This is a genomic window from Alteromonas infernus, from assembly GCF_902705815.1.
In genome coordinates, this window is the sequence record NZ_CACSIG010000044.1 from 1 (window position 1) to 46,060 (window position 46,060).

Here is a 46,060-nt window from a genome sequence, read left to right on the forward strand (position 1 = left end):
ACTAAGGGGGGGGCTTTTTGTTATTAGAAGACATTGTGTATGCCGATTGTATTAAATTGGTTAAAAAGATGCTCTAAAATTGGTTAACCAGCGAGAGGGGGATATCAATATTTTCTATAAAAATAGCGGCTCGAGAAAAATGACTTGGAATACGGGGAATCGAATGACTATGGAAAGTGTTTGAGAAACTTCATTACAATAGCGCGCTTTATAACCAACAAATCAACCTGCGTCTGTGCAAATTAGCGAATTCATAATACACTGACGGGCTACATCGTGCGCGTGTACTTGCTTTAATAAAAACACGTAGTTTGAGCCCTTATTGGCATACGCAAGCGAGTACCGTTTAGTGCAGCGTGGCGTTTCGCGCGGCAGAGTTATTGATACAGGAACACTATGGCAGGCTTAAAACGTATTATTCTTATCGACACGCATTTACCAGGCGTGGTCGAGCTAAAGCTTGATGGACACACCAATATTTGTGGTACCAATGCGTCGGGTAAAACTACGCTACAGCGACTGATCCCCGTTTTTTATGGCGAATACCCTAGTCGCGTTGTACCCGCCACCAGAGACAGTTTTGAACGTTGGTATCTACCTCGCCTGTCTAGCTTTATTATCTACGAATACACGCGCGCCGAAGGTGATCTGTGCCAAGCTGTATTAAGTTCTAACGGTACTGGCGTAAACTACCGCTTAATTGGAAAGCCGTTTGATATCAACGACTATCTGATAGAGCAAAAGAGCGGTAAACACGCAAGCGTTAGCAGCGCCGAGCTTGCTCGCGCCATGAAGCGCAATAACGTCATGGTCACCAGCTTGCTTAATACCAAAGACTTCCGCGCAATTATTCAAAATGATCATGGCGTGCTAAACCAAAGCAACAACGCCCGGGAACTATTAGGTTACGCCAAAATTTTTAGTCTGTGCGTGCCGTCAAAGCACATGCGCCATATTGAGAAGTTGGCAAAAGCGGTTCATTCCAAAGAAGGCAAGATGGAAACTATCAAAGCCATGATAGCGGCTATCTTAGAAGAGGATGGCGTTACACCACCGACTTCGGGCTTAAGTCGCCACCGCGTAGATGACTGGATCAAAGAGTGTCACTTAATTAAGCAGTTCGATAAAATTCGCCCAGAGTTTTCAAAGCTCGAACAGGCTGACATGGCTTTAACGAGCACAGAGCAAGTGCTTGCTAACCTGAAACATAGCTTTGAACTTGATAAAACTTATTTGGCTGCACGTGTTGAAACCACAAAAAATGAGCTTGATGAAAACAGCTTTCAGCGCAAGCAAACTGACAGTGAATGGGGTGATACAAGGGATCACTTAAACCAGGTTATTTCCTCCGCCCGTGCTGATGTCGAGAAGTTCACTAGCGAGCTTGATACGGTAGAGCGTGAGTTCGACAAATGGCAAGACGAGAACATTGAACAGCTTAAAGAAGACGTAGCAAATCTAGCCCAATGGCAAAATGAAAAAGCCATGGCCGACAGTCGCTATGTTTTGCTAACCGAAAAACACCAAGATATTGAGTCTGCTTACAATAAACGTTTAGCCGAGCTAGGCGAAAAGCTGTCTATTACGCTGGAAGAAATATCTGCTGCTCGCCAAGAAGCAGCAGAAAATAAAGCCGAGCAGCAGCAGAGCGAACGAGAAGCTCTAAGTCGAATTCGCGATGACTATAACGGTCAGTTAACGGCTTTGCAGAACGACTACCAAAATAGTTTAAATGAGCTAAAAGTAGCAGAAGCTGAGCTGAAGGCTTCGCTTACCAATGCAGGTTACAATGAATTCGAGCAGTCTCAACTTGATATCTTAGATGCAGCCATTAAAGAGGCGTCAATTAATGAAGATGCAGCGCGAGGTGAATTAAGACAAGCGCAGCAAGCGCATAGTAGGTCGGTAGAGTTCCGAAAAGAGTGTTCAAATGCGCTCGATAAAGCGCGCGCTGCTTTCCAACAAGAAGAGAAGGCCGTTAATAAAATTAACGGGCTACTTTACCCCGGTGAAGGTTCGCTGCTTGAGTTCTTGCGCGCTAATGTTGATGATTGGGAACTGTCGTTAGGTAAAGTGATTCGTCCAGAGTTGCTTGAACGCTCAGATTTAGCGCCAGAAATGACTACCGATGCGCCGAGCGACAGCAGCAGCTTTATGGGCGTTAAGTTAGCGCTTACTGAACTCGATACCCCAGATTACGCCTTTACTGAGCAAACGCTCAAGCAGAAACTGCAAGAAGCAGAGTTGCGTCAGGCGGCAGCGCATGCCGCCCAAAACGAATGTGAGCAGCGATTAGCAAAAGCTAATGAAGAAGTGCGTAACGCAGAATTGGTGGTAACACAAAAAGACAACGCCGTTAAAAGTGCAGAGGCGACGCGCAAGCGTGCGCAACAAGACCGCGATACCGTACTAAGTGAATATCAGCAGGCACTCTCTGCACGAAAACAAAAAGCCAAAACGAAACTTGAGGCTAACCAACAGTCACAAAAACAAGCAAAAGCACAATTTGAGCTTAGCCGAGACGAAATAAAAGATCAGCAGCGCGAAGCCGAAACCGAACACAAGTTCCACTGGCAGCAGCTTATTTCCGATAGCGAAGCGCGTATTTCAAAAGCCGATAGCGATATGCGTAAGGCAAAAGATAACGCGGCTCAAGATAGAAAAGACATGCAAGATTGGCTGGAAAGCGAGTTAAATAACCGCGGTGTCGACGTTGATGAAATCGGCCAGCTTAAAAAGCAAATTAATAAGCTTAAAGAAGACATTACGCGCACCGAAACCCACCGTCATAAAGTGGCCGACTACGAACGTTGGTACACCAATGTGTTTAATAAGCAAAAAGTGGTATGGCAAGAGGGCTTATCTAAGTCGCGTAAGCTGTTGGGTGAGTCAGAGCGTAATTTAGCGAGCAAGCAGGCCACGTATAAAGCTACTCGTGAACAGCTTCAAGAGCAACACGCTCAGTTAGAAGCAACCCTTAAAACTGCTAGCGACCATTTAGAGCAGGTGAAAACCTTAAGTAAATCGTTAGCTAAGCTAACGCTGCATGCAGGGGATGAAACTGCCGAGATTAAACACGATGACGTGAGTATCAGCCAGCGTATCTCAGAAGTGCAAAGTCAGCTTCAAGAGCGAGAAAACTTGCTAAGCGATATTCGCGCCTACGTAGAAAGGTTCGATCAGTTAATTGCCGCGCAAGCTGGTACAGGCCTGTCTGATACTTGGGAGCGGGCTCGTGAGGAGTGTGCCACGCTTAATGCACATGGCGTGAAAAGCTTTGACCACCGCCGTATGGTGTCGCACCTCGCTCAGCTTCTGAACGTTATTGTGCCTCAAAAACTTCAGGGGCTTCGTGAGCAAGGGCGTATTTTCGGTGCCGATCTTTCACAATACTATTTTGTATTAGCCGACATCGACAAGCGTATCGTGTCACAAAGCCGTCGTATCACCCAAGAAGTTGATGGTGAGCTATTCCTAGATGGCGTGTCTGACTCTGCAGTTAAAATTCGCTCACGCATTAGTGAACTTGAGTTTTGGCCTGAGTTAGAGCAGTTCAGAAAACTTTATGAGCACTGGATGGAAGAGGGGGCTAACGAATTACCGGAAGAAGAGTACGGTTTAAGCATGCGCCGTGTTCTTGATATCCTAGGTCGCGCTGCGCTCACCGGCGGTATTAGCAAGCTTCTTGATATCGAGCTGCATCTGCGTGAAGGTAATAGCGACCTTGTTATCCGTACCGACCGCCAGCTAAACGAGTCATCAAGCCACGGCATGGCTTACCTCATTTTATGTAAGTTCTTACTCGCGTTCACTCGCCTGTTGCGCGGCGATGCCGATGCGACTGTGCATTGGCCTATTGATGAGCTCGGCACGCTTCACCAAAGTAACGTGAAGAAGATTTTTGATGCCTGTCAAAATAATAACATTAGCGTAGTCGGCGCTTTCCCTAACCCTGAATCGGAAGTACTTACGCTATTTGAAAACCGTTATCTTATCGATAAGGTGACGCGTCAACTACAGGTGGTTCAGCCCAAAGCGAGTTCGATAGCAGCACGCATTAAGGCAAGAAAAGACAGTGAAGCAGCAGGTGAGGAGACATCAGCATGATGACAGAACAAGGCCGTGTACTAAGTGCACTTTTACAAGGCGCGTTTATTTGTCAGATCACCGATGAGGAAGCGTGGCGCTTTCTGAAAAGTAGGGATAATGCCGCGCAACTAGAGCCTCACCTAGCTTTGCTGAACCGCACGCTTTCAACTACCGCTGAAGGGGATGTGTTTTTTGCAAGCTACCTCACCATAGGTGAGAGCGAACGCAAGGTGTTAACGCAGCAGTTTCAAGATACGGCATCTAACTTAGTGCCGCTCGTTGAGTGGCTACTATTGGTGCAACAGGCGAATGAGTCTGATATGCCTATTACTATGGGCAGCGCAATCCGTTTAAACGAATTGCAAACGACCATTGAAGACACACCGGCTTATGCTGAGCAACTAGAAAAAATTTCGCGCTACCGCATGTTTGGCTCAACCAGTGTCAACCTAGACGGACAGCTAAAGCAGGTATTTAAACGCTTAACCGACATGGGCTATTTAATAAAACCAAATCCAGATAAGCAAATTTACTTGGGAACGGGAAAGGTTGAGCACCTTTATGAAATGCTGCGTTTTATCGATGAAACCGAAGCGTTGAGTTTATCTGAGCAGGCGGAGGCCGCTATTTCGCAAGGTAGCTTGATATGAGTCAGGTATTAATTCAGGCCGGTACTAAGCTATTAAATGCATTAGGGCGGCACAGCGACCTGATAATGCAGGCGTATGTTAACGGATCGGTAAAAGAGCGGGATTACAGCCCTAAGGTACTAGAGCAACTTGTGCAGCTAGGTGTACTGTGGCGTCCCGAAGCGCAAAGTGAACTGCGCCTTAAAAGCGCAGTGCGTACGCTTTTAGAAGGGAGCTTGCAAGACGATCGTAACCGCACTATTAATGCGAATATTGGCGCGTCATTAGCTAGCCTTAAAACCCTTACTGAACATTATAAAGAAGCGCTTCATTACAATAAATACAATGAAGCGGCTGCGCACATGAGTGATTTGACGGAACATGTTTATCAGCTCTCTGAATCGCTAAGCAATAGCGTTCGCGTGATGTTTGGCCGCATAAACAATGAGTTTGGTTACGTGTCGTCGGTTGAAGCAAAAATTCGTGAAAACGAGCTAGCTCAGGGGCAGGTAACGGATTTACTGGCGCAGCTTGAGTGTTTCCGCTTTGATGAGTTAAGTGAACTGGCGGGATCTAACCGTGAATTACGTCATCTGCTGGTGGTATCACTACAACAGCGCTTTGCAAAAGCGGCGCAGGAATTGTCGGTAGTTCAAGCGCGCTTACTAGACTTGCTTGGTCGTTTCAGAGAGTTTCAAGGGCGTACACGTTTGCTTAAAGGCTTTTTGCTGCATATGGAGCAGCAGCCAGATTTTGCACCGGGCAACTATGCTAACCTAACCAATGTACCTGTATTGTTTAATCAGTCAGCATCTATTATTGCAACGGCAGCGCCTGATGTTAACAATGTAGAGCATGAAGCGGATTACCAACATATTGTCGCGGCGTTGTCTCACATCCATAAGCGTCAGTCAAAACACGAAGACACTAAACCCGCTGATATAGACGTTACTGCACAATCCACCGTATCGCTGGAAAAAGACCCGCTACAAAAAGCGGTAGAAGACTACTTCTGCGATGTCATCGATTCGGGCCAACCGAAAACCGCACTCGATTATTTTGAGCAGCATGCGTTGGAGTTTGACCCGGAAGTATGGATTTACCAAGTGATTGGCGGCTATCAAGCCTTAGATGAGCAGGATAAGCAGTTTTTTGCATTAGAACCCCACGGTAAGAACGATAAAGTCTATACCGGCAACTTCTACATAAGTGATATTACTCTAGGTCTGCGATAACAAAGAAGATCTTCAACTTATCAAATGTTTATCACGCCCAGCGGTTTTATATGTAATGACACTGGGCGAAACTATTTTGTTTTCTCTACCATTAAAACCAATTTAGATACTTGGAACACGCCGAAAAGTACCTATAATACAATAGGTGTTTACACTTATTTAACATAGTGAACTTAAAGATTCATGGCAGCGTAATATGTCTGTCAATCGCACGGACTATGCTTACAAACGTGCGGTGAACACTAGGTCTGGCTCACGAAAGTCGGTCTTACTGTAAGTTTCTGCAGGATGCAGAATAGGTTGTGGTACTGCCGCGTACAGTACGAAGAGGAAGAGTGTTATGCAATTATCAGAACAACAAAGTTTCAATCAAGCCCTAATCAAATTATCAGTATTGCTCTATCAGGTGGACGGTATGGTCACTTTATCAGAACAAGACTACCTAAATGCGATGGTCGACTCATTAGACTGGCAAAGCCCAATATGTCCAGAAGCGTTTTTAAACGATACGATTTACCAAACGCGAAAGGCCATAGATACGGGTGATGCCATTACCTTCTTACGCAGTTTAAAAAACGATCTCGCTTTCGATGCAGAAAAGACCATGGAAGTTGCTATGGCTATTACCGGAGTAGACGGTGAAAGAAGTGATGAAGAAACGGAGTTATTGTCTCTTCTTACGCATAAACTGCTAGCAAAAGCGTTGGTTTCAAGTAACGATACGCTGCAGTAAGGCCTTTCTTAGCTTTTAACTTCAGCGGTCAAAATGTCTATATTTAGTTTTTATGCGGCACGTTTGTGTGCCGCTACTGTTGCCCTGATTTCCCTTAATGGCTGTAGCGTGTCGCACAGCACACAGTTCTCTGACAGTGACCAGCGCTTTCCTACAAGCGTAGATTCATATAGCAACTATTTAAGGGATGTTGAGGCATACCTGTACGCCCAGCGCGTTTTTATTGGTAACAATAAAGCGCAGGAAATAACAATGAATATGCCTTTTGAGTGCGCGTCACAGGTAAGTGATACCGGTATACTTTTAGTACACGGCTTAGGCGACTCTCCCTATTTCTTTCGCGACGTGGCGCAGGCACTTTGTAATGAAGGTATTCGGGTACGAACTATCTTATTACCTGGCCACGGTTCAAAACCCGGCGATATGCTAAGCGTAAGTTACGAGCAATGGCAAAATGAGACGAATCATCATATTCGCCTTTTCTCACGTGAAGTAGAGAATATGTATATCGGTGGATTTTCAACGGGGGCGAACCTCACCACAATCGCTAGTTTCTCAATGGCGGAAAAATACGATGTTAAAGGGTTAATTCACTTTTCTCCCGCGTTTAAATCGCGCTTCTTTGTTTCTCGATTGGCCCCCTATATTGACCAGCTATTCCCTTGGCCTAATGTGGAAGAAGAAGACAATCCAAGCCGCTATAATTCTACGGCCATGCCAGGCTTTGCTGCCTATCAGGAAAGCGTAAATGTGCTACAAGATTTGTTTTCACAAAGCAACGAAGAAGCGCGTACCCTAAAGGTACCGGTTTTCATGGTCGTTGCGGAAAAAGACAGTGTGGTCGACACTCAAAAGATTGCCGAGCAGTTCCGTGATAATTTTACTCATGCGAAAAAGTGCCTGATTTGGCAAGGAGAGCATTCCCCTGCGCTACCTTCAAAGCTTATTGTTCAACAAACTATGAAGTTGCCGCAGCAGCGAATTAGTGCCGCTTCGCATATGAGTACACTGTTTTCCGATAAAAATTCTTTATATGGCACGCAAAGCCGTTTTCGCATTTGTGACAACGGGCAGGGTAGCGATGAAGAGGCGCGTTGCAATGCCGGCGAAGAGGTATGGTATGGCCCTTGGGGATACAACGCTGAGGAAGAGGAAGTAGGCAATGTATACGCAAGGCTTACTTATAATCCGTACTTTGACACTATGGTAGAGCAGCTGCTCGCGTTTACAGGCAAGTCAAAAGCAAGCAGGCTTTGTGCGTCAAACTAAAGCCATAAAAAAACCTAAACCCTGGTTTCATCTATTTATAACGAGCAAATAGTGAGACATGGATTTAGGTTTTTCTGCATAGGGCTTTTTAGCCTTATTGGCTATAGTTAGGAATGCTGTGCTTGAGCATCTTCCATTTCTTTTTCTAGCTTAGCGCTTTCATCAGCTCTGGGTTTTGTGAATCGCGCTAACGCTAAATAAAGTACCGGCGTGAGATAAAGGGTAAACACAACGGCAATCCCCAAGCCGCCAAAGACCACCCAACCTATAGCATTACGGGCTTCTGCGCCTGCTCCCGTTGACAATATAAGCGGCAGGCCACCGAGTATAGTCGAAACAAGTGTCATCATAATGGGGCGAAGTCGCACTTTACCCGCTTCAACAATGGCGTCATAAATATCAAAGCCCTTATCGCGCAATTGGTCAGCAAATTCTATTAGAAGAATGGCGTTTTTCGCTAAAAGACCAATTAACATCACCAACCCAATCTGAGAATAAATATTAATACTCGTACCCGTTAAAAATAATGCGTAGACCGCGGCAGCAATACCGAAAGGTACGGTGAGCATGACCACAACAGCGCTGTTAACACTTTCAAACTGCGCTGCGAGTACTAATAACACAATGATAAAAGCCAGTACGTAAGTTAGCGCGACTTGTTTGGATGTTTCTTCAAAAGTTTGCGCTTCGCCTAAAAATACAAGGCCAATACCATCAGGTAGTGTATCGAGGGCAAGCGTGCGAATTTGTTGCACCACTTCACTAAGTGCCACGTCCTCTGGTAATTCCATTTCTACTTTTATTGCGCGGCGCTGCGCTTGACGCTCAAGCTCAGCTGCTACCCCTTCTTCAGTTATATAAGCCACACTAGAAAGCGGTACCAAATTACCGTCAGTACTTTTCACATAAAGGCTCGTAAGTTCTGATGGGTCAAGCGTGCTGCGATTATTGGTCTGCAACATAATAGGAATGGCTTGATCGCCTACGTTCAAGTCGGCAATGTCATCGCCGTTGACCGCAGCCCGGAGTGTGCTGGCAATATCGGTAAGCGGGACGCCGAGTTCTTCGGCGCGGCGTCTGTCGATGTTTACCCGCATTTGAGGCTGGGTAGGGTCGTAACTAATACGAGGCCTGCCAAGCTCAGGTAGGGTGTCTTCTAATTGCCGGGAAAAGCGCTGTGCAGCCTTAAATATATTCTCGTACGTGTCACCGGTAAGGGCGATTTCAAGACCTCCACCTTGCCCGCGAAGGTTAAGGCTGTTACCGCCAAATGCGTTGCCCGGCGCGCCAGGAATTTGCTGTAGTTTAGGGCGAATCTCGTTAACGACGTCTTGCAGCGACGTGTCTCGTTCATCCCAATGTTTGAGCGGTGCCGTGATAAAGACGATATTAGGATCCCATGATCCAACCACCGTATAAATCGAGTCGATGGTGCCGTTTTCTACATAAGGCAGCAGCAGCTCTTCCATTTTCTCTGCTTGTCTGTCCATAAAGTTAAGTCCTGCGCCGTCAGGCCCACGGGCAAATATGCGTATGGTGCCCCTGTCTTCGCTTGGCAATAGCTCATTATCGATGTTTTGCGCCAGAATGTAGGCACCGCCGCCCGCGGCTAAGCTCAATATGCCCACAACCCAGCCATATTTAAGCGCTTTGAGTAGCGACGCTTGGTAAACCCTCAAACACGCGTGGCCAAATCGGCCGAACGTTTTGCTAAATAGGCCGGTTTTACTGGTTTGTTTTACCTTCAAACGGGCCGTTAATGCAGGTACAAGAGACAACGCTACAAAAGAGGAGATAACCACTGCACCCGCTAGTACGCCACCAAATTCTCTAAACAAACGCCCTGCGGTCGAAGGCAAAAACGCGATAGGAATAAATACAGAGGCAAGTACGGCTGTGGTGGCAACCACAGCAAAGAAAACTTCTCGAGTGCCTACTACGGCTGCAGCGCGCGCACCTAGTCCCATGCTTCTGCGGCGCTGAATGTTTTCAGAAACGACAATGGCGTCGTCAACTATCATTCCGGTGGCAAGCACCAAAGCGAGCAAAGTGAGTATATTTATGGAAAAACCCATTCCCCAAATAATAGCAAGTGCACCGGCAAGCGATACGGGTATAGAAAGCGCTGGAACAATGGTGGCGCGCCACGAGCCAATAAATACAAGAAGGGTAACCACAACAAGGGCTATGGTCAGGCTAAGGGATACGACCACCTCTTTAACTGAATCTCGAATGAATTCAGCATCGTCAGCGGTAACCACAATATTCATATCAGCAAAGCGTTTATCAAGGTCTTCGACCATTGCCAACACTTCATCTGATATTTCAATAGTATTTGAACTGGCCTGGCGTATTACGCCTACACCAATAACAGGCGTGCCGTCCAAACGGACTACGCTGGTGGTGTCCGCTGGGCCAAAGTAAACGCTGGCCACATCGTTAATACGAATATCACCGGTGACAACAATATTACCTACATCTTCAGCAGATACGGAGGTGGCATCGGCCCGCACAATTAAGGCTTGCTCGGCCGATTGAATACTACCTGCAGGAACATCAAATGGCGCAAGGGCGAGAGCATCGCCAATATCACTCATCGACAAACCAAAACTGGTTAAACGAAGAGGGTCAACAGATACACGTAAAACGCGCTCTCGGTCACCATTTAGCGTTACGTCGGCAACACCTGGAATACTTAAAAACAAAGGCGCGACATCGGTATCAACACGTTCGGTTAGGGTCTCCATATCTAACGTATCGCTAGATATGGCCAAACTTACCACCGCTTGTGCGTCACTGTCAGCGCGAATAATCGCTACTTGTTCAACGTCTTCGGGAAGCTGGCGTTGAACACGGCTAACCGATTCGCGAACCTCGTTCGCCGCATCTTCTAAATTCACGCCTGGTCGAAATTCAACCCTTACTCGGGCAGAGTTTTCTTCACTTTGTGCGTATATGTTCTTAACACCGCTTACTCGCGCAACGGCACCTTCAAGGCGTCCGGTTACCTCGGCGTCGACGGTTTCCGGTGACGCGCCAGGAAATTGCGCAGTTACCGTTACTCGCGGGGTGTCTACATCAGGAAGTTCACGAACTTCTAGGCCACTAAGTGCGGCAAGCCCGGCGATAGCAATAAGCAAGTTAAGTACAACGATAAGAACCGGACGTCGTATCGACAGAGAGGGTAAATCGCTTACCGAAGAAGATAGGTTTGAATCACTCACCTTGAGGCCCTCCGGCCAACTCGGTGGTAATTTCTTGCCCGGAACGTAAACGCTGAACACCTTCTGAAATTAGCGTGTCACCTTCTTCAATATCACCAGAAACTAAAATTGTTCCTCTTAGGCGTTGGTGAACGCTTACATCGACTTTTTTCGCTTTACCATCTTCAGCTAACCAAATGTAGGCTCCGGTTGCTCCCCACAATAATGCTGCTTCTGGAATGGCTGCAAATCGGTCGCCTTCAATACTTAAATTAACGCGGAAACTCATGCCCGGACGAAATTGATCCGATGAGTTGTCAAGCAGTGCTCGGGCGCGAAGGGTTCGGTCTGCTTCATTGATGCGAGAGTCTACTTGTGCAATTTCTGCTTTTACACGCTTCTCTTTGTCGCTCCACGGCTCAAGCGTAACATTCGGCGCATTAAGCAATACGGGTAAGGCGGCTTCGGGCGCCTTAAAGTTGATGAAAAGTTTACTTCTGTTGTCTAGCGTAGTGATAACGGTTTGCTCGTTAATTCGGTCGCCAACTTCAACCTCAGTAAGCCCGACTACGCCATCGAATGGCGCGATAATGTGTCTATCTTCTAAATCGGCTTGCGCTTCTTCAAGCGCAACTTCGGCAAGATCACGTTGCGTGCGAGCAAGGTCAAGTTCGCTAACGGGCACTGCGCCTTGTTTATAGCTAGAAGCCAAGCGTTCTACCGTACGCTGTGCATCTTCTAAGGTAAGCTTCGCGCGTTTAAGCGCTGTTTGCTGGCGTCTGTCGTCAAGACGTACTAGCACTTTTCCTTTTTCTACTGATTGGCCAGGAACAAAGTTGATTTCAGTAACTTCGTCAGAAACGGCAGGGTAGAGCACGATAGAGCGTACCGCTTCTGCACTGCCCACCGCTTCAACTTTGCGCGTTTCGTTCATAAACTCAATGGGCTTGGTAACCACGAGCTTAGCTTGTCGGTCGCCCATAAACTGCGCGTTGGCAGTGGGTATCATCACTAAAAAAAGAGCACAAAGACGTGTCCATGTCTTCATCGCATCATAGACTGAATTTTTCATTTTAAACCCGTAGCGTTATTAAGGCCTGTCGAACGTTGTTGTACATTTTTACAGCGGCCTCGTTTTATTGTTTTACCAAAGCGACCATTAATTAGGCGATTGGTTAACCTCGTTGTTTGTACCGTATAGCACCACAGGCAGTTCAGCTAAGCAATTGCAGTTCAGCGTATTCCCTGTACAAGGTATCGCTTTTCATAAGAGAGGCGTGATCGCCGCTGCCTACAACTTGGCCTTGGTCCATCACTAAAATGCGATCTGCGTGCTGTACCGTTGATAGTCGGTGAGCAATCACAATGCTCGTTTTCCCTACCATCAAACGGTCAATAGCTTGCTGAACCATACGTTCACTCATGGCATCTAGAGCGCTGGTGGCTTCATCAAGCAGTAGAATAGGGCGGTCAGCTAGAATGGCACGGGCGATGGCAATCCTCTGCTTCTGACCGCCAGAGAGTTTGACGCCTCTCTCACCTAGTTGCGTGTTATAGCGCTCATCTAGGTTATCGATAAACTCATGGGCAAAGGCTTTTTTGGCTGCGCTAATTACTGCCTCATCGCTAGCTTCTGGATTGCCGTAGCGAATGTTTTCTAGCACGGTATCTGCAAAGACCACGGGTTCTTGCGTGACCACCGCAATGTGGTGACGCAGGTGCTCTACTGGCATTGTATCGATGGGCGAGCCATTAAATAAAATTTGCCCGGAGGTGGGATCGTAAAAACGCATTAATAATTGAAACAGGGTAGTTTTACCCGCCCCGCTAGCGCCCACGAGGGCAAGTCGTTCCCCTTCACGAATATCAATGTTTAGGTTATCGAAAAGAGGTTTACTATTGGGGTAGGCAAAGCTGACATTTTCTAGCTGAATTCTAGGCGCCGCTTTTGATATGTCGATGTTAGTGGCGGCAGATTTCACCGGTATTCCGGCATGGGTGTTAGCACTTTTAATCGCAGGTTCAGTGGTAAATAATTCGTACAAACGCTCACTGGCACCGACACCTCTTTGCACTTCACCAATTACTTCGCTAATGGTGGCTACACTACCCCCTGCCATCACGGCGTAGAAAAGAAAAGCGGAAAGTTCACCTACTGTCATTGTGCCGTCTAGCACTTGGCGCGCACCCACCCACGCGATAAAGATAATGGCTGTCATGCTAATGCACATAATGCAGCCAATAAGCAAAGAGCGATAGTGAATACGCTTTTTAGCCACATCCATAGCAAGCTCTACTTTTTTAGAGAAGTGCAAGCGTTCTGCATTTTCGGCGGTATAGGCCTGTACGGTCATTATTTCGTGAAGACTTTCATCGATACGGGCGCCTAAATCAGCCACTTTATCTTGGCTTTCTTTCGCGTATCGGCGTACCTGTGGTGCTAATACCTTTATTGGTACTAAAACAGCTGGAACTGCGACAATCACGCAAAACGTTAGTAATGGACTTGAAAAGGTCATTAGTATTAAAGCGCCGACAAAGGTAACCACAGAACGTAAAGTCATAGATAGACTCATACCGACAACAGTCTGAATAATCGTAGTGTCACTAGTAAATCGAGAAATGACTTCTCCGGTTCTAAGCTCTGCAAAAAACGAAGGGGGGAGAGACAATAAATGTGAGTAAACTTGATTTCTAATATCAGCGCTTACTCGCTCGCCTAACCAGGTCATAAGGTAAAATCGAGCGTAAGTCGCCAGGCAGGCAACAATCGTAATAGCAAGTACCATTACAGTTGCTTTATTTAATGTATCTGCCGCGTTTTCAATAAAGCCACTGTCGATGGCATACTTTATTCCTTGCCCTAAAAGTAGCCACGCAATAGCCGCGGTGAAAAGAGCAATAACCGCCCCTACAACGCGTGACTTGTAGTGAAGTAAATGTGAGCCAATCCACTGTAATACTTGTTTTGTCGATACATCAGCTAGCGGTGTTGTCAAAATTACCTCGTTGTGCGCATTACTTCTTGATAGCGGTGTGTTTACAACACCATTTAATATTGATGTTTGGATTATACGGCAAAGTAGGTACATTAGACGTCAGCAATGCGATTACAATGGCAGTATATACGCTGGGATGAAAATAGAGGGGGCTATTCATGTGCAGTTGATGCTGTGCGTTTGCTGAAGAAATAGGGCTTGATGTCGAGAGTTTCGAATTGGATCTCAACAGTGAAAGTACAATTGAGCAATTAAATGAAGAAATGCATATGGCTCGTAGTATAGGCGCCCAGGGCTTTCCCAGCTTAATACTCAAATCAAACAAACTTGCCAAGGCAGAAGAGACAAAATCACGAGCGCTTAAAAACGCTCAGTGGCAAAACATACCTTACGATTATAATGACGCAAGTGTAACCCTACGTCGTCTGTAACCGTTATTGAAAAAAGCGCGTACTTTTAAACTGTGCCTTCCTTGCATTGTTCAAGGCGTAAATCTCCCACCGATTTTGGGTATTCAACACGGGTTGTAACGATTTCAGAAACAGGGACGCCAGAATCCGTTTCTTGGAGCCATACTTTCATATCGTGATGGTCACGAGATTGGTTGAGCGAGTAACGCTTGCCGCCTTCTAAGTTTACATCTAGCCTAACTATCGCCTCGCGAGTGGTACCATCAGGCAGGTCAGTGTTTACGACACTGGCTTGAACAAATAGAACATGCTCTCCCGGCTCAACATCCCGAAGAATTAACGCACCGTTAGGGCGTTGGTTAAAACACATCAACTTTACGTACTCTCGCTTATTGTCAAAGGCTTCTCCGCGGTTAGCGAAAAAGTCTATACGAGCTTCATTGGGTTGGACTTCTGCTTGTTGTGTGACCATATCTGTAGCGGATGAACACGCGAAAAGTGGAGCAATTGATGTAGCGAGTATGAGTGATGATAATTTCATTCGAATAATCCTTCTTCGTGATCCATTTACTGAAGCCTTTGATTAACAAATGCGCCAGAGAAAAACTAAAACCCAGTTAACTGCCATCCTTTAAACTGCATATGGCTTAAGTTTTTTATCCACACTAAATCCTAGTGCTACGTTAACAATACACCACCAGATGATATTTTAAAGAAATTTGCGAAAGATCATGCATGTGTATTTGCGTTCTTAGGCCATCGCCTACTTACGGGAGCGATATTGAACTAAACAAAGGATAAATCAGGTTTTTACTTGCATTGAACGGTGATATCCGTATAATTCGGCGGCCTTCCAATTGGCGTCTAATTTTTAGACGTTAAATGAAGGCTTAAGTTAACGGTAACGCTACAACGAGTTTGAGGCATTTATGGTTACTATTCGTTTACAGCGTGGTGGCGCGAAAAAGCGTCCATTTTATCAACTAGTGGTTGCTGATAGCAGCCGTGCAAGAAACGGTCGTTTCATTGAAAACATCGGTTTCTTCAACCCAACTGCACAAGGTCAAGCGGAGCGTCTTCGCGTAGATCTAGAGCGTGTTGATTACTGGGTTGGCGTAGGCGCGAGCTTATCAGATCGCGTATCTAGCTTGGTAAAAGAAGCGAAAAAATCTGCAGCGTAAGCTGTCATTAACTGGTGGTATAGATGAGTCTAGCGTCTGACAAAGTGATTGTTGGCAAAATTGGCGCACCGTACGGTGTTAAAGGTTGGGTCAAAATCAACAGCTATACAGAAACGCCAGAAGGTATTTTCGAGTATGCGCCATGGTTTATTGGCGAAGAAAAAGAATACCAAATTGACCAATGGCGACCGCACGGTAAAAGCCTCGTTGCAAAAATTGTGGGCGTTGATAGTCGAGACGATGCAGAGCGCATCAAAAACTTGGATATCAACATAAACGCTTCACAGCTGCCTGATTTAGGTGACGAAGGGGTTTATTGGCGTGAGCTCACCGGCATGAAAGTGGTAACAACGCAAGGTTACGACTTAGGTGTGGTGAAAGAAGTGTTTAATACAGGTGCTAACGACGTGATTCACGTTAAAGCGAATGTAGGCGATGCTTTTGGTCAAAAAGAAAGACTATTGCCTTTTGTGTTCGACGAAGTCGTACAAGAGGTGGATAAGGAAGCGAAGGTCATTAAAGTTGACTGGGACCCGGGGTTTTAAGTGACACCGGAAAAGTGGTTCGGCGTTGTTAGCCTGTTTCCAGATATGTTTGCCCCATTCACTCAGCAGGGTGTAATAGGGCGAGCTGTAAAGTCTGGAACCGTAATGGTTGACACGTTTAACCCCCGTGACTTTACTCATGACCGCCATCGCACAGTTGACGACCGCCCCTACGGAGGCGGCCCCGGCATGTTGATGATGGTAAAACCGCTTACCGACGCAATACAGGCTGCCAAGAAAGTTGGCGGCGAAAACAGTAAGGTGATCTACTTATCACCCCAAGGGAAACCCCTTGATCAGGCTGGCGTTCAGCGCCTAGCCAGTATCGACCGCACAATTTTAATTTGTGGTCGATATGAAGGTATCGACGAGCGAGTAATCGAAAGCCATGTAGATGAAGAAGTCTCTATTGGTGATTACGTGCTAAGCGGCGGTGAATTACCTGCAATGGTTCTTATGGACGCAGTTGCACGGTTAGTTCCTGGCGTGTTGGGGCATAAAGCTTCAGCGGTTGAAGATTCTTTCACTGACGGTCTTTTGGATTGTCCGCACTATACGCGGCCCGAAATACTCGATGGTCAAAAGGTGCCCGAGGTGTTGTTAAGTGGTGATCATGAAAAAATTAGGCAGTGGCGATTGATGCAGTCTTTAGGTAGAACCTTGCAGCGTCGCCCTGATTTGTTAAATCACCTAGCTCTGACTGAGGAGCAACAACGTTTGCTTGATCAATATCAAGCACTGTTGCGGCAAGATGACAGTTAACTAGGACGAGAGGATATGATGAGCAAAGTCAGTCAAGATATCATCAAAAAAATCGAAGAAGCACAGCTAAAAACTGATGTTCCTGCGTTTGGTCCAGGTGACACAGTAGTTGTAAAAGTTCGCGTTACCGAAGGTGACAAAGAGCGTCTTCAGGCTTATGAAGGTGTTGTTATCGCTAAGCGTAACCGTGGTCTGCACTCGTCTTTTACCGTGCGTAAAATTTCTAGCGGCGAAGGCGTTGAGCGTGTGTTCCAAACACACAGCCCGGCAGTTTCTTCAATTGAAGTTAAACGTCGCGGTGCGGTTCGTCGTGCTAAGCTTTACTATCTACGTGAGCGTTCAGGTAAATCTGCACGTATCAAAGAGAAGCTTAACTAAGATTACTAATCCTTGCGTTATTGTTAACTTCGAAAAAACCCGCTTCAAGCGGGTTTTTTTGTGCTTAAAATCCGATCTTTTTTCTGTTTTATCCATTACCTACATTAAGGTTTTTAATAGAGAGCAGAATGACTTCCGAATATTTTATCGTGCTAGGCATTATCGGTGTTGCCTTCTTCGCTATATCAGGCGCACTGTTGGGACACGAAAAGAATATTAATGGTTTCGGTATAGTGGTTGTTGGCGTAATGACGGCATTAGGCGGCGGAACCTTAAGGGACCTATTGTTAGGTAAACCTATTTTTCTGGGTAGATAGTTCTGAATACCTTTTAGCAACCTACAGCGCAATATTTGTTACCGTATTATTCATACGCTACTTCCCATCACCTTCAAATTTTTATTTCATCTTGATTGATACAGTAGGGCTTGCCATATTCAACGTGATAGGCATAGAAAAGGCATTGATTAGCGGAACAGGAATGATTGTCGCATTAACCATGGGGATGACGACAGGCATCTTTGGCGGTTTGATGAGGGACGTTGTTTGCCGAGAGGTTCCCTATGTTATGCGTGGTGATGTTTATGCCAGCGCTTGCTTCGCCGGGGGGCTTACTTATGCTGCGCTATTTGCGCTCGATATACCTTACATATGGTGTATTTTAGGCTCTATTGGCGTTACGGTGCTATTGCGGATTGCATCACTTCACTGGGGCGTCAATGTTGACCTGTTCAGAAAGCGAACGCCTAGACAACAGAAAAAAGAGAGTAGCACTGAATAGCCACTAGTGTCAGCGCTATACAAGGCTGTGTAAAACGCTCGCGTTACACAGCTTGCATGAGAAAAACGTTATTTAAACCATAAGAGTAAGCGCTTCAATCATGGGTTTATTCTCTATATTAATGGTGTGGATAATATGCTTATGCAGGCGCTTTTTATGCTCGGCAAAAATACTACGCTTTTTGTCGAAGGTTTTTGCATAGTTTACTGCGCCTTCTATCAAAGACGCCTGTGAGTCATATGCTTTTTCTACAACATGGTCGTCTTCTAACTCTTTACCAGAAACACGTCTGCCAGATAACTTCATTTCGTTAAAGCGGTAGTAAGGCATTGCCTTTTTGACAAACTCAATCATGCCCGGAAGAAAAGGAATAGATAGGTCAACTTCTGGAAAACAGAAGAAACCTTTATCTGCGCGCATAAACCGGAAATCACACGCGCACGCCAATATAGCACCATTGCCAAAAGCGTGACCGTTAATTGCCGCTATCACAGGAAGTGGGTAAAGCAGGAGTGTTTTAAACACGTCGTCCATGTCATACATGAACTGCTTGATCTCTTCAGTACGAGCAGCTTTCATCGCCGGCATCAGCCAGTCAGTATCAATGCCTAAGCTAAAACATTTTTCGTCGTTTGACGTGATCACCAGTGCTTTGCAATCTTCATTGCTTTTGATGGTATCTAATGCAGACAGCATCTCTTTGGCAAAAAGCGGGTTGTGGCGGTTTTCACCATTTTTCATGGTTAACGTGGCAACGTGGTCTGTGTAGGTGATAACTAAATTATGCATTGTTTTCTCGTTATTATTGCGTTGTTGCAATAATACAAAATCCTTGAGAGGAATGAGAAATTTAGCTTATTTATGTTGGTTAATTATTCTAGCAGCGGTTAAATGACCGAATCCTAACTGCCGGTCATTATTTAATCGAATGCTATCGATGCTTGCCAATAAGTCACGCTGTTTTGCTACGAATCTAGCTTAGAATAAAGTATTATTCGTTATTGCTTGCGCTATTACGCTTAAGTTGTTAAAAAGTCAATGACGTTAAAGAAATATAGAAAAAGCTGGTTGTACAATAAAGTTTACATGCCGATTGCACACTCTTTTAGCGTTTTAGTTTTCCGTTTTTTATTTGAAGTTAAGAGAGCTCCCATGATCAAGGACACCGTAAATAATGTTCACGTAAGTACAGAAGATGTACTTATTACCCCAGAAGCGTTAAGCGCTGAACTGCCTGTTTCAGACAAAGCGCTCGCCGCCATTTCTGATTCTAGAAAAATCGTTTCAGATATTATTCATCGCCGCGACCATAGAATGCTAGTTGTGTGTGGTCCATGCTCCATTCACGATGTAGAAGCTGCGAAAGAATACGCGCTTAAGCTGAAAGAACTTCACGAGTCATGCAAAGATACACTCTTTCTTGTAATGCGCGTTTATTTTGAAAAACCGCGCACTACTACAGGTTGGAAAGGCCTAATAAATGACCCCCACATCGACGGTACGTTTGATATTGAAACGGGCTTACGTAAAGCAAGAGAACTACTGATTTGGCTAGCAGAGCTAGAGCTGCCTGTTGCAACCGAGGCGCTAGACCCAATTAGCCCACAGTATCTGGCAGAGTTATTTAGCTGGGCGGCTATCGGAGCGCGTACATCTGAATCTCAAACTCACCGTGAAATGGCAAGTGGTCTTTCTATGCCAGTGGGTTTCAAAAATGGTACAGATGGAAGTTTAGATATTGCGATTAATGCCCTTAAATCGGCCGCATCTGGCCATCGCTTTATGGGTATTAATAAGCAAGGTCAGGTAAGCATTATTGGGACCAGCGGTAACCCAGACGGCCATATTATCCTTCGTGGTGGTAAGCAGCCTAACTATGACTCTGTGTGCGTGTCTGAGTGCGAAATTGAACTACAAGATGCGGGCCTAACCGCGGGCTTGGTTGTTGATTGCAGCCATGCTAACTCGTCTAAAGATTATCGCCGTCAGCCGTTAGTTGCGCAAAACGTGGTGAACCAAATTCTTGAAGGCAATCAGTCTATCATTGGCGTTATGCTAGAAAGCCACTTAAAGCCTGGTAATCAAAAAGCAGAAGGCAAAAAGCCTGAAGAACTAGAATACGGGGTTTCGATTACAGATGGTTGTATCGACTGGCAAACCACAGAAAACTTAATTACTCAAACCAGAGATAAATTAATAACTGTGCTACCCTTACGTCAAAATAAGCGCACGGTGGCTTAAGCCTATTAGCCTACGTGCCGTTTGATTCAAGGACAAGACACAATGGCCGAATTTTCGCAGCAGTTAAAAAAGCTTGATACGCTGCGTGAAGGTATCGACGAGCTGGACTCTCAGCTCGTCGAGTTACTCGCAAAACGCAATCAAATAACCACTCAAGTCGGGCAAATAAAAGCCGAAGCTGGTATGCCTGTATACGTACCTGAGCGTGAAAAGGCGCTTATCGCCTCACGCCGTGCGCAGGCCGAAGCATTGGGTGTATCGCCTGACTTAACCGAAGACCTGTTACGTCGCGTAATGCGAGAGTCTTACCATACTCAAAATAACAATTATCGCTGCGTTAAACCTGATGTGGATAACGTGGTTGTGATCGGCGGGGCAGGTGCCCTTGGCCGAGTATTTGTGAGTTTGTTTGAACGCAGTAATTACCAGGTTTCAATTGTTGAAAAAGAGGACTGGGAGAGCGGAAAAGCGACAGCGCGGCTAAGCGTTGCATCTTTAGTTGTTGTGGCCGTACCCATCAACTTGACCGAAGCCGTTATCGAAAAGCTCACCATGTTGCCGGACGATTGCGTACTAGCGGATATTACCAGTATCAAAGCAAAGCCGTTAGAGGCAATGCTTACGGTGCACAAAGGCCCAGTGGTGGGGTTACACCCTATGTTCGGCCCAGACGCCCCGGGTATGATCAAGCAGGTTGTTGTGGTGTGTGAGGGACGAAGCCGCGACAAATATGCTTGGTTAATCGAGCAAATGCGCATTTGGGGAGCGACCATACATGACTCTACTGCGCAAGAGCACGACCAGGCCATGGCCTATATACAGGTTATGCGCCACTTTAACACCTTTGTGTATGGACAACACTTAAAAGGTGAAGATCCTAACTTGGAATCGTTGACCATGTTTAGCTCACCAATCTATCGGCTAGAGCTTGCAATGGTGGGTCGGTTATTTGCTCAATCACCTCAGCTCTACGCAGATATTATCTTTAATAATCCCGACAACTTTGCCCTTCTTAGACGTTTTTATGAGCGATTTGGCCTTGCGTTGTCGTTGCTTGAAAGCGGAGATAAAAAAGGGTTTGTAGAGCAGTTTATGAAGGTGGGGGCATGGTTTGGTGACTACGCGAAAAAATGCCTGGTAGACAGCAAACAAATGTTGTTAAAAGCGGATGATGGCCAACTATTACGGGATAAATAAGTATTCGGTATCAGCGACATAGGTAAAACGAAAGGCGAGCTTAAAGCTCGCCTTTTTGTACTAGTCAGCTAATGCACTTGCCGCAGCTACTTTAGTCGGGCTAATTTCTTCACTTGGGTAGCATCCAAGTACTTTGATGTAGCGCGTTATGCCACGTAGTGAGTCTAGCGCATTTTGAACGGGGCCGTCCTCTACGTTGCCCTCAACATCAATATAAAACATTTCTTCCCATGGGTTACCCGGAATAGGGCGTGACTCTAGCTTAGTCATGTTAATACTGTTTTCTCTTAGCACTAGCAGTGCTTCAACCAGCGCCCCAGGTTTTTGAATGGTCGACATCACAAGGGTGGTCTTGGCCGGCACTTGAAGTGGCACCACAACAGGGTTGCGCGCAACGACAATAAAGCGACTGTGGTTTTCTTTTTGATTAGCTAAATTACTCTTAATTGCCATCAAGCCATATAAGTTACCGCCAGCTTCACTGCCTATTGCTGCCACATCGTCCCGTTTGAGCTCGCTCACGGTCAACATGGCAGATGACGTGCTGTCCATAGTTTTTACTTCTACATTGCCTAGCTCCGCAAGGAAATGGCTGCACTGAGTAAAAACTTGAGGGTGGGCGTACAGCGTTTTAATTTTATCTATGCTGGTATCACTTCCCACTAAAAGAGTATGACGGATGGGGTGAGTGAGCTCGCCAATAATACTTAATTGGGTGTGCTGAAGCTGGTCGTATACTTCGTTGATACTGCCAGAAGTCGTATTTTCAATTGGTAGTACCGCATAGTCAGCTTCTGTGCTTTCCACTTTATGAATGATTTCGGCGAAACTCTGACAGCCAATTTCTAACAGCTCGCCAGGGCGACGTGAGAAGTACTTCTGTGTTGCAAGGTAAGAGTACGAGCCTTTGTCACCCAAAAACGCCACACGGTTTAACGGAAGCGTGCTACCAGGATTTGCGCGTTCAGCAAGCATTGCCTGTTGGTTTAACACCGAGTCTTCAATAATGACATGGAAAATTTGAGTCACGTAATGGGGGTCTAGTCCAATATCTTGACCTTCTTTTATCAGTCGTACTAAGAGCTGCTCTTCGCGCTTTTGATCTCTCACAGGAATGTGATGTCTAATTTTTGTCTCAGCGACTTCATTAGTTAGCTTTCTGCGTTCTGAAAGTAAGGTAAGTAACTCACTGTCTAGTGCGGTAATTCGCTCTCTAACAGTATCTAGTGCATTGTCTGACATATCATTCCCGTGCGTATCTTGTAAGAAAATTCTGCTAAAAAAAAACCACCTCCCGGGTGGGAGGTTTTCATGCATGTAGCTGCGCCTCCCTAAAAAAGGATGTAAACGCAAAAAAGAAAATGGCTACGTGCTTTATATTCTGTTTCATACCTTTGAATGTATGTTGAACACCTGTTGGTGTCAACCCATTTTTACAATAAGTGTTATTGTTTTTGTTATGGTGCACTTGAAAAAGTGATAAAAATAAGCTCGCCGTAGATTTTATGAGATTAATCTTCTACGGCGAACGTTTAAGGGGTGTATGAGGAAGTCATTAATTCCCGAGTAGGGCAGATAGCATTTGTCTTACTTCATTTGGCTCAAATGGCTTGTCACATAGTGCATTAACACCGGTCTGCTGGATATTTGCCATATGCGCACTATCAGCTGCCTCTGAGGTCACCATAATAATAGGGATATGGGTGGTTTCGGGGTTAAAGCGTATAAACTCAGACAGCTCGCGGCCGTCCATTTCGGGCATGTTGTAATCGGTAACTACTAAGTCAAAAGGCTCGTCTTTAATGAGCGTAAGTGCAGCGGCACCATTTTCAGCTTCTCGAATACGCTGTAGCCCCATGCCTTCAAGAACTCGACGTATATGATTTCTTGCCAACTTACTGTCATCAACAAGCAATACGCGGACGTCGTGAACGTCGAATAAATCCAGCTCAAGTTCGTCGTGATTAATTAAATCTAAGCTTGCATTAAGCGCGCGAGACAGATGGAGAGGTTCGAAGGGTTTAGGTAGAATGGCCGCCACTCCTGCCTGTTTAAACTCTTCTAATTTGCTGAGTCTATTTTCACTGGACACAAGCATGAAAGGAATACTTTTAAACGCTTCATCTTCTTTTATGAATTTTAGCAGTTCTAAAGCGGTTCCATCCTCGTAGTACATGGCGCTCACGATAAGGTCGGCGCCGTGCGCTTTTACAGCAGAACGGGCCTCTGAAAGGGTACTGACAGGGTCAATTTCCTTAACGTTTTCTTTTAATAGCAACGTAGTAATGATTTTGCGTTGCGTATCAGATGGTTCAACCAAAATAATATGTAAATCAGAAATTGACAGCTTTTCCATTTCAGACTCTTTTTGTTATATGTTTATGAAAAAGGGAGCTTGTGCGCTGGTGCGTTTAGTTAACCACCAGCAAGCTTAACTTTGTAACCTTTGTCGGTAAGCAGTGCTCTAAGTTTTTCTCTGTCATCGGTTTGTACCTCGATAACACCGTCTTTAACTGCACCGCCGCACCCACATTTCTTTTTAAGTTCTGAGCCTAGTTTCTTTAGATCGTCAGAAGGTAGGTCTAAACCTTTAATTAGAGACACGCCTTTACCCTTTCGACCTTTGGTTTCTCTGTGAATGCGAACAATGCCATCCGAAGAAACCGAGCGCTCATCTGCTTTTTGCTCAGGCTTTATTTTGCCACTCTCTGTACTGTAGACCAAAAGAGCGTCTTGCCAATCTTGCATAAATACCTCAATACGTTTTGTCTTTCCATCTTAATGACCTTATCTAAAACATAATTATACGAAAGTTTTAGATTTCACTGATGGCGATGTAGAAAAGTTCAACTAAGATAAGAATAGCAAAGATAAAAGCATCTGATGAAGCATTTCTGCGCACAACGTTAGGGAACGCATATGGAAATAAGGTCGAGCTATCAAAATCAGGGACAAACCTTGATTATTGATGTGGGAACAAAATTTGATTTCAGTAAAGTAGAAGACTTCAGAAACGCCTACGATAAAATTGACGATGATGTTTCGCACATCGCCGTTGATCTATCGCAAACCGAATATATGGACAGTTCTGCATTGGGCATGCTGCTTAATATGCAAAAATCTTTAGCTAACAAGGAATTGTCATACAGCATCGAAAACGCCCGTCCTCAGGTTGCGAAAATTTTAAAAATATCTCGTTTCGATAAGAAATTTGACATTAAGTAACGGCGAAGTGACGGCTGTGAAAATCCTTATTGTTGATGACGAAGCCATCAATCGTACATTATTGACCAATATGCTTTACAGCGCTGGTTATAAACACTGTATTGAAGCGGTAAATGGTGAAGAGGCGATACAGCATTTTATCGAAGAGCAGCCTGATTTAGTTTTGCTTGATGTGGTTATGCCGGGTCTTTCAGGCTTTGACGTTGCCGTGCAAATCCGCCAACTTGCAAAAGGTCCTTACTTACCTATTCTTTTTATTACCGCTTTAGAAGATAACGAAAGTTTAGTTCGCTGTCTTGAAGTTGGCGGAAATGACTTTGCGACTAAACCCTTCGACCGTCACATTCTAACTGCCAAGATTAAAGCGCACTTAAAAATACGGGCGTTAAGTGAGCACGTAGAGCAGCAAAACCAGAGGCTTAGGTTGTTTAACCAGCGGGTTGCCCGAGAGCACGCTATCGTTGAGCACATTTTTAGCCATGCCATCGTAAATCGGCCAGAGGTGTTGTCGCATTTTGACTGCTTTTTAAAACCAGCTGAAACGTTCAATGGCGATTTGTTTCTATGTGAAGCTAGCCCAAGTGGAGGGGTGTACTTTGTAGTTGGAGATTTCACAGGCCACGGCCTTGCCTCGGCTATAGGCGCGTTACCGGTGACACAGGCTTTTCAGGAACTCAGTCACCAAGGGGTATCCATTGCTGAAATAATCTGTGAGTTAAATCGCATCCTCATTACGTTTCTTCCAAGTGACATGTTTATGGCAGCGGTAGTAGGCGAGATCAACGCTGAAGGCAATCGCGTGAACCTTTGGCAAGGCGGTATGCCAGCTGTCATTATTCCCGCAAAAACAGATATGTCCTTGAGAACCATAACATCAAGACACATGGCGTTAGGTATAGTTGACGAACACGAACTCAATACCGATTGCGACGCCATTCGTTTAGGGCCTAACGAACAACTCATAATCTGTAGTGATGGTTTGATTGAAATTGCCAATGATAAAGGTGAGATGCTGCTTGAAGAAGGGTTGATCGATATCATTAAAGATCAAATGCAGACCCATGAAAAAATTGAAGCCGACTCCCTTTTTCTTAGAGCGAAAGCACATTGTGGTGCAGCGTCATTCCACGACGATGTCACCTTAGTCGTATTTACTGCCAAACCTATCAATATTCCTGTTTCACAGAAATTCGATGACGGGCTACCGTCCGTTCACGACATTGCCCTAGATGCGAAGCATTTAAAGCAACCAGATATTTTACAGCGAGTGTTGCAATTGGCAGGTCAGTGTGAGGGCATACAAAGTATTCGTTCAATAATTTATACCGTATTGTCTGAGCTTTTTAATAATGCCCTTGAACACGGTATCTTAAAACTAGACTCTAAACTCAAAGCTGATAGCTCTGGTTTTCAACAATACTACGAAAATCGCGAAGCCTCTTTGCAGGTTCTAAATCAAGGGCGAATAAATATTCGGGTTGAATCTGTACCATCAGACGGCAAAGTCCTTATCTCAGTAGAGGATAGCGGTGATGGGTTTGAGGTGGGGCGGGGGGCGCAAGTTCTCTACTGCTTGCAATACTCAGGAAGAAAGTTACGGGCGTGGCTTGCCGCTGATACATGCATTGTGTGAACGAATATGGTTTGAAAAAGGAGGCAGTAAAGTCGTTTGTCTTATCGACACGCAAAGTTAGGTCATCGCCATGCAATCTATTGCACAGGCTAAAAGTGCCTAAACTATCCAACCTATTAAGCAATTAATCGAATTTCTCTTTTTCTTAGTAAACATATTAGAAATACTCGTATCTGCGTACACCAACGCGCACAACGGCCACCCAAACTCTGAGGATTTATGCTGAAATCATTCCTTAAACTTTTTGAAGACTCTCATAAACAGAACGAACCTGCCTATACTGTAGAATTAGCGACTGCAGCTTTGCTCAGTGAAATCGTTAATGCTGATAATCAAGTTACTGAGACTGAACGGGAAGAATACGAGAAGCAGCTAAGAAAACACGTTAACGTTGATGATGATGCGATGGCGCTGCTTCTTAAAAGAGGCCAAGAAACCGCAGATGATGCCATAGACCTTGTACATTTTACGCAAGTGCTGAACAAGCATTGCAATGCTGATGAAAGAGTGCGTGTTGTAAAAAGCTTATGGTCAATCGCTTATGCTGATGAATCCCTCGCCCCGCTTGAAGAAAGCACAATCAGGCAAATTGCTGATTTATTATACGTCCCTCACAGTCAGTACATTAAAACGAAGCTGGACGTTGTTGAAAACACTCAGTAACACTTGGGTTTTAACAAGCGCGCCATAGGTATTTAAAAATCCGTTTTATTTTCTTATCTCGTGCCGTACTATTGAGCGCATAATAATAACGAAATCGATACTGCGTAATGGTTCTTTTTACCTATTGCATATCGCCAGCTTGGCAAAGGCGAAGTAGTTCAGTAAGGCACAAACGTGTTTAAAACCTTAAAAATTTCTGTCGGGTTAGTCATATCCGTTTCTATGGCTATTTTGGCCACATCAATAGCTATTGTAAATAAGTTAGAACACAGTGAGTCAGTGATGACTGTTGTCGCGGATAATACGGCCGCGCTAAGTAACTCACTTGCGTTACAGCTTTCGATTTTAATGCAAAAAAATCCAGGTAATAATGCGTTACTTTCTTCTGTATTCCAACCGGTTAAAGAACACCCATATCTTCTTAGTGCAACCCTTTACGATAATGATTATAGGGTTATCTCGACAGTACAACCCAAGCAATCATTAAAATTTGACGATGAGGCAGTACCTACCTCTCCAGAGAATGTACCTTTTGGTATTGCACAGTATGAAGACGTGATCACCGCACATCAAATCATTGGCAGTAGCCTTTACCCAATGGGGCACCTGGTTATTTACGTTGATACCAATGAAGTTAAGGCTTCAAACTCAACTCGCCAACTTATTAAGCAAGTGCCATTTATTTTAGCATTCTGGCTATTGTGTACGGGAACATGTTTCTTTATTTTCTACCGTCTTCTCTCACCTTTAGCATCGTTGGGGAAATTTACCCAAGAGGTTTATGAATCAAAAGATTACGCGCTTAGAAACTCGATAGAGTCTTCTAACGAAGTCGGTCAGCTTGCCCGTAACATCAATAGCTTGCTGGATGCTATTGAAGTGGAGCTGCTGGTTAACTTTGAACAAAAGCAAACCTTGGTGGACCAGCAAGAGACCATGTCGAGGCTGGCTAATTTTGATAGCTTAACCGGATTGCCTAACCGACAGTTCGTACTTGATAACTTGCGTTTAGAGTTAGCAAGAGCGAAAAGAAATGACGAAGACTTATTGCTTCTATTTTTTGATTTAGATGGCTTTAAGGGTATCAATGACTCGTTAGGCCATGAAACTGGCGACCTTATTCTTATCGAAGTGGCAGATAGGGTGCAGTGTTTATTGCGTGATGGCGACCTGTTTGCTCGTTTAGGGGGCGATGAGTTTTTAGTGCTTCCTGATAGAGATGCTTCCACCGAACAAGCGCAACGTCTGGCTACCCGATTAATCACTGCTTTTGATGAGCCTTTTGAGCTTCGTGGGCTGTCATTGACCGTAGGTCTGAGCGTGGGTATAGCTACAGCGTCAGATGCAGGCTATGACCTAAGTGAGCTTATGAGCAATGCAGATTTGGCCATGTACCGGTCGAAGGCCAGGGGAAGAGGCAGTTACACGTTGTTTACGCCAGATATGGTCGAGTCTCATAAGCGTAAGCTTCATTTGGCAAACGGCATTGAACAAGGACTCTTAAACGATGAGTTTGTTGTTTACTACCAAGTTAAAGTGAGTAATGAAGGTGAGGTAGTTGGCGTTGAAGCATTAATCCGTTGGGAACACCCCGAGTTTGGGCTGGTTATGCCCAATGAGTTTATACCCATTGCAGAGCAAGGGGGCAAAATAACGGCCATAACCCGCTGGATCATCAAGCAAGTTTGTATTGATATGCCAGATTTAAAGCAATGGGCTTTAACACCATTCAGAGCGTCGATTAACTTATCGGGGCACGACCTGAGGAGTAATCAACTTTTTGACTATATCTACAATACTTTCAATTTATATGACATAAATCCAGAAAACGTTGAGTTTGAGGTTACCGAAAGCGCTTATCTTGAAAATTTTGCTTTATCCAATAAGTTTTTCAGACGAATAGCGAATATGGGGTGTGCTATCGCCCTAGATGACTTTGGTACAGGGTATTCGTCGTTAAGTTACCTCACTCAAATTAATATCGATACATTGAAAGTAGACCGGCAATTCGTTACGGAACTTCAAACTTCCGAGCGCAGCCGACTGGTTACCGGTGCAATTATCGATCTTGCAAAGCGCCTTTCTCTTTCTGTTTGTGCTGAAGGTATAGAAAACCATGAACAGTGGGATTACCTCAGAGAACACGGGTGTGACAATGTTCAAGGCTTCCTGTTTAGCAAGCCTATCCCTCTTTCTGCGCTCGTGCGTTCTCCCTGCCGTTACGATGCCTCCGCGATGGCCTAGCACCGCCTACTGTGAACCTTTAACAGCTATTGTTATGGTTTCACAGTAGTGTTTCTTTATTGCAACACAATTTCTTTGTTCCTTTCATTGTGAATATCTAATTTTACAAAAGTCATTGATTTATAACCTATTTTAACTGTTGGTCTGAAAATGGCATAATAAAATTCAATGCAATTATGATAGTGGTTAATTGAAGACTAGTGATAGTATCTAGCAGCCTTTTTCTATCTTCTTATTGTTAATGATTTGAAGCTAGTTAAGAGCGAAAGAGAAGGATTTTATAAGCATTTTGCGGAGGATTCATGATGAAACGTCTCGAAAAAGTTTTCATAGCACTTTGTGCTGTAGCTGCAGTACAAGCCATATCCGTAGCGGATGCGCACGCAAACCCCGCGCGCACGTTATTGCAGCAGTTAGACACAAACAAAGACGGTCTTATTTCTCTGAAAGAGTCAGTGCGCCATACTGGGCTGTTGCGTAATTTTGGGTTAATAGACGATAACGAAGATGGCAAGCTTTCTGAAGCCGAATTGGTGAAAAGTGAGTTAACGCCGGGTAATAAAAAGCTCACAGCAAGTGAGTAGATAAAACACGACAAACTAATGAGGGTAAGGTTCTGATAAACAAGGTTTCGTTGAGCGAGCGCTTAGTACAGCTGGGCTCGCTGAGGCAGTTAACGCTAGGTAGTTTTTTACTTGCCCTCATTCCCCTTATTGCCTTACTTTGGCAAAGTCAAAGCGACTTGGCTAAAGTGGGCAAAATGACAACACTAGAAACCCGTTTTGTGGTAGATGTTGTTAGCGATATGCAGCGCCTTGATAATGCCGTTGTTGACGTTGAAAGAAGCGTTCGCCAATTTGCCGTTTTGAGAAACGAACAAGTAGCATCTCTTTCCGACAATGCAATAGAGCAATTTGCCGTAGCCGCAGATAATCTTTGTCAGGCGTTGTCGATACCCACGACCTGCTCTCGACTTTCTGAGCAGCTATCCCAATTAGCTGAATACCGAACTATTGAAGATCAACTGCTGTTGAATGCCTATTTAGCGTCAGTTGGCGACAGCGTCGAACTACTACGTGACGATGTTGAAGCGACAATTAACGAACGGGTTAAGCTTCAACAAGATGACCTAAACGCAATGCAAGCGAAGCAAGCGTGGTCTACCGCCATGCTGGTCAGCGTATCGTTGCTTCTTATACTGTTAGGTAGTCAACTTATAGTTAACCCCGTTAATAATCTCAAAAAAATTATAAGGATAATGGCGCGAAGTGATGGCCAGTTACCGCCGTTGTCGCGTCAGGCACCCAGAGAGTTGATTGATGTCGAAAAAGACTTACATTGGCTTTATGACAGACTTCAGCAGCTTGAACACATAAGAACAGCACTGTTGCGGCACGCCGCCCACGAATTAAAAACCCCTTTAGCAAGTATAAAAGAAGGGTGCAGTTTACTTTCTGAAAATGTTGTAGGCGAATTGAACAAAGGGCAGAGAGAGGTTCTCTCGCTACTTACAGCAAGCACCCAACGCTTAAACACGCTTGTTGAAAAGCTACTCGACTATAACCTTCTGTTACAGCAAGCGCAGCCTAAAATGGTAGTAAGCGATGCCAACAAGCTAGTTTCGGCATGTTTAGAAGACTATGCATTGGCTATTCAAGATAGAGAGGTTGATGTGAATATTACCTCACCCGAGGTTAAAATAGACGAGGAATTATTTAGAAGAGTTCTTGATAACTTGGTGTCTAATGCTGTTGCACATGGTGCAGTGGGTAGACCTATAAACATACATCTTTATAACGAAAATGATAATCTTGTACTAGACGTGGCTAATCGCGGTAAACGCATTGCTCCAGAGTCAGTACACACCTTATTTGAACCTTTCATTCGAGGAACGGAACCGAGAAACGATAATGTTATTGGGACTGGGTTAGGTTTATCTATTGTTGCCGATTGCGCTCGACTAATGCATGGTGATGTACGCGTGGTAGATGTAGACTATGCCGATGTTTGCTTTAGAGTGACCATTCCGCAGCAGGAAAAGTAAAAATGAGAATAAGTGGTTTAATTGTCGCCTTACTGGTACTGACTGGATGTCAGAGTTTAACCAGAAATAACGACAACACCAACGAGGCCGAAAAGGCCTCGCCGGTAGCAAAAGTAGAGCGCGGTTTTTGTTTGTTTGATGAACCGCCACAAACCTTTGAACACAATTGCGATGCAACCTATTGGTTAAACAAATGGATAGACGCAGCGAACCAACCTTGGCTTAAGCGCAAGCATACGTTGAAGTCACTCAGTGATTCGGTATATGACACTTTGCACGCTTATATTCTGACGCTACCGAACGACACGCCGTATCAAGACAGGCTAAGGGCTCAACTAGCGGTGAATAACATTGCGGGTGGGTTTACGCCGGCTGCGCAAGAGTTAATTAATGTTGTTGCGGGGGCACAGAATAACCAAGTCATGCAGCTCGAATCAGCAATGGTAGTATTAGAGCAAGAAAATACATCTCGTGGCGAGCAGCTAGAAGCGCTAAACAAAGAAGCAATAAACTTGCGCAAAAAATTAGAAGAATTGTTGCAAATTGAAGCAACACTGATGGATAAAAACAGGAGTACACAACAGTGAGCGAAAAGGCGAGTAGTAACCCTAACTTATTGTTGGTTGATGATGATAAAAGCTTATTGCGCTTATTAACCATTCGCTTAGAAGGCGAAGGTTATGACGTCACGGCAGTCGAAGATGGCCAGTCTGCCCTACGCAAACTGCAAAATGACAGCTTTGATGTCGTGTTAAGCGACCTGCGCATGCCGGGTCTTGATGGGTTAAGCCTGTTTGAAGAAATAATGGGAATTAGGAAAGATATCCCCGTTATTCTAATGACAGCTCACGGCACCATTGCCGATGCAGTGGCGGCAACGCAGCGCGGCGTTTTTGGTTTCTTACCTAAGCCTGTGGATCACGACGAACTACGCACTTTACTTCAAAAAGCGTTAAGCCAGTCTCAAGCTGCGCAGCCGGGAGACTGGGCGAAAGATATCATTACTCGTTCTCCAGAAATGCTCAACGTATTAGACCAAGCTTTTCGTATAGCTAAACGGGAAGTGTCAGTGCTCATAAGCGGAGCTAGCGGCACGGGTAAAGAGCTGTTAGCCAATGCTATTCACAAGGCTAGCAATAGAAGCGATAAACCATTTGTTGCCATTAACTGTGGCGCATTGCCAGAAAACCTTCTTGAATCAGAGTTATTTGGTCACGCAAAAGGCGCGTTCACTGGAGCCGTTGCCGCTCATCCCGGGTTATTTAGGGAAGCCGACGGCGGCACTTTATTTTTAGACGAAATCGGCGATATGCCCATGACGCTTCAAGTGAAGTTGTTAAGAGCGCTCCAAGAACGTCAAATACGCCCAGTGGGCAGTAGTAAACATGTCGACATCGATGTGCGTATCATTTCAGCCACCCACAAAGACCTGCACAAGGAAATGGAAGAAAGCACGTTTAGAGAAGACTTGTATTACCGCTTAAACGTGGTGAATTTAAAACTTCCGTCTCTAAAATCTCGTAGCGAAGACATTCCGCTGTTGGCGCGTTCTTTATTACAGCAAAGTGCGCAGCGCCACGGTGTTAACGTTAGTCAGTTTTCTGATGACGCTATGCAGCAGCTGGTAACTTCATCTTGGCCGGGTAACGTACGTCAATTAGTCAATGTTGTAGAGCAGTGTGTAGCATTAACGCAAACGCCGGTGATCCCGCTTCATCTTGTTGAGCAGGCACTGTCTGCTACCAAGCAAAGCTGGCCAACACTAACCGAAGCGAGAGATGCCTTCGAGCAGCAGTACCTACATAAGTTATTAAAAATGACTGACGGTAACGTAACGCGGGCCGCTGAACTGGCTGGTAGAAACCGCACAGATATGCATAAGCTTATGAAAAAACATGAGTTAAATGCGGCCGATTTCAGGTAGTTAACTTTTAATTCTTTAAAAACTAACGGCGCGCCAGATAGCTTAAATACCGCCGTTAGTTTTTCTTAATTGTTCTTTAGTATGTTTTTTGACCTGCCACGCTGATCGCCAGCCGTAATCGACTATCTTTATATAAGGTGTTATGTATATGGTGATCAACTATGTTTTTGCATACCAACGTGGCAGCGCAGCAGGCCACTAATACCTTATTTGGCGTCAATAAAGGGCTTAGTCGTTCTTTCGAGCAACTTACTTCAGGGCTTCGCATCAATAACGCTAGTGATGATGCCGCTGGCTTACAAATTTCAACGCGCCTTAGTAATCAAATATTAGGTCTAAATTAGGCCGTTCTAATACAAGCGTAAACGTTGAACGAGCGAACGCGCAAGTTACACAGTCGGACTATGCCAACGTTACGTCCGAAGAAACGCGGTTTTCAATAATGCAACAAGCCAATATAAGCGTGTTATCTATGGCTAATCAAATACCACAAAACGTATTGTTTTTATTGCGTTGACTAACACTAAACTATTGCAAATGCTCTGAAAAGATAATGTTTTCAGTAATACGTGCGTACTGTTTTAATGTGTCTATGTTGTCACTAGAAAACGCTTTAGGCTCGTCATAAAGTAAACAAAGCGTACCTAATTCATAGCCATCCTTGTTACGCAATATAAATCCGGCATACGCTCTAATGTAGGGCTCACCCGTAACTAAGGGGTTATTCGCAAATATTTTGTCGGCCTTGGCATCAGGGACTATCAAATACTCTTCTTCAGCAATCGCGTAAGTACAAAAAGAGATATTACGTGGCGTTTCTGTTGCATCCATACACTGTCGAGATTTAAACCATTGGCGGTCTTCTGCCACAAGGCTAACTAGACAGGTTTTACATTTAAATTCTGTTTGTACTTGTTTCGTTAATGCATCGAGCTGTTCGCTGGGGGACGTGTCTAAAATATCTAACGATTCAAGCGCGGCAAGACGCGCCTTTTCATACTCATGGTTCATTGAAAGTCTATCGCGGTAATCTAAATATGAAAAGCTAGACCCACTAGTTTACAGTTTAATTAGAATAATACTATGCATTTAGAATAAAGGGTTTTGCTCAGGCTGGTGTTTTATCGAGAGGTTATTAAAAGCACGTGACGATGCTTGATAGTTATATAAATCAATAAATTGCTGGGCAAGCCAAGGGGCGTCTTTGTTATCGGGGCGATGGCAAAAGAAATACACGTCTTTCCCGTCATTTAGCCACTGATGGACTTTCTTTACCCACGGCGTTAAGCAGCGAAGGTTATCATCGTCTACATCGTTTCCAACGAACCGAACTACAGGCGTACTGCCGGTGGCAATCACATTAACTGGCATCCTAGGCTTCTTGTCTCTTACCTCTTCAAGCAGCGCATTATTACAGGGGCCAGTAAAAAGCGCCCGAGTATCCATAATTATGCGGTTAGCGTTATGGCGAATTAAAACCTGATTTAGCGCTTTTTCTTCATCACCCTTGGCAAAAAACGCTAAATGGCGTACCTCGACCGCTACATTCAGTTCAGTGGGCAGGGCTGCGAGAAACTGTTCCAATACGCCCAGTTTATCTGGGCCAAACGATGCGGGCAATTGCAGCATCATCACGCCTAATTTGTCTTTAAGAGGGGTTAGCAGTGAAAGCTGTTGGGCAACTTCTTCCTCACAGTGCTGCAGTTGATGCACATGCGTTATATTTTGGTGAAATTTAAAGGTAAAGCGAAAGTCATCGTTCACCGAGTTAGCCCAGCGTATCACCGCGTCTTGGTGAGGTAGAGAGTAAAACGTGGTATTTCCTTCCACCGTATTACATTCTTGGGCATAAATCGAAAGGGCGTTATCTGACTTCGGATAATTCGCGAACCACGTATTGGGCCAGTGGCTGTGTTGCCACATTGGCAAACCAATGTAGAGATTTCCGCGGGATATGGCTGAATTGTGCATATTTGTCATTGGGCTTTAGCAAGCATTTGTTTATACTATGCGGCCTTTAAATCATTACATTATGCATGTAGCTGACGGGCCAACTCACTGGCCAGAGAGTTTACGCGAAATTAGTCAAACTAATAAGCCCAAAACTCTGTTTAAAATTACGTCGAATTTACTACGTGCCGAGCAAGAGAAATTATCAGGGGTCAACGACCATGCGCACAGATTACTGTGGGAATATCGATTCATCATACATTGGACAAGAAGTTACCCTTTGCGGGTGGGTTAACAAGCGTCGCGACTTAGGCGGTGTAATTTTCATCGACTTACGTGACCGTGAAGGTATCGTACAAGTGGTGTTCGACCCAGACCTACCAGAGGTGCTATCTGTTGCTAATACCCTGCGCAGCGAGTTCTGCGTTAAACTTACTGGTAAGGTGCGTGCGCGTCCTGAAGGACAAATCAATAAAGATATGCGCACAGGTGAAATTGAGATCCTTGGCACTGGCCTTGAAGTGATCAATAAAGCTGACGTATTGCCGTTAGATTGGAACCAAGAAAACTCAGAAGAGCAGCGCCTTCGCTATCGTTACCTTGATCTTCGTCGCCCGGTAATGAGCCAGCGTTTGCAGTTTCGTGCAAAAGTAACCGGCGCAGTACGTCGTTTCCTAGAAGAAGAAGGGTTTCTTGATATCGAAACACCTATTCTTACTAAGGCTACACCAGAAGGTGCCCGTGATTACCTAGTACCGAGCCGTACCCACAAAGGTGAATTTTTCGCACTTCCGCAATCGCCCCAGCTATTTAAACAATTGCTTATGATGTCGGGTATGGACCGCTACTATCAAATCGTTAAGTGTTTCCGAGATGAGGACTTGCGTGCTGACCGTCAGCCAGAGTTCACCCAAATCGATATCGAGACCACGTTTTTAGACGCCGATGGCGTAATGTCTATTACAGAGCGTATGATCCGCGATTTATTCAACAAAATGCTAGATGTTGACCTTGGCGACTTCCCGCGCATGACCTATGCAGAAGCCATGAAGCGCTTTGGTAGCGATAAGCCAGACTTGCGTAACCCGTTAGAGCTAACGGACGTTGCAGACCTGCTTGCAAACGTTGACTTTAAAGTATTCAGTGGCCCAGCAAACGACCCGAAAGGTCGCGTTGCGGCTATCCGCGTACCTGGCGGCGCCTCACTATCGCGCAAGCAAATTGATGAGTACACCAAGTTTGTAGGTATTTACGGCGCGAAAGGCTTAGCGTGGATTAAAGTTAACGACGCTACAGCAGGGCTTGACGGTCTGCAGTCGCCAATTCTTAAATTCTTAACAGAAGATATTACCAATGCAATTATTGAACGCTCCGGTGCTCAAAGCGGCGATATTCTATTGTTTGGCGCAGATAACTACACGGTTGTTACTGAAGCGATGGGCGCACTTCGCCTTAAGCTGGGTGAAGATTTCGAGCTTCTTGAAGGCGAATGGAAGCCGCTTTGGGTTGTTGACTTCCCAATGTTCGAAGAGTTTGACGGACAGCTTCACGCTATTCACCACCCGTTTACCGCACCGCGCGGCCTAACGCCTGATGAGCTTAAAGCCAACCCAGCTGAAGCCCTATCTGACGCCTACGACATGGTATTAAACGGTGTTGAATTAGGCGGTGGTTCTGTACGTATTCACAACGAAGATATGCAGTCTACTGTATTCAATATCTTAGGCATTGACGATGAAGAAGCGAAGAACAAGTTTGGCTTCCTGCTTGACGCACTACGCTTTGGTGCGCCGCCACACGCTGGCCTTGCATTTGGTTTAGACCGTCTAGTCATGCTTATGACAGGCGCAACCTCTATTCGCGACGTAATGGCGTTCCCGAAAACGACCACAGCAGCTTGCCCATTAACGTCGGCACCTAGCCCTGCAAATCCTCAGCAGCTTGAAGAACTTGCTATCGCTACGGTGAAAAAGCAATCGTAATTTATGGCGTATAAGAAGCCTGAATCTGCACTGGTAGTGTTGTTTGATCAACACTACCAAGTGCTGCTTTTACAGCGACAAGACGACCCCACCTTTTGGCAGTCGGTAACCGGCGCGTTAGAAGAGGGTGAGCTACCCATCGAAACCGCTTATCGCGAGGTGTGTGAAGAAATTGGTATTGATGCCAAAGCACACGGGTTTGTCCTTAACGACCACAAAAAACAAAATCAATATGAAATTCGTAGCCGTTGGCTACATCGCTACCCGCCAGGTACTGTGCATAACACAGAACACGTATTTTCCCTCCAGATAAACAGTGAACTACCCTTAATTTTGACTGAGCATTTGCAATATGAATGGGTGTCGAAAGAAGAAGCGTTAGCGCGTTTATGGTCCCCCTCCAATAAAGAAGCGGTATCTTTGTTTGTACCGAGTGTGCCTTAATGGTTATACTGGGTATAGATCCAGGTTCTCGGATTACAGGCTACGGTTTAATTGCGCGTAAGCAAGGTAAACTCGTGTATGTGGCTAGCGGTTGTATTCGCGTTGGTACGGCAGATTTGCCTTCTCGCCTTGCAAATATTTTTACCGGTGTTGGCGATATTATTCGTCAATATAAACCCGACCAGTTTGCTATTGAGCAAGTATTTATGGCGAAAAACCCTGATTCAGCGCTAAAGCTTGGTCAGGCCAGAGGGGCCGCCATTGTGGCAGCCACGCAAGCGCAACTTCCTGTTGCTGAATACAGCGCAAGGCAAATAAAGCAGTCGGTAGTTGGAAAAGGTGGCGCAGATAAAACACAAGTTCAGCATATGGTAAAGCACCTGTTGAATTTAAGTGGCACCCCACAAGCCGATGCCGCAGATGCCTTGGCCGTTGCCTTGTGTCATGCACATACCGAACAGAGCCTGATAAACATGGCAGGGCAAGCCCGAAAAACCGTTCGCGGCCGCTTGCGTTAACGCTGCCTAAAGCTAACGCTTTTACAGAGATAATTCATGATAGGACGAATTCGCGGTACGTTGGCTGAAAAACAGCCACCAGAAATTCTTGTAGATGTGGCCGGTGTTGGCTACGAAATTCACATGCCTATGACGAGCTTTTATCAGCTTCCAGCAGTGGGTGAAGAAGTCGTGGTATACACGCACTTTGTGGTTCGCGAAGACGCCCAACTGCTGTTTGGCTTTGCCGACAAAATGGAGCGAGGTTTATTTCGCGAGCTAATTAAAGCAAACGGTGTTGGTCCAAAACTTGGTTTGGCTATTTTATCCGGCATGTCGGCAGGTCAGTTCTTGGCAAGCGTGCAAAACGAAGATGTATCTGCGCTGGTGAGTTTACCCGGCATAGGTAAGAAAACGGCCGAGCGTTTAGTGGTAGAACTTAAAGACCGATTAGCTAAGTTTGGCAAAGCGCAGAGTATTGCTGTCCCGCCTCCGAGTGGCGACTTGTTATCGCCAAACACTATTGTTGAAGTTAACGACGCGCGGGAGGAAGCGCAAAGCGCACTTATCGCGTTAGGTTATAAGCCCGCGCAGGCAAGTAAGTTAGTTGAAAGCGTTTATAGCGAGGGCATGGAAAGCGAAGCCCTTATTCGCGAAGCGCTAAAAGCGGCCATTTAATGGCGCACAGTGAAGGTGGCTATATCGAGAAAGGTCACCTTCGAATTACCGTTTAAAGTAGAACTATCATGATTGAAGCCGACAGACTGATTACGCCTGAAGCCAGTACCGAAGATGAAGTTATCGATCGCGCCATTCGCCCTAAGATGTTGGAAGACTACACGGGCCAGCCTCATGTTTGTGAGCAAATGGAAATATTTATTCAGGCTGCGCGCAATCGCGACGATGCCCTCGATCATTTGCTTATCTTTGGACCGCCGGGCCTAGGTAAAACCACGCTTGCTAACATTGTAGCTAATGAAATGGGCGTGAATATTAAAACCACTTCTGGCCCTGTGCTCGAAAAAGCGGGCGACCTTGCAGCGCTGCTTACCAACCTCGAACGTAACGATGTATTGTTTATTGATGAAATACACCGTTTAAGCCCGGTAGTAGAGGAAATACTCTATCCGGCTATGGAAGACTATCAGCTTGATATCATGATAGGCGAAGGACCGGCGGCCCGTTCTATTAAATTAGATTTGCCGCCTTTTACTTTGGTGGGGGCAACCACGCGCGCAGGCTCGTTAACGTCGCCATTGCGCGACCGTTTCGGTATTGTGCAACGCTTAGAGTTTTACAATGTTAAAGACCTCACCAGCATTGTTGCAAGAAGTGCAAGTTATCTAAACTTAGAAATGAACGAGGAGGGGGCGCAAGAAGTTGCTCGTCGTTCACGGGGTACCCCACGTATTGCCAACCGTTTACTGCGCCGTGTTCGCGACTATGCCGAAATAAAATCTGACGGTACCGTGGGCGCTGAAACTGCAGCTAAAGCCTTAGACATGCTTGATGTAGACAAAGAAGGATTTGATTACATGGACCGCAAATTGCTTAGTGCTATTATCGAGAAATTCGATGGGGGTCCAGTAGGCTTAGATAATTTAGCGGCAGCCATTGGTGAAGAAAAAGAAACGATTGAAGACGTGATAGAACCTTTCCTTATTCAGCAAGGGTTTCTTCAGCGCACACCGCGCGGTCGCATAGTGTCTCAGCGCGCCTATCTTCATTTTGGTTTCACACCGTCTGAATAGCTTCTAATCCCAGATTAAACGTGAAGACGTTCATCTTTTAAGCCTAGCTGGATTGCTGGGCTTTTTTTGGTATGGCCTTGCTCAGGTTGCGTTGTTTTTGAATGTTTACTGATGTGAATATCGAGAGTTAAGCGCAAGCGAAGTTCTCTTTAACGAATGCTGAGCAAAAAAAAGCCCGCTCAAGTGAGCGGGCTAAAACAACAAGTGTTGAAGGAAATAAATCCAGGGAACTCATGTCTAACAGGAGAATAACTCTTGCATGACCGTGCTAAGCACCATCACGCTCTGTACGACTGATGCTGTGCATTATAGGGAGAGCAGAAAAAACTACAATTGAGTAAAATTGTTGTTTTGAATTAGAAAAACTAATGTGTTAACTGGGTGTTTAATATTGGTTTACTTTTGATTAAATGTTAGCTTTGGTGGGGCTTGTGGAGTGTTTTTGTTCTGCATTTTGTCGCGCTAATTAGTTATTTTAACTCCGCTTTGGATTATTAAATTTTTAGGTGAAGGAATAGTTATGCATTTACACCAGGTAAGAGTGTATTACGAAGATACCGACGCAGGCGGTATCGTCTATTATGCGAATTACCTAAAGTTTATGGAGCGAGCCCGTACAGAGTGGCTTCGCGAGCTAGGTTTTGAACAAGACACGCTGATGGAACAATCCATCGCTTTCGTCGTCAAACACGTTGAAATGCATAACTATGCGCCTGCACGGTTCAATCAACTGTTGAGTATTGAAACACGCGTTGTAGAATTGAAAGGCGCTAGTATGACGTTTCAACAAATTATTAAAAATGAACAAGGCGTTACATTGGTATCGGGAGATATCAAGGTTGCCTGCGTCGATTTGGCCGTTATGAAGCCAAAAAGATTACCACGTACTTTGTTAGGGGAAATTTCGCGTGTCATCTGATCTCACTTTTATTGGCTTGTTTTTACAAGCGAGTTTTATTGTTCAACTAGTTATGCTTTTGTTGCTAAGCGTGTCGATAGCGTCGTGGACGTTTATCTTCCAACGCAGCAAAGCGTTGTCGGCGGCACGCAACGAAATGCGTCAGTTTGAAGATAAGTTCTGGTCAGGCGCTGACCTTAACCGTCTTTATCAAGAGCTTTCTGCCAGAACTAACCTCACAGGCATGGGCAGCATCTTTTGCTCAGGCTTTAAAGAGTTTGTTCGCCTGCGCAAGTCTAACACCGCTACCAACGGCATAGTTGATGGTACATACCGTGCCATGCGCGTTTCTATGTCTCGTCAAGTCGAAGAATTAGAAAGTCGTCTACCCTTTTTAGCCACGGCGGGCTCAATTAGTCCTTACATCGGTCTATTTGGAACTGTGTGGGGGATCATGAATGCCTTCATCGCACTAGGTGAAGTGCAGCAAGCTACCCTTGCAATGGTAGCGCCGGGTATTGCAGAAGCACTTATTGCAACTGCTATCGGCCTGTTTGCCGCTATTCCTGCGGTTATTGCCTACAACCGTTTCAGCCATCAGGTTGAGAAGCTAGAAAATAGCTACGGCAACTTCATGGAAGAGTTCTCTGCAATCCTTCATCGCCAAGCCGTTGCTGCGCAAGCACAACAACAAGCCTAAGCGTTTACATTCCAAACGGAGGACTTGTTATGTATGTAAGAAAACGCCGCAGGCCGGTATCAGAGATAAACGTAGTGCCCTACATCGACGTGATGTTGGTGTTGCTTATTATCTTTATGGTAACGGCGCCGCTTATTTCTCAAGGGGTAAAGGTAGATTTGCCTAAAGCAAGTGCCAACCCGATAGAGCAAGAAGATACACCACCTATTATTGCGTCAGTGGATGTTAAAGGTCGCTACTTCCTTAATGTAGGCGAAGACCAGGAATCGCCAATTAGCGAAGAAGAGCTTGGCGCTATTGTAAAAGCACAATTGACCAAAGAGCCCAATACGCCCGTAGTGGTAAAAGGCGATGGACAAGTAGCGTATAACGAAGTGATACAGCTAATGGTGTTATTACAGCAGGCGGGTGTGCCTTCAGTAGGGTTAATGACGGATCCGGTTGAGTAATATAGATATGTCTAAACCTGAAGTGTCGAAAAGCACGTCAACCGCTAGCCACTCAAACAACGCGAGTAACGGTGTAAGTGGTGATAAAAAGAACGGCAAAAGTGCCAAGCAAGCCAACAGTATAAGCCCAGAACAAGTAGGCTTGTACAAGTCCATTGGTTTGCATCTTTTTATTGCTGCGCTGTTGCTAATTAGCGTCAGTTTCTCTCCTGACCCGTTGCCAAGTATGCCGTCGAATGCGCCTGTGATAGAAGCGACGTTTATTGATGCGCAAGCGATTGCGGATCAAAAAAGGGAGCAGGCACAAGCTGAAGCTCAAGCAAGAGCCGAAGAGCAAGAAAGGCAAAGAAAAGCAGAAGCCGCGGCAGAGAAAAAACGCCAGCAGCAGCTAGCAGCCAAGCGTGCGAAAGAGAAGCGTGAAGCAGAAGCGGCTGAAGCGAAACGTCAGAAAGACTTGGAGCGCTTAGCGGCGCAGAAGGAACAAGAGCGTAAGGAGCGCGAAGCAAAAGCGAAAGCTGAGGCTGAGCGAAAGAAAAAAGAAGCAGCTGAACGCGCTGAAATGGAAAGGATCATGCAAGAGCAGCTTGCAAAAGAACAAGCTGCTCAGCAAGAACGTAGGCGAAAACAGGTACTTACTGAAGTAGAGCGCTATACCGCGCTTATTCAGCAAACCATTAAGCGCAATTTGTATTCAGACGACAGCTATCAAGGCAAAACCTGTCGATTGAATATTCGGTTAGCAACGTCAGGGTTTGTTACGAGTATTCGTGTACTCGGCGGCAATGATGCGCTGTGTAGAGCGGCTGAAAGCGCGGTTCGCAGGGCCGAAAAGTTACCGGTATCTGATGCGCCAGACGTTTACGAGCAGTTAAAAGACATTACTTTAAAAGTGGAATTATAGTGGTATGAAAAAACTAGGTTTATGGATAGCGCTTATTACGGTGGCATTCAGTGCCAAAGTGTTTGCATCCTTAGAAATTGTGATAACCGAGGGCGTAGATAGTGCACGTCCAATCGGGGTTGTGCCATTTAAATGGAAAGGTCAGGGCAGCATGCCTGGCGATATTTCTAAAGTGGTGATGGCCGACTTAATGCGTAGTGGTAAGTTTAATCCGGTATCTGTCGACAAAATGCCACAGTACCCGGAGACAGCGGAACAAGTGTCTTTCACTGCATGGGCAACCTTAGGTGTGGACACGGTTTTAGTAGGAAGTATTGAGCCACAAGGAGGCGACCGTTACCTTGTATCCTATGAGTTGATTGATGTACTTAAAGGGCAAGTTGACAATGGGCAAGCTAAAGTACTCAAAGACGGCAATTTGGTATCGAGTAATGATCACGTACTAGCTGCCCGTCAGGCAGTGATCAACGGTCGAGATTTTCGCCAGTATGCGCATCGAATTAGCGACATTGTGTATGAAAAATTGACCGGTGTTCGCGGTGCGTTTTTAACGAAAATTGCTTACGTCATTGTTCGCGACCGTGACACGGTAGAAAAACCTTACCAATTAGTCATTGCAGACTACGATGGTGAGAACGAAACGCGCTTGTTGTCTTCGCCAGAGCCGCTTATGTCGCCAGTGTGGTCGCCTGATGGCGAGAAGCTTGCCTACGTTAGTTTTGAAAATCGTAGACCGCAAATATTCATTCAGAATATCTACACCAGCGAGCGTACGCGCATTACTGATTTCCCTGGAATAAATAGTAGCCCGGTGTTTTCACCAGATGGCAAGCAACTTGCAATGGTTTTATCGAAAGATGGAAACCCTGAACTCTATGTGATGGACTTAGCGACAAAAAATCTTCGCCGAGTAACACGAAATAGAGCGATTGATACGGAGCCCGCGTGGCTACCAGACGGCAGTGGGTTAATATTTAGCTCGGAACGGGGTGGTAAACCCCAGATATATAGCGTAAATTTAAATTCTGGGAAAGTAAGGCGAGTTACCTTTGTAGGTGAACAGAACCTTGGCGGTACGATTTCCCCAGACGGCAAGCAAATGATTATGGTAAACCAAACTAATGGGAACTATCACATTGCGAAGCAGTCTTTGGATGGTGGATCACCTCAAGTACTGACACGGACGTACTTAGATGAATCACCAAGCGTAGCGCCGAATGGAAGCATGATTATATACAGCACCCTTCACGAGGGAACCCAAGTGTTGTCACTGGTTTCTTTAGATGGGCGTTTTAAAGCTAGGTTACCAGCAGCCAATGGGCAAGTTAAATCGCCAAGTTGGTCACCATTTTTGTTCTAACAATTTAACGACTAAACAATAAAATTTAAGGATTAGTAGGATGCAAATGAATAAAGTGATGAAGAGCTTCATTATCGCATTGCCAGTAGTGACAATGATGGCATGTTCTTCAGGCCCTAGCGAAGAAGAATTGGCAGCAGAGCGTAACCGCCTTGCACAAGAACAAGCGGCTGCAGAAGCGGAAGCACGTGAAGCAGAAGCACAGCGCGTTAAAGCAGAAGCTGCACAGCGTATGAAGCGTCAAGAAGAAATGGTTCAGCAAGAAATGGAAGCGCTGAAGAACGAACAAACCGTTTACTTTGACTTTGACCGCTCAAGCATCAAGCCAGAGTTCCAGCGTATTCTAGACAAGCACGCGGCGTTCTTGGTGAAAAACCCAAGCACTAAAGTGACTATTGAAGGTCACACTGACAGCCGTGGTACGCCAGAGTACAACATTGCGCTAGGCGAACGTCGTGCACAGTCTGTTGAGACTTACCTACTTAATGCTGGCGTAAGCAGCAGCCAAGTAACAGTAGTTTCATACGGCGAAGAAAAACCAGCAGTGATGGGTTCTACTGAGTATGCATTTGCTCAAAACCGTCGCGGAGTGGTTGTTTACCGCTAATGACTATTCTTACGAATAAGACATTAAAAATGGGCGTCACTTTATGTGCCGCCCTTGCTGTTTCTACCGCATTTGCGCAAGCGCCTGTGGTAGACGCCAATGGCGGCAGTGAATTAGAGCAGCGTATTGTTGTGCTAGAGCGTATTGTTAAGAGCCGAACCGAAATGCAACACAGGCTTCAAACGCAACTAGACAATATGCAAATGGAAGTCGACCAGCTGCGTGGTGCGGTTGAAGTTAATACCAATGAACTTCAAAAAGTACTTGAGCGTCAGCGTGAGCTTTACCTTGAAATAGATAAACGCGTGGAAGCACTTAAGCAAAGCGGCGCGCTACAAGGTAGTGCCATGCCTAGTGCAGGTGTTGATTCGGGCTCTGTGAGCTCTCCAACAGCATCTACGCCAACGCAAGCTCCGCAAGCAGGTGAAGATGAAGCCTACGAAAATGCGGTGAATTTGATCCTTAAGTCTCGTGAGTACGATAAAGCCATTCCTGCGTTTCAATCGTTCATTTCACGCTTTCCCAACAGTGGTTACGCACCAAACGCGCACTATTGGTTAGGGCAGTTGCTGTTTAATAAGCAGCAGTGGAGCGAAGCAAGTGAGCAATTTAATATTGTAGCTAATCGCTTTACCGATTCTTCCAAGCGTCCTGATGCCTTATTAAAACTAGGTGTCATTGCTGAGCGAACGGGAGACAGTTCAACAGCACGTCAGCTGTTTCAACAAGTTGTAAATGATTACCCTGATTCTTCGGCAAAACGCCTCGCTGAATCTCGGTTAAATAACTTGTAATGAACAAAGCCTCTTTTAAAGAGGCTTTTTTATGAGTTAGAGAAAAGTTTTTTTCAAAAAATTCCATTTAGAGTGCATAAAACTTCTGCACCAAATTTCACTGTATTTCGTAGAAACCTGACTAAACTCAATTAGTACTGGTATAAATACTCAGCGATTTGTTTTCATTTTGACCGTTTAGTCGTAATTTGACAGAAAAATGAAAATAAAAGGACGTTATGGGTTGCGTCGAATAAAAATCTGAGTATTATATGCCGCCGTTGCCAAGACACAGGCAACAACAGGAAAGAAAGGGTCGTTAGCTCAGTTGGTAGAGCAGTTGACTTTTAATCAATTGCTGATG

At 45.2% G+C, this 46,060-nt stretch carries 43 protein-coding genes and 2 pseudogenes; 35 read left to right on the forward strand and 10 right to left on the reverse strand.

Features of this window, described 5'->3' with window-relative positions; all coding sequences use genetic code 11:
* Positions 1 to 396: 396 nt before the first annotated feature.
* The 5 genes from ACX5J7_RS11320 to ACX5J7_RS11340 all read left to right on the forward strand — a co-directional run bounded on the left by ACX5J7_RS11320 (position 397) and on the right by ACX5J7_RS11340 (position 7,955).
* Positions 397 to 4,107 carry an ATP-binding protein gene (locus ACX5J7_RS11320; RefSeq protein WP_015066653.1) on the forward strand — a complete coding sequence of 1,237 codons (3,711 nt, stop codon included), beginning with the start codon at positions 397 to 399 and terminating at the stop codon, positions 4,105 to 4,107.
* A complete protein-coding gene (locus tag ACX5J7_RS11325; protein ID WP_015066654.1) occupies positions 4,104 to 4,739 on the forward strand; it encodes a condensin complex protein MksE in 636 nt (211 codons plus the stop codon). The genes ACX5J7_RS11320 and ACX5J7_RS11325 overlap by 4 nt, the downstream gene beginning before the upstream one ends.
* Complete coding sequence (locus ACX5J7_RS11330) at positions 4,736 to 5,953, forward strand: hypothetical protein (protein WP_015066655.1); 1,218 nt, start codon at positions 4,736 to 4,738, stop codon at positions 5,951 to 5,953. The genes ACX5J7_RS11325 and ACX5J7_RS11330 overlap by 4 nt, the downstream gene beginning before the upstream one ends.
* 340 nt (positions 5,954 to 6,293) lie before the next feature.
* A complete protein-coding gene (locus tag ACX5J7_RS11335; RefSeq protein WP_015066656.1) occupies positions 6,294 to 6,686 on the forward strand; it encodes a TerB family tellurite resistance protein in 393 nt (130 codons plus the stop codon).
* 33 nt (positions 6,687 to 6,719) lie between these two features.
* A complete protein-coding gene (locus ACX5J7_RS11340; protein ID WP_474376039.1) occupies positions 6,720 to 7,955 on the forward strand; it encodes an alpha/beta hydrolase in 1,236 nt (411 codons plus the stop codon).
* A gap of 107 nt (positions 7,956 to 8,062) precedes the next feature.
* Here the strand turns inward: ACX5J7_RS11340 and ACX5J7_RS11345 are convergent, their stop codons facing one another.
* The 3 genes from ACX5J7_RS11345 to ACX5J7_RS11355 form a co-directional block, all read right to left on the reverse strand.
* A complete protein-coding gene (locus ACX5J7_RS11345; RefSeq protein WP_020743174.1) occupies positions 8,063 to 11,179 on the reverse strand; it encodes an efflux RND transporter permease subunit in 3,117 nt (1,038 codons plus the stop codon).
* A complete protein-coding gene (locus ACX5J7_RS11350) occupies positions 11,172 to 12,230 on the reverse strand; it encodes an efflux RND transporter periplasmic adaptor subunit (protein ID WP_041702655.1) in 1,059 nt (352 codons plus the stop codon). The genes ACX5J7_RS11345 and ACX5J7_RS11350 overlap by 8 nt, the downstream gene beginning before the upstream one ends.
* A gap of 142 nt (positions 12,231 to 12,372) precedes the next feature.
* On the reverse strand, positions 12,373 to 14,157 hold the full coding sequence (locus ACX5J7_RS11355) for an ABC transporter transmembrane domain-containing protein (protein WP_020745004.1): 1,785 nt from the start codon (positions 14,155 to 14,157) through the stop codon (positions 12,373 to 12,375).
* 188 nt (positions 14,158 to 14,345) lie between these two features.
* Between ACX5J7_RS11355 and ACX5J7_RS11360 the strand changes: the two are divergent.
* Positions 14,346 to 14,588, forward strand: a pseudogene (locus ACX5J7_RS11360) (DsbA family protein); the annotation flags it as partial.
* 25 nt (positions 14,589 to 14,613) lie between these two features.
* On the opposite strand, the gene ACX5J7_RS11365 reads toward ACX5J7_RS11360, so the two are convergent.
* Entirely contained in the window at positions 14,614 to 15,108 is a 495-nt protein-coding gene (locus ACX5J7_RS11365; RefSeq protein WP_474115785.1) for a hypothetical protein, read from the reverse strand.
* A gap of 388 nt (positions 15,109 to 15,496) precedes the next feature.
* Between ACX5J7_RS11365 and rpsP the strand changes: the two genes are divergently transcribed.
* The 5 genes and pseudogenes from rpsP (at position 15,497) to ACX5J7_RS11390 (ending at position 18,213) form a co-directional block, all read left to right on the forward strand.
* Positions 15,497 to 15,748: a 30S ribosomal protein S16 gene (gene rpsP / locus ACX5J7_RS11370; RefSeq protein ID WP_015066663.1), complete on the forward strand. Its 252-nt coding sequence runs from the start codon at positions 15,497 to 15,499 to the stop codon at positions 15,746 to 15,748.
* Positions 15,749 to 15,771: 23 nt separating this feature from the next.
* A complete protein-coding gene (gene rimM / locus ACX5J7_RS11375) occupies positions 15,772 to 16,293 on the forward strand; it encodes a ribosome maturation factor RimM (protein ID WP_020743178.1) in 522 nt (173 codons plus the stop codon).
* Positions 16,294 to 17,055 carry a tRNA (guanosine(37)-N1)-methyltransferase TrmD gene (gene trmD, locus ACX5J7_RS11380; protein ID WP_015066665.1) on the forward strand — a complete coding sequence of 254 codons (762 nt, stop codon included), beginning with the start codon at positions 16,294 to 16,296 and terminating at the stop codon, positions 17,053 to 17,055.
* 18 nt (positions 17,056 to 17,073) lie between these two features.
* On the forward strand, positions 17,074 to 17,433 hold the full coding sequence (rplS, locus tag ACX5J7_RS11385; protein WP_024015986.1) for a 50S ribosomal protein L19: 360 nt from the start codon (positions 17,074 to 17,076) through the stop codon (positions 17,431 to 17,433).
* A 128-nt stretch (positions 17,434 to 17,561) separates the two neighbouring features.
* Positions 17,562 to 18,213 (forward strand): annotated as a pseudogene (locus ACX5J7_RS11390) (trimeric intracellular cation channel family protein).
* 72 nt (positions 18,214 to 18,285) lie between these two features.
* On the opposite strand, the gene ACX5J7_RS11395 reads toward ACX5J7_RS11390, so the two are convergent.
* A complete protein-coding gene (locus tag ACX5J7_RS11395) occupies positions 18,286 to 19,002 on the reverse strand; it encodes an enoyl-CoA hydratase/isomerase family protein (protein ID WP_020744902.1) in 717 nt (238 codons plus the stop codon).
* A gap of 363 nt (positions 19,003 to 19,365) precedes the next feature.
* Between ACX5J7_RS11395 and ACX5J7_RS11400 the strand changes: the two genes are divergently transcribed.
* Positions 19,366 to 20,454 carry a 3-deoxy-7-phosphoheptulonate synthase gene (locus ACX5J7_RS11400; RefSeq protein ID WP_015066668.1) on the forward strand — a complete coding sequence of 363 codons (1,089 nt, stop codon included), beginning with the start codon at positions 19,366 to 19,368 and terminating at the stop codon, positions 20,452 to 20,454.
* A gap of 42 nt (positions 20,455 to 20,496) precedes the next feature.
* Positions 20,497 to 21,651: a bifunctional chorismate mutase/prephenate dehydrogenase gene (tyrA, locus tag ACX5J7_RS11405; protein ID WP_015066669.1), complete on the forward strand. Its 1,155-nt coding sequence runs from the start codon at positions 20,497 to 20,499 to the stop codon at positions 21,649 to 21,651.
* Positions 21,652 to 21,711: 60 nt separating this feature from the next.
* On the opposite strand, the gene pheA is transcribed toward tyrA, so the two are convergent.
* The 3 genes from pheA to yciH form a co-directional block, all read right to left on the reverse strand.
* Entirely contained in the window at positions 21,712 to 22,968 is a 1,257-nt protein-coding gene (gene pheA, locus ACX5J7_RS11410) for a prephenate dehydratase (protein WP_498707253.1), read from the reverse strand.
* A gap of 238 nt (positions 22,969 to 23,206) precedes the next feature.
* On the reverse strand, positions 23,207 to 24,007 hold the full coding sequence (locus tag ACX5J7_RS11415; RefSeq protein WP_020743180.1) for a response regulator: 801 nt from the start codon (positions 24,005 to 24,007) through the stop codon (positions 23,207 to 23,209).
* A 59-nt stretch (positions 24,008 to 24,066) separates the two neighbouring features.
* The gene (gene yciH / locus ACX5J7_RS11420) at positions 24,067 to 24,399 is read right to left on the reverse strand and encodes a stress response translation initiation inhibitor YciH (protein ID WP_015066672.1); all 333 of its coding nucleotides are present in this window, start codon (positions 24,397 to 24,399) and stop codon (positions 24,067 to 24,069) included.
* Between the two features lie 171 nt (positions 24,400 to 24,570).
* Between yciH and ACX5J7_RS11425 the strand changes: the two genes are divergently transcribed.
* The 10 genes from ACX5J7_RS11425 (at position 24,571) to ACX5J7_RS11470 (ending at position 33,901) form a co-directional block, all read left to right on the forward strand.
* Positions 24,571 to 24,876 carry an STAS domain-containing protein gene (locus ACX5J7_RS11425; protein ID WP_015066673.1) on the forward strand — a complete coding sequence of 102 codons (306 nt, stop codon included), beginning with the start codon at positions 24,571 to 24,573 and terminating at the stop codon, positions 24,874 to 24,876.
* A gap of 16 nt (positions 24,877 to 24,892) precedes the next feature.
* Positions 24,893 to 26,509 (forward strand): SpoIIE family protein phosphatase, encoded by a 1,617-nt coding sequence (locus ACX5J7_RS11430; RefSeq protein WP_498707254.1) that lies wholly within the window; start codon positions 24,893 to 24,895, stop codon positions 26,507 to 26,509.
* 219 nt (positions 26,510 to 26,728) lie between these two features.
* Positions 26,729 to 27,172: a tellurite resistance TerB family protein gene (locus ACX5J7_RS11435; protein ID WP_015066675.1), complete on the forward strand. Its 444-nt coding sequence runs from the start codon at positions 26,729 to 26,731 to the stop codon at positions 27,170 to 27,172.
* Between the two features lie 174 nt (positions 27,173 to 27,346).
* A complete protein-coding gene (locus ACX5J7_RS11440) occupies positions 27,347 to 29,416 on the forward strand; it encodes a putative bifunctional diguanylate cyclase/phosphodiesterase (protein WP_015066676.1) in 2,070 nt (689 codons plus the stop codon).
* A 302-nt stretch (positions 29,417 to 29,718) separates the two neighbouring features.
* Positions 29,719 to 30,000, forward strand: coding sequence for an EF-hand domain-containing protein (locus tag ACX5J7_RS11445; RefSeq protein ID WP_023559576.1), 282 nt, complete (start codon positions 29,719 to 29,721; stop codon positions 29,998 to 30,000).
* A gap of 50 nt (positions 30,001 to 30,050) precedes the next feature.
* Positions 30,051 to 31,460 carry a sensor histidine kinase gene (locus ACX5J7_RS11450; protein WP_020743184.1) on the forward strand — a complete coding sequence of 470 codons (1,410 nt, stop codon included), beginning with the start codon at positions 30,051 to 30,053 and terminating at the stop codon, positions 31,458 to 31,460.
* A gap of 2 nt (positions 31,461 to 31,462) precedes the next feature.
* A complete protein-coding gene (locus tag ACX5J7_RS11455; protein ID WP_278385218.1) occupies positions 31,463 to 32,047 on the forward strand; it encodes a hypothetical protein in 585 nt (194 codons plus the stop codon).
* Entirely contained in the window at positions 32,044 to 33,384 is a 1,341-nt protein-coding gene (locus tag ACX5J7_RS11460; protein ID WP_462835179.1) for a sigma 54-interacting transcriptional regulator, read from the forward strand. Before ACX5J7_RS11455 ends, ACX5J7_RS11460 begins: the two co-directional genes overlap by 4 nt.
* Positions 33,385 to 33,545: 161 nt before the next feature.
* Positions 33,546 to 33,728 (forward strand): flagellin N-terminal helical domain-containing protein, encoded by a 183-nt coding sequence (locus ACX5J7_RS11465; protein ID WP_015066681.1) that lies wholly within the window; start codon positions 33,546 to 33,548, stop codon positions 33,726 to 33,728.
* Positions 33,713 to 33,901, forward strand: coding sequence for a flagellin (locus ACX5J7_RS11470; RefSeq protein WP_080652888.1), 189 nt, complete (start codon positions 33,713 to 33,715; stop codon positions 33,899 to 33,901). The genes ACX5J7_RS11465 and ACX5J7_RS11470 overlap by 16 nt, the downstream gene beginning before the upstream one ends.
* Positions 33,902 to 33,912: 11 nt before the next feature.
* On the opposite strand, the gene ACX5J7_RS11475 is transcribed toward ACX5J7_RS11470, so the two are convergent.
* Both ACX5J7_RS11475 and ACX5J7_RS11480 read right to left on the reverse strand, forming a co-directional pair.
* Entirely contained in the window at positions 33,913 to 34,395 is a 483-nt protein-coding gene (locus ACX5J7_RS11475) for a GAF domain-containing protein (RefSeq protein WP_041912761.1), read from the reverse strand.
* A gap of 78 nt (positions 34,396 to 34,473) precedes the next feature.
* Positions 34,474 to 35,355, reverse strand: coding sequence for a DUF72 domain-containing protein (locus ACX5J7_RS11480; RefSeq protein WP_498707255.1), 882 nt, complete (start codon positions 35,353 to 35,355; stop codon positions 34,474 to 34,476).
* Positions 35,356 to 35,555: 200 nt separating this feature from the next.
* Here ACX5J7_RS11480 and aspS point away from each other — a divergent pair, with 200 nt between their 5' ends.
* The 12 genes from aspS to ybgF all read left to right on the forward strand — a co-directional run bounded on the left by aspS (position 35,556) and on the right by ybgF (position 45,717).
* Entirely contained in the window at positions 35,556 to 37,316 is a 1,761-nt protein-coding gene (gene aspS, locus ACX5J7_RS11485) for an aspartate--tRNA ligase (RefSeq protein WP_015066685.1), read from the forward strand.
* A gap of 3 nt (positions 37,317 to 37,319) precedes the next feature.
* A complete protein-coding gene (gene nudB / locus ACX5J7_RS11490; RefSeq protein ID WP_015066686.1) occupies positions 37,320 to 37,760 on the forward strand; it encodes a dihydroneopterin triphosphate diphosphatase in 441 nt (146 codons plus the stop codon).
* Positions 37,760 to 38,278, forward strand: a complete 519-nt coding sequence (gene ruvC / locus ACX5J7_RS11495) for a crossover junction endodeoxyribonuclease RuvC (RefSeq protein WP_014948862.1) — start codon at positions 37,760 to 37,762, stop codon at positions 38,276 to 38,278. The genes nudB and ruvC overlap by 1 nt, the downstream gene beginning before the upstream one ends.
* A gap of 36 nt (positions 38,279 to 38,314) precedes the next feature.
* Complete coding sequence (gene ruvA / locus ACX5J7_RS11500; protein ID WP_015066687.1) at positions 38,315 to 38,935, forward strand: Holliday junction branch migration protein RuvA; 621 nt, start codon at positions 38,315 to 38,317, stop codon at positions 38,933 to 38,935.
* A 68-nt stretch (positions 38,936 to 39,003) separates the two neighbouring features.
* A complete protein-coding gene (gene ruvB, locus ACX5J7_RS11505) occupies positions 39,004 to 40,008 on the forward strand; it encodes a Holliday junction branch migration DNA helicase RuvB (RefSeq protein ID WP_020745632.1) in 1,005 nt (334 codons plus the stop codon).
* A gap of 520 nt (positions 40,009 to 40,528) precedes the next feature.
* Positions 40,529 to 40,927 carry a tol-pal system-associated acyl-CoA thioesterase gene (gene ybgC / locus ACX5J7_RS11510; RefSeq protein WP_014948865.1) on the forward strand — a complete coding sequence of 133 codons (399 nt, stop codon included), beginning with the start codon at positions 40,529 to 40,531 and terminating at the stop codon, positions 40,925 to 40,927.
* The gene (gene tolQ, locus ACX5J7_RS11515; protein WP_014948866.1) at positions 40,917 to 41,606 is read left to right on the forward strand and encodes a protein TolQ; all 690 of its coding nucleotides are present in this window, start codon (positions 40,917 to 40,919) and stop codon (positions 41,604 to 41,606) included. Before ybgC ends, tolQ begins: the two co-directional genes overlap by 11 nt.
* 29 nt (positions 41,607 to 41,635) lie before the next feature.
* Complete coding sequence (gene tolR, locus ACX5J7_RS11520) at positions 41,636 to 42,055, forward strand: protein TolR (protein ID WP_014948867.1); 420 nt, start codon at positions 41,636 to 41,638, stop codon at positions 42,053 to 42,055.
* 7 nt (positions 42,056 to 42,062) lie between these two features.
* Positions 42,063 to 42,956, forward strand: coding sequence for a cell envelope integrity protein TolA (gene tolA, locus ACX5J7_RS11525; RefSeq protein ID WP_498707256.1), 894 nt, complete (start codon positions 42,063 to 42,065; stop codon positions 42,954 to 42,956).
* A gap of 4 nt (positions 42,957 to 42,960) precedes the next feature.
* Entirely contained in the window at positions 42,961 to 44,316 is a 1,356-nt protein-coding gene (gene tolB, locus ACX5J7_RS11530) for a Tol-Pal system beta propeller repeat protein TolB (RefSeq protein ID WP_156078109.1), read from the forward strand.
* Positions 44,317 to 44,356: 40 nt separating this feature from the next.
* Complete coding sequence (gene pal / locus ACX5J7_RS11535; protein ID WP_014948870.1) at positions 44,357 to 44,923, forward strand: peptidoglycan-associated lipoprotein Pal; 567 nt, start codon at positions 44,357 to 44,359, stop codon at positions 44,921 to 44,923.
* Positions 44,923 to 45,717 carry a tol-pal system protein YbgF gene (gene ybgF / locus ACX5J7_RS11540; RefSeq protein WP_014948871.1) on the forward strand — a complete coding sequence of 265 codons (795 nt, stop codon included), beginning with the start codon at positions 44,923 to 44,925 and terminating at the stop codon, positions 45,715 to 45,717. Before pal ends, ybgF begins: the two co-directional genes overlap by 1 nt.
* Positions 45,718 to 46,060: the final 343 nt, after the last annotated feature.

What these genes read in the sequence shown, in the direction of transcription:
- ACX5J7_RS11320 (WP_015066653.1), top strand. Translation starts at nt 397, where the DNA reads ATGGCAGGCTTAAAACGTATTATTCTTATCGACACGCATTTACCAGGC.
- ACX5J7_RS11325 (WP_015066654.1), top strand. Translation starts at nt 4,104, where the DNA reads ATGATGACAGAACAAGGCCGTGTACTAAGTGCACTTTTACAAGGCGCG.
- ACX5J7_RS11330 (WP_015066655.1), top strand. Translation starts at nt 4,736, where the DNA reads ATGAGTCAGGTATTAATTCAGGCCGGTACTAAGCTATTAAATGCATTA.
- ACX5J7_RS11335 (WP_015066656.1), top strand. Translation starts at nt 6,294, where the DNA reads ATGCAATTATCAGAACAACAAAGTTTCAATCAAGCCCTAATCAAATTA.
- ACX5J7_RS11340 (WP_474376039.1), top strand. Translation starts at nt 6,720, where the DNA reads ATGTCTATATTTAGTTTTTATGCGGCACGTTTGTGTGCCGCTACTGTT.
- ACX5J7_RS11350 (WP_041702655.1), bottom strand. Translation starts at nt 12,230, where the DNA reads ATGAAAAATTCAGTCTATGATGCGATGAAGACATGGACACGTCTTTGT.
- ACX5J7_RS11365 (WP_474115785.1), bottom strand. Translation starts at nt 15,108, where the DNA reads ATGAAATTATCATCACTCATACTCGCTACATCAATTGCTCCACTTTTC.
- rpsP (WP_015066663.1), top strand. Translation starts at nt 15,497, where the DNA reads ATGGTTACTATTCGTTTACAGCGTGGTGGCGCGAAAAAGCGTCCATTT.
- rimM (WP_020743178.1), top strand. Translation starts at nt 15,772, where the DNA reads ATGAGTCTAGCGTCTGACAAAGTGATTGTTGGCAAAATTGGCGCACCG.
- rplS (WP_024015986.1), top strand. Translation starts at nt 17,074, where the DNA reads ATGAGCAAAGTCAGTCAAGATATCATCAAAAAAATCGAAGAAGCACAG.
- ACX5J7_RS11395 (WP_020744902.1), bottom strand. Translation starts at nt 19,002, where the DNA reads ATGCATAATTTAGTTATCACCTACACAGACCACGTTGCCACGTTAACC.
- ACX5J7_RS11400 (WP_015066668.1), top strand. Translation starts at nt 19,366, where the DNA reads ATGATCAAGGACACCGTAAATAATGTTCACGTAAGTACAGAAGATGTA.
- tyrA (WP_015066669.1), top strand. Translation starts at nt 20,497, where the DNA reads ATGGCCGAATTTTCGCAGCAGTTAAAAAAGCTTGATACGCTGCGTGAA.
- pheA (WP_498707253.1), bottom strand. Translation starts at nt 22,968, where the DNA reads ATGCATGAAAACCTCCCACCCGGGAGGTGGTTTTTTTTTAGCAGAATT.
- ACX5J7_RS11415 (WP_020743180.1), bottom strand. Translation starts at nt 24,007, where the DNA reads ATGGAAAAGCTGTCAATTTCTGATTTACATATTATTTTGGTTGAACCA.
- yciH (WP_015066672.1), bottom strand. Translation starts at nt 24,399, where the DNA reads ATGCAAGATTGGCAAGACGCTCTTTTGGTCTACAGTACAGAGAGTGGC.
- ACX5J7_RS11425 (WP_015066673.1), top strand. Translation starts at nt 24,571, where the DNA reads ATGGAAATAAGGTCGAGCTATCAAAATCAGGGACAAACCTTGATTATT.
- ACX5J7_RS11435 (WP_015066675.1), top strand. Translation starts at nt 26,729, where the DNA reads ATGCTGAAATCATTCCTTAAACTTTTTGAAGACTCTCATAAACAGAAC.
- ACX5J7_RS11445 (WP_023559576.1), top strand. Translation starts at nt 29,719, where the DNA reads ATGATGAAACGTCTCGAAAAAGTTTTCATAGCACTTTGTGCTGTAGCT.
- ACX5J7_RS11455 (WP_278385218.1), top strand. Translation starts at nt 31,463, where the DNA reads ATGAGAATAAGTGGTTTAATTGTCGCCTTACTGGTACTGACTGGATGT.
- ACX5J7_RS11465 (WP_015066681.1), top strand. Translation starts at nt 33,546, where the DNA reads ATGTTTTTGCATACCAACGTGGCAGCGCAGCAGGCCACTAATACCTTA.
- ACX5J7_RS11475 (WP_041912761.1), bottom strand. Translation starts at nt 34,395, where the DNA reads ATGAACCATGAGTATGAAAAGGCGCGTCTTGCCGCGCTTGAATCGTTA.
- ACX5J7_RS11480 (WP_498707255.1), bottom strand. Translation starts at nt 35,355, where the DNA reads ATGCACAATTCAGCCATATCCCGCGGAAATCTCTACATTGGTTTGCCA.
- aspS (WP_015066685.1), top strand. Translation starts at nt 35,556, where the DNA reads ATGCGCACAGATTACTGTGGGAATATCGATTCATCATACATTGGACAA.
- nudB (WP_015066686.1), top strand. Translation starts at nt 37,320, where the DNA reads ATGGCGTATAAGAAGCCTGAATCTGCACTGGTAGTGTTGTTTGATCAA.
- ruvC (WP_014948862.1), top strand. Translation starts at nt 37,760, where the DNA reads ATGGTTATACTGGGTATAGATCCAGGTTCTCGGATTACAGGCTACGGT.
- ruvA (WP_015066687.1), top strand. Translation starts at nt 38,315, where the DNA reads ATGATAGGACGAATTCGCGGTACGTTGGCTGAAAAACAGCCACCAGAA.
- ruvB (WP_020745632.1), top strand. Translation starts at nt 39,004, where the DNA reads ATGATTGAAGCCGACAGACTGATTACGCCTGAAGCCAGTACCGAAGAT.
- ybgC (WP_014948865.1), top strand. Translation starts at nt 40,529, where the DNA reads ATGCATTTACACCAGGTAAGAGTGTATTACGAAGATACCGACGCAGGC.
- tolR (WP_014948867.1), top strand. Translation starts at nt 41,636, where the DNA reads ATGTATGTAAGAAAACGCCGCAGGCCGGTATCAGAGATAAACGTAGTG.
- tolA (WP_498707256.1), top strand. Translation starts at nt 42,063, where the DNA reads ATGTCTAAACCTGAAGTGTCGAAAAGCACGTCAACCGCTAGCCACTCA.
- tolB (WP_156078109.1), top strand. Translation starts at nt 42,961, where the DNA reads ATGAAAAAACTAGGTTTATGGATAGCGCTTATTACGGTGGCATTCAGT.
- pal (WP_014948870.1), top strand. Translation starts at nt 44,357, where the DNA reads ATGCAAATGAATAAAGTGATGAAGAGCTTCATTATCGCATTGCCAGTA.
- ybgF (WP_014948871.1), top strand. Translation starts at nt 44,923, where the DNA reads ATGACTATTCTTACGAATAAGACATTAAAAATGGGCGTCACTTTATGT.